This window comes from Micromonospora psammae, from assembly GCF_036902725.1.
Taxonomy (GTDB): Bacteria; Actinomycetota; Actinomycetes; order Mycobacteriales; family Micromonosporaceae; genus Micromonospora.
On sequence record NZ_JBAKHM010000016.1, the window covers coordinates 1 to 55,885 of the forward strand.

Annotated in this window: 54 protein-coding genes and 1 pseudogene (1 of these 55 cut by a window edge); 24 read left to right on the forward strand and 31 right to left on the reverse strand. The window is 74.2% G+C overall.

Annotated elements, in window-relative coordinates:
• From V6U79_RS19025 to V6U79_RS19035, 3 genes and pseudogenes are all read left to right on the forward strand, one after another.
• Positions 1-799: LiaF domain-containing protein (locus V6U79_RS19025; RefSeq protein WP_334615353.1), on the forward strand; the 799-nt coding region annotated here is incomplete at its 5' end.
• Positions 796-1,029, forward strand: a pseudogene (locus V6U79_RS19030) (hypothetical protein); the annotation flags it as partial. The gene V6U79_RS19025 and the pseudogene V6U79_RS19030, both read left to right, overlap by 4 nt.
• Positions 1,030-1,593: 564 nt before the next feature.
• Positions 1,594-2,841, forward strand: a complete 1,248-nt coding sequence (locus tag V6U79_RS19035) for a phosphatidylserine decarboxylase (protein ID WP_334529596.1) — start codon at positions 1,594-1,596, stop codon at positions 2,839-2,841.
• 60 nt (positions 2,842-2,901) lie between these two features.
• On the opposite strand, the gene V6U79_RS19040 is transcribed toward V6U79_RS19035, so the two are convergent.
• The 3 genes from V6U79_RS19040 to V6U79_RS19050 form a co-directional block, all read right to left on the reverse strand.
• Positions 2,902-3,828: a CDP-alcohol phosphatidyltransferase family protein gene (locus V6U79_RS19040; RefSeq protein ID WP_334529593.1), complete on the reverse strand. Its 927-nt coding sequence runs from the start codon at positions 3,826-3,828 to the stop codon at positions 2,902-2,904.
• A 348-nt stretch (positions 3,829-4,176) separates the two neighbouring features.
• Positions 4,177-5,085 carry an NUDIX hydrolase gene (locus V6U79_RS19045; RefSeq protein ID WP_334529591.1) on the reverse strand — a complete coding sequence of 303 codons (909 nt, stop codon included), beginning with the start codon at positions 5,083-5,085 and terminating at the stop codon, positions 4,177-4,179.
• A 110-nt stretch (positions 5,086-5,195) separates the two neighbouring features.
• Positions 5,196-6,143 carry an NUDIX hydrolase gene (locus V6U79_RS19050; protein ID WP_334529588.1) on the reverse strand — a complete coding sequence of 316 codons (948 nt, stop codon included), beginning with the start codon at positions 6,141-6,143 and terminating at the stop codon, positions 5,196-5,198.
• Positions 6,144-6,287: 144 nt separating this feature from the next.
• Here V6U79_RS19050 and V6U79_RS19055 point away from each other — a divergent pair, with 144 nt between their 5' ends.
• Positions 6,288-6,689: a PspC domain-containing protein gene (locus tag V6U79_RS19055; protein ID WP_334529585.1), complete on the forward strand. Its 402-nt coding sequence runs from the start codon at positions 6,288-6,290 to the stop codon at positions 6,687-6,689.
• Positions 6,690-6,696: 7 nt separating this feature from the next.
• Here the strand turns inward: V6U79_RS19055 and guaA are convergent, their stop codons facing one another.
• A complete protein-coding gene (gene guaA, locus V6U79_RS19060; RefSeq protein ID WP_334529582.1) occupies positions 6,697-8,253 on the reverse strand; it encodes a glutamine-hydrolyzing GMP synthase in 1,557 nt (518 codons plus the stop codon).
• 192 nt (positions 8,254-8,445) lie between these two features.
• On the opposite strand from guaA, the gene V6U79_RS19065 reads away from it, so the two are divergent.
• Positions 8,446-8,919 carry a GNAT family N-acetyltransferase gene (locus tag V6U79_RS19065; RefSeq protein ID WP_334529579.1) on the forward strand — a complete coding sequence of 158 codons (474 nt, stop codon included), beginning with the start codon at positions 8,446-8,448 and terminating at the stop codon, positions 8,917-8,919.
• Here V6U79_RS19065 and V6U79_RS19070 read toward each other — a convergent pair.
• On the reverse strand, positions 8,916-10,613 hold the full coding sequence (locus tag V6U79_RS19070; RefSeq protein ID WP_334615407.1) for an FAD-dependent oxidoreductase: 1,698 nt from the start codon (positions 10,611-10,613) through the stop codon (positions 8,916-8,918). The two genes, V6U79_RS19065 and V6U79_RS19070, sit on opposite strands and share 4 nt — an antisense overlap.
• A 137-nt stretch (positions 10,614-10,750) precedes the next feature.
• Here V6U79_RS19070 and V6U79_RS19075 point away from each other — a divergent pair, with 137 nt between their 5' ends.
• A complete protein-coding gene (locus V6U79_RS19075) occupies positions 10,751-11,863 on the forward strand; it encodes an LCP family protein (RefSeq protein ID WP_334615354.1) in 1,113 nt (370 codons plus the stop codon).
• 4 nt (positions 11,864-11,867) lie between these two features.
• On the opposite strand, the gene V6U79_RS19080 is transcribed toward V6U79_RS19075, so the two are convergent.
• The 4 genes from V6U79_RS19080 to guaB all read right to left on the reverse strand — a co-directional run bounded on the left by V6U79_RS19080 (position 11,868) and on the right by guaB (position 17,600).
• Positions 11,868-13,280 (reverse strand): M1 family metallopeptidase, encoded by a 1,413-nt coding sequence (locus tag V6U79_RS19080; RefSeq protein WP_442933799.1) that lies wholly within the window; start codon positions 13,278-13,280, stop codon positions 11,868-11,870.
• A gap of 150 nt (positions 13,281-13,430) precedes the next feature.
• Positions 13,431-14,843 (reverse strand): M1 family metallopeptidase, encoded by a 1,413-nt coding sequence (locus tag V6U79_RS19085; RefSeq protein ID WP_334529568.1) that lies wholly within the window; start codon positions 14,841-14,843, stop codon positions 13,431-13,433.
• Between the two features lie 48 nt (positions 14,844-14,891).
• On the reverse strand, positions 14,892-16,010 hold the full coding sequence (locus V6U79_RS19090) for a GuaB3 family IMP dehydrogenase-related protein (RefSeq protein ID WP_334529565.1): 1,119 nt from the start codon (positions 16,008-16,010) through the stop codon (positions 14,892-14,894).
• A 27-nt stretch (positions 16,011-16,037) separates the two neighbouring features.
• Entirely contained in the window at positions 16,038-17,600 is a 1,563-nt protein-coding gene (guaB, locus tag V6U79_RS19095) for an IMP dehydrogenase (protein WP_334615355.1), read from the reverse strand.
• Positions 17,601-17,794: 194 nt separating this feature from the next.
• On the opposite strand from guaB, the gene V6U79_RS19100 reads away from it, so the two are divergent.
• On the forward strand, positions 17,795-18,205 hold the full coding sequence (locus V6U79_RS19100; RefSeq protein ID WP_334529560.1) for a DUF5319 domain-containing protein: 411 nt from the start codon (positions 17,795-17,797) through the stop codon (positions 18,203-18,205).
• 26 nt (positions 18,206-18,231) lie between these two features.
• Here the strand turns inward: V6U79_RS19100 and V6U79_RS19105 are convergent, their stop codons facing one another.
• Positions 18,232-19,056 (reverse strand): helix-turn-helix transcriptional regulator, encoded by an 825-nt coding sequence (locus tag V6U79_RS19105; RefSeq protein ID WP_334615356.1) that lies wholly within the window; start codon positions 19,054-19,056, stop codon positions 18,232-18,234.
• A 254-nt stretch (positions 19,057-19,310) separates the two neighbouring features.
• Here V6U79_RS19105 and V6U79_RS19110 point away from each other — a divergent pair, with 254 nt between their 5' ends.
• Positions 19,311-19,694 carry a WhiB family transcriptional regulator gene (locus V6U79_RS19110; RefSeq protein WP_334529555.1) on the forward strand — a complete coding sequence of 128 codons (384 nt, stop codon included), beginning with the start codon at positions 19,311-19,313 and terminating at the stop codon, positions 19,692-19,694.
• A 92-nt stretch (positions 19,695-19,786) separates the two neighbouring features.
• Here V6U79_RS19110 and V6U79_RS19115 read toward each other — a convergent pair whose 3' ends face one another.
• Positions 19,787-20,440 (reverse strand): DUF998 domain-containing protein, encoded by a 654-nt coding sequence (locus V6U79_RS19115; RefSeq protein ID WP_334529552.1) that lies wholly within the window; start codon positions 20,438-20,440, stop codon positions 19,787-19,789.
• A 132-nt stretch (positions 20,441-20,572) separates the two neighbouring features.
• Here V6U79_RS19115 and V6U79_RS19120 point away from each other — a divergent pair, with 132 nt between their 5' ends.
• A complete protein-coding gene (locus V6U79_RS19120; protein ID WP_334615357.1) occupies positions 20,573-21,865 on the forward strand; it encodes a sensor histidine kinase in 1,293 nt (430 codons plus the stop codon).
• Positions 21,853-22,518, forward strand: a complete 666-nt coding sequence (locus V6U79_RS19125; protein WP_334615358.1) for a response regulator transcription factor — start codon at positions 21,853-21,855, stop codon at positions 22,516-22,518. The genes V6U79_RS19120 and V6U79_RS19125 overlap by 13 nt, the downstream gene beginning before the upstream one ends.
• A 7-nt stretch (positions 22,519-22,525) precedes the next feature.
• Here V6U79_RS19125 and V6U79_RS19130 read toward each other — a convergent pair whose 3' ends face one another.
• From V6U79_RS19130 to groES, 3 genes are all read right to left on the reverse strand, one after another.
• Positions 22,526-24,202 carry a molybdopterin-dependent oxidoreductase gene (locus tag V6U79_RS19130; RefSeq protein ID WP_334615359.1) on the reverse strand — a complete coding sequence of 559 codons (1,677 nt, stop codon included), beginning with the start codon at positions 24,200-24,202 and terminating at the stop codon, positions 22,526-22,528.
• A gap of 143 nt (positions 24,203-24,345) precedes the next feature.
• Positions 24,346-25,992 (reverse strand): chaperonin GroEL, encoded by a 1,647-nt coding sequence (gene groL / locus V6U79_RS19135; protein ID WP_334529539.1) that lies wholly within the window; start codon positions 25,990-25,992, stop codon positions 24,346-24,348.
• Positions 25,993-26,062: 70 nt separating this feature from the next.
• Complete coding sequence (groES, locus tag V6U79_RS19140) at positions 26,063-26,371, reverse strand: co-chaperone GroES (protein ID WP_012015047.1); 309 nt, start codon at positions 26,369-26,371, stop codon at positions 26,063-26,065.
• A 362-nt stretch (positions 26,372-26,733) separates the two neighbouring features.
• On the opposite strand from groES, the gene V6U79_RS19145 reads away from it, so the two are divergent.
• The 8 genes from V6U79_RS19145 to V6U79_RS19180 all read left to right on the forward strand — a co-directional run bounded on the left by V6U79_RS19145 (position 26,734) and on the right by V6U79_RS19180 (position 34,489).
• Positions 26,734-27,954: a THUMP-like domain-containing protein gene (locus V6U79_RS19145; protein WP_334529536.1), complete on the forward strand. Its 1,221-nt coding sequence runs from the start codon at positions 26,734-26,736 to the stop codon at positions 27,952-27,954.
• Positions 27,955-27,991: 37 nt separating this feature from the next.
• Positions 27,992-28,474, forward strand: coding sequence for a Cys-tRNA(Pro) deacylase (gene ybaK / locus V6U79_RS19150; RefSeq protein ID WP_334529533.1), 483 nt, complete (start codon positions 27,992-27,994; stop codon positions 28,472-28,474).
• A 258-nt stretch (positions 28,475-28,732) separates the two neighbouring features.
• The gene (locus V6U79_RS19155) at positions 28,733-29,833 is read left to right on the forward strand and encodes a sugar ABC transporter substrate-binding protein (RefSeq protein ID WP_334529530.1); all 1,101 of its coding nucleotides are present in this window, start codon (positions 28,733-28,735) and stop codon (positions 29,831-29,833) included.
• Positions 29,834-29,952: 119 nt separating this feature from the next.
• On the forward strand, positions 29,953-30,774 hold the full coding sequence (locus V6U79_RS19160; RefSeq protein WP_334529528.1) for an ATP-binding cassette domain-containing protein: 822 nt from the start codon (positions 29,953-29,955) through the stop codon (positions 30,772-30,774).
• Positions 30,771-32,030, forward strand: coding sequence for a sugar ABC transporter permease (locus V6U79_RS19165; protein WP_334529525.1), 1,260 nt, complete (start codon positions 30,771-30,773; stop codon positions 32,028-32,030). The genes V6U79_RS19160 and V6U79_RS19165 overlap by 4 nt, the downstream gene beginning before the upstream one ends.
• Positions 32,031-32,074: 44 nt before the next feature.
• Positions 32,075-33,256, forward strand: coding sequence for an ROK family protein (locus tag V6U79_RS19170; protein ID WP_334529522.1), 1,182 nt, complete (start codon positions 32,075-32,077; stop codon positions 33,254-33,256).
• A 44-nt stretch (positions 33,257-33,300) separates the two neighbouring features.
• Complete coding sequence (locus tag V6U79_RS19175) at positions 33,301-33,594, forward strand: DUF1707 SHOCT-like domain-containing protein (RefSeq protein WP_334529519.1); 294 nt, start codon at positions 33,301-33,303, stop codon at positions 33,592-33,594.
• Between the two features lie 157 nt (positions 33,595-33,751).
• On the forward strand, positions 33,752-34,489 hold the full coding sequence (locus V6U79_RS19180; protein WP_334529516.1) for a DUF4142 domain-containing protein: 738 nt from the start codon (positions 33,752-33,754) through the stop codon (positions 34,487-34,489).
• A 51-nt stretch (positions 34,490-34,540) separates the two neighbouring features.
• Here the strand turns inward: V6U79_RS19180 and V6U79_RS19185 are convergent, their stop codons facing one another.
• From V6U79_RS19185 to tsaB, 4 genes are read right to left on the reverse strand one after another with little or no spacing between them, the layout of a single operon-like run.
• On the reverse strand, positions 34,541-34,795 hold the full coding sequence (locus V6U79_RS19185; protein WP_334529602.1) for a hypothetical protein: 255 nt from the start codon (positions 34,793-34,795) through the stop codon (positions 34,541-34,543).
• A 23-nt stretch (positions 34,796-34,818) separates the two neighbouring features.
• Positions 34,819-35,865, reverse strand: a complete 1,047-nt coding sequence (gene tsaD, locus V6U79_RS19190; RefSeq protein WP_334529514.1) for a tRNA (adenosine(37)-N6)-threonylcarbamoyltransferase complex transferase subunit TsaD — start codon at positions 35,863-35,865, stop codon at positions 34,819-34,821.
• Between the two features lie 6 nt (positions 35,866-35,871).
• The gene (rimI, locus tag V6U79_RS19195) at positions 35,872-36,324 is read right to left on the reverse strand and encodes a ribosomal protein S18-alanine N-acetyltransferase (protein ID WP_334529512.1); all 453 of its coding nucleotides are present in this window, start codon (positions 36,322-36,324) and stop codon (positions 35,872-35,874) included.
• Entirely contained in the window at positions 36,321-36,998 is a 678-nt protein-coding gene (tsaB, locus tag V6U79_RS19200; RefSeq protein WP_334529510.1) for a tRNA (adenosine(37)-N6)-threonylcarbamoyltransferase complex dimerization subunit type 1 TsaB, read from the reverse strand. The genes rimI and tsaB overlap by 4 nt, the downstream gene beginning before the upstream one ends.
• A gap of 205 nt (positions 36,999-37,203) precedes the next feature.
• On the opposite strand from tsaB, the gene V6U79_RS19205 reads away from it, so the two are divergent.
• Positions 37,204-37,914 (forward strand): helix-turn-helix domain-containing protein, encoded by a 711-nt coding sequence (locus V6U79_RS19205; RefSeq protein ID WP_334615360.1) that lies wholly within the window; start codon positions 37,204-37,206, stop codon positions 37,912-37,914.
• 96 nt (positions 37,915-38,010) lie between these two features.
• Here the strand turns inward: V6U79_RS19205 and ung are convergent, their stop codons facing one another.
• From ung to V6U79_RS19240, 7 genes are all read right to left on the reverse strand, one after another.
• The gene (gene ung, locus V6U79_RS19210) at positions 38,011-38,712 is read right to left on the reverse strand and encodes a uracil-DNA glycosylase (RefSeq protein WP_334529507.1); all 702 of its coding nucleotides are present in this window, start codon (positions 38,710-38,712) and stop codon (positions 38,011-38,013) included.
• Positions 38,713-38,766: 54 nt separating this feature from the next.
• Complete coding sequence (gene tsaE, locus V6U79_RS19215; protein ID WP_334615361.1) at positions 38,767-39,249, reverse strand: tRNA (adenosine(37)-N6)-threonylcarbamoyltransferase complex ATPase subunit type 1 TsaE; 483 nt, start codon at positions 39,247-39,249, stop codon at positions 38,767-38,769.
• Positions 39,246-40,337, reverse strand: a complete 1,092-nt coding sequence (locus tag V6U79_RS19220) for an alpha/beta fold hydrolase (RefSeq protein WP_334615362.1) — start codon at positions 40,335-40,337, stop codon at positions 39,246-39,248. The genes tsaE and V6U79_RS19220 overlap by 4 nt, the downstream gene beginning before the upstream one ends.
• Before the next feature lie 4 nt (positions 40,338-40,341).
• Entirely contained in the window at positions 40,342-41,460 is a 1,119-nt protein-coding gene (alr, locus tag V6U79_RS19225) for an alanine racemase (RefSeq protein ID WP_334529499.1), read from the reverse strand.
• Positions 41,461-41,505: 45 nt separating this feature from the next.
• Positions 41,506-41,844: a PepSY domain-containing protein gene (locus V6U79_RS19230; protein WP_334529496.1), complete on the reverse strand. Its 339-nt coding sequence runs from the start codon at positions 41,842-41,844 to the stop codon at positions 41,506-41,508.
• Positions 41,845-41,929: 85 nt separating this feature from the next.
• Positions 41,930-43,402 carry an NAD(P)H-hydrate dehydratase gene (locus tag V6U79_RS19235; RefSeq protein WP_334615363.1) on the reverse strand — a complete coding sequence of 491 codons (1,473 nt, stop codon included), beginning with the start codon at positions 43,400-43,402 and terminating at the stop codon, positions 41,930-41,932.
• A gap of 56 nt (positions 43,403-43,458) precedes the next feature.
• On the reverse strand, positions 43,459-43,827 hold the full coding sequence (locus V6U79_RS19240) for a holo-ACP synthase (protein ID WP_334529490.1): 369 nt from the start codon (positions 43,825-43,827) through the stop codon (positions 43,459-43,461).
• Between the two features lie 272 nt (positions 43,828-44,099).
• Here V6U79_RS19240 and V6U79_RS19245 point away from each other — a divergent pair, with 272 nt between their 5' ends.
• Together V6U79_RS19245 and V6U79_RS19250 are read left to right on the forward strand one after the other, a co-directional pair.
• Positions 44,100-44,297 carry a hypothetical protein gene (locus V6U79_RS19245; protein ID WP_334615364.1) on the forward strand — a complete coding sequence of 66 codons (198 nt, stop codon included), beginning with the start codon at positions 44,100-44,102 and terminating at the stop codon, positions 44,295-44,297.
• Entirely contained in the window at positions 44,294-45,859 is a 1,566-nt protein-coding gene (locus V6U79_RS19250) for an alpha/beta hydrolase (protein WP_334615365.1), read from the forward strand. The genes V6U79_RS19245 and V6U79_RS19250 overlap by 4 nt, the downstream gene beginning before the upstream one ends.
• A gap of 73 nt (positions 45,860-45,932) precedes the next feature.
• Here the strand turns inward: V6U79_RS19250 and glmS are convergent, their stop codons facing one another.
• Positions 45,933-47,846, reverse strand: a complete 1,914-nt coding sequence (gene glmS / locus V6U79_RS19255; protein ID WP_334529471.1) for a glutamine--fructose-6-phosphate transaminase (isomerizing) — start codon at positions 47,844-47,846, stop codon at positions 45,933-45,935.
• Positions 47,847-48,685: 839 nt separating this feature from the next.
• Between glmS and V6U79_RS19260 the strand changes: the two genes are divergently transcribed.
• The 3 genes from V6U79_RS19260 to V6U79_RS19270 are packed head-to-tail and all read left to right on the forward strand — an operon-like array spanning position 48,686 to position 51,603.
• A complete protein-coding gene (locus V6U79_RS19260) occupies positions 48,686-49,267 on the forward strand; it encodes an MmpS family transport accessory protein (RefSeq protein ID WP_334615366.1) in 582 nt (193 codons plus the stop codon).
• A gap of 30 nt (positions 49,268-49,297) precedes the next feature.
• Positions 49,298-50,494, forward strand: coding sequence for a pyridoxal phosphate-dependent aminotransferase (locus V6U79_RS19265; RefSeq protein ID WP_334529465.1), 1,197 nt, complete (start codon positions 49,298-49,300; stop codon positions 50,492-50,494).
• Positions 50,491-51,603, forward strand: a complete 1,113-nt coding sequence (locus V6U79_RS19270) for a threonine aldolase family protein (RefSeq protein WP_334615367.1) — start codon at positions 50,491-50,493, stop codon at positions 51,601-51,603. Before V6U79_RS19265 ends, V6U79_RS19270 begins: the two co-directional genes overlap by 4 nt.
• Before the next feature lie 43 nt (positions 51,604-51,646).
• On the opposite strand, the gene glmM is transcribed toward V6U79_RS19270, so the two are convergent.
• The 5 genes from glmM to V6U79_RS19295 form a co-directional block, all read right to left on the reverse strand.
• Complete coding sequence (glmM, locus tag V6U79_RS19275; protein WP_334529459.1) at positions 51,647-53,002, reverse strand: phosphoglucosamine mutase; 1,356 nt, start codon at positions 53,000-53,002, stop codon at positions 51,647-51,649.
• A gap of 136 nt (positions 53,003-53,138) precedes the next feature.
• The gene (gene rpsI / locus V6U79_RS19280) at positions 53,139-53,603 is read right to left on the reverse strand and encodes a 30S ribosomal protein S9 (RefSeq protein ID WP_334615369.1); all 465 of its coding nucleotides are present in this window, start codon (positions 53,601-53,603) and stop codon (positions 53,139-53,141) included.
• Between the two features lie 20 nt (positions 53,604-53,623).
• Positions 53,624-54,067: a 50S ribosomal protein L13 gene (gene rplM / locus V6U79_RS19285; protein WP_121399851.1), complete on the reverse strand. Its 444-nt coding sequence runs from the start codon at positions 54,065-54,067 to the stop codon at positions 53,624-53,626.
• 191 nt (positions 54,068-54,258) lie between these two features.
• Positions 54,259-55,638: a nitrate/nitrite transporter gene (locus V6U79_RS19290; protein WP_442933797.1), complete on the reverse strand. Its 1,380-nt coding sequence runs from the start codon at positions 55,636-55,638 to the stop codon at positions 54,259-54,261.
• A 119-nt stretch (positions 55,639-55,757) separates the two neighbouring features.
• A protein-coding gene (locus V6U79_RS19295) for a type II toxin-antitoxin system PemK/MazF family toxin (protein WP_334615370.1) crosses the window boundary here: on the reverse strand, positions 55,758-55,885 show its 3' end. 190 nt of this gene lie beyond the right edge of the window; only the last 128 of its 318 coding nucleotides appear in the window; its start codon lies off the right edge, out of view; the stop codon is at positions 55,758-55,760.

Here is a 55,885-nt window from a genome sequence, read left to right on the forward strand (position 1 = left end):
CCGGCCGCCCACGGCCGGAGCGCAGGCCACGACGGGCGGGCCGCTCTCCGTCCCCCCGGTCCCGCCGGCCGCGGCGCCGGCGCCCGGCGCCTACCGGGCGCCGTTCGCGCCGCGCGGGCCGTACGCCGCCTCGCCGCCGCCGCCTCCGCCGCCCCCGCCGCCGCCGGTCAAGCGCCCGAAGCGGCCGCGCGAGCGGTCCGCGCTCGGCGCGGCGACCTTCTCCCTGATCTTCCTGGCCCTGGGCGTGGTGGCGATCCTCGACCTGCTGGACGTCTTCCCGGTCGGCGCGGCCGGCTACTTCGCGGCGGCGCTGGCCACCATCGGCCTCGGGCTGCTGGTCGGCACCTGGTTCGGCCGGGCCCGCTGGCTGATCGCGCTGGGCCTGGTGACCGCCGCCGCGCTCGGGATCGCCACACTGGACGAGTCCTACGACCGGATCCGCGGGGTGGACGGCAACGTCACCTGGGCGCCCACCGACCACCGGGAGGTCGCCGTCCGGTACGAGAACAGCTTCGGCGACGCCACGCTCGACCTGCGCGGGGTGAACTTCGACGGACGGGACACCCAGATCTCCGTGGTGATCAACTTTGGTGAGGCGACCGTGGTGGTGCCGCCGAACGTCGACGTCACGGCGGTCGCCGACGTCAACGCCGGGGACGCCACCGTCTTCGGCCGGCGCTCCGGCGGCCTGGACGGCCCCACCCGGGAGGTCACCGACCTCGGCCCGGACGGTGCCGGCGGCGGCAAGCTGCGCCTCTCCGTCCAGGTCAACGCCGGCAACCTGGAGGTGACCCGGTGAAGCCGCACCGCACGGATCTCGTCTCGCTCGCCTTCGGCCTGATCTTCGTCGGGCTCTCCGTCTGGTGGCTGCTCGCCCGGATGCTCGGGCTCGCCCTGCCGCCGGTCGGCTGGTTCCTGGCCGGAGGGCTGCTCCTGATCGGACTGCTCGGCCTGGTGGGGGCGCTGCGCTGGGGCCGGCACGCCGACCCGGCCGCCGGCGGCGGGCCGGCACCGGGCGACCCGGACCGGGACGACCGCGGCTCCGCCGACGCGCCGGACCCCGCCGTCGGCTGGCCCGCCCCGCTGGACGACCGGCACCCGGACACCCACCGGTTCCACGCCCCGGACGCGCCCGAGGTCCACCTCGAGGGCCCGGAGAGCTCCCTCGCCCCCGTCTGGGGACCGGACGAGGAGCCCCGGACCGACGAGGAGCCCCCGTACCGGCCGACGGGCGAGGCGGACGAGTGCCCCCCGGACGCGGTCGACGACCGGCCGTCCGAGGCGGTCGAGGACCGTCCGGCCGACGCCCGCTACCGGTACCCGGAGGACGAGCCCGCGGCGGACCGGGGCGACAGCGCCGGTCGGGCCGGTGACGCCCGGGGCGGCCGGTGACCGGCGAGCACCGGCGACCGGCGTGACCACGGCGGTGCGAACCCCGGGCGGGGACTCGTATGCTGGCCGTGCAGATCCCGCCTCGGCCGGCCGGGCCGTCGGCACCGGTCACGGCCGCTCCGGTCGCCGGGCCCCGACCCGGGGCCGTCGGCCAGGTCGCCGTGGCGGTCCCGCCTCTACCCCGTCAGGAGCCCGCCCGACATGACCCAGTCCCCCGCCGTGCGCACCTCGGGCCGGCCCGGTCCGGTTCGCCTCGGCGAGCGCGCCGCCCGTACCCTCGTCGCCGAACTCGCCCGGCGCAACGACCCGAAGGGCGCCCTCCTGGTCGGCGCGTCGCCGGAGTCCGCGGTGCTGGCCGCGGCGATCGACGCGCTGCTCCCCGGTGACCGGCTCACCGTCGTGCCGGCCGGGACGGCCGACGCCGGCGCGCTGCGCGAGCACGTGTCGGCGCAGGGCCGCTGGGTCGCCGACCGGGTCCGCGTCGTCGACTCCCTCGCCGAGGCCGACGCCGCCGAGGTGGTCATCGCCGCCGAGCCGTTCACCGGCACCGCCGAGGAGACCCGCACCGCCGTCGACGGCCTGGCCAAGTACCTCGGCGACGGCGCGGTGCTGAGCGTGGCCGCACCGGTCTTCCGCACCGACGGCGCCGCCGCCGAACTGGACCGGCAGGGCATCCTGCACGGGGTCCGCAACGACCTGGTGCTGCGCAACCAGCCGCCGGTCCGGGTGCACCACCTCCGGTTCACCCCGGCCGACGCGGCGTCGGCCGCCCGGCTCGCCCCGGCGCACCGGCCGTCCAGCGTCCCGCTGACCCGCAGCATGCACATCGACTCCAACGGCGTGGCGGCGGCCGGCATCGCCCTCGGGCTGGCCGCGGTCGCCCGGGTGGTCCGGCCCAAGTCGAAGCTCTGGCTGCTGCCGGCGCTGGCCGCCGGCCCGGTGGCCGCGTTCTTCCGCGACCCGGAGCGGGACGTGCCGGAGGACCCGTCCGCCGTGGTCGCCGCCGCGGACGGCCGGGTGCTCTCCGTGCAGCGGCTGCACGACGAGCGCTTCGGCGCCGGCGAGTGGCTGCGGATCGCGGTCTTCCTGTCGGTGCTGGACGTGCACGTCAACCGGGCGCCGGTGGCCGGCAAGGTGGTCGACTACTTCGTCGCCGACGGTGGCTTCGTCAACGCGATGAAGCCGGACGCCGAGCACAACGTGGCCGCGTACACGGTGCTGGACACCGAGCACGGCACGGTCGTGGTGGCACAGCGGACCGGCCTGATCGCCCGGCGGATCGTCCAGCGGGCGCCGATCGGGGCGCTGCTGGCCCGGGGCGAGCGCTTCGGCCTGATCCGGTTCGGCTCGCGCACCGACGTCTACCTGCCGGTCGACGCCGCCGAACCGCTGGTCGGGCCGGGCGACAAGGTCGTCGGGGGGGCCACGGTCATCGCCCGCTGGCGCTGACCACCGACGCGAGAAGGGGCGCCGCGGTCGCGGCGCCCCTTCTGCGTACGTGCGGGTGGGTCAGGCGGTGCGGCGCTGGTGCAGCCAGAGCAGCGGACCGCTGACCAGGTAGCCCACCACCACCAGGGCGAAGGTGAGCCGGATGTCGACCAGCGCGCCGATCACCGGGGCCAACCAGACCCACGGCGGCAGCTTGACCAGCCGGGCCAGCTTCGCGTACGGGAAGCTGGACACCATGGCGAAGGCCAGCAGGGCCACCCCGGCGATCTGCACGACGGCCGGTAGCGGCAGCCCGATGGCGACCGTCAGGGCGAGCACCGCCGCCGCCATCGTGGTCGGTACGCCGCAGAAGAACCGGCCGTCCTTCGGCGAGACGTTGAACCGGGCGAGCCGGATCGCGGCGCAGGCCGCGACGAGGGCGGCGGCCACGGCGGCGGCCCCGGTGGGCGCCGAACCGGCCAGCGAGGCGTAGACCACCACCGGCGCGGCCAGGCCGAACGAGCACATGTCGGCCAGCGAGTCCATCTGGGCGCCGAACGGGCTGGCCACCCCGAGCTTGCGGGCGAGCGCGCCGTCCAGGCCGTCGAAGACCACGCAGGCGATGAGCAGGAGCGCGGCCAGCCGGGCATCGCCGGCCATGGCGATGAAGATGGCGTTGATGCCGAGCATCAGGCTGGCCAGGGTGCAGGCGTTGACCAGCGCGAACTTCATCCGGCGGGCGGCGGTGCGCTCCCCCGGCAGCAGCGGGATGGAGATCGCCTGCGGGTCGTCGACCGGCGAGCCGGGGGCCAGCGCCGGGCTGACCGGCATGACGGCCTCGAGGTCGGCGCGGCCGGCCCGGCCGGCCCGGTCGAAGCCGTAGTGGCGGCGCGGCGTGTCCCCCATACGCTCGGGGAACACCAGGTCGGCGCCGGCACGCTGGTCGCCGTCGCGGCGTCCCACCCGGACCAGCAGTACCTGACGGGCGAAGGTGCTGCTGCGGCGCAACCGGCCCGCCCAGCGACGCCCTGCGGGGCGCGGACTGTCAGTCGTACGACGCCGGCGCCATGGGGCTCTCGGCACGTTTCCTCCATCACCGGATCGGCTGGCCGCCCTCAGGGGCGGTGTCCGGCTGTCTCGTGCCGGACCGCTCGTGGCCCGGCAGCCGTTTAAGCGGAGTACACCATTGCACAGCGGGGTGGTGGTTGGCGATAGCTGCCGGCGGTACTTCTATCTGCCTATAACCGCACGAAGCGCTCTGTTATTCCCATCCCCGGGCATCCTCGCCCGTTCTCTCCGCCAACCCCTATTTCCGACTGTACCGGAGGTCGCCAGCATCGGCCCGGCGTGCGTGTGCTATCTGACCGCACGTCCCGTTGCCAGGGCCGCGACCTCGGTCAGGCGCAGCGCGCTGACCTGGGACGGCGTGAACCAGGCCGCCCGTTCGGTCGATCCCCCGGCCTGCTCGGTCACCATCGGGTCGCCCGGCCGGTCGACCAGCACCCGGTAGACCACCCGCACCGCGTGCCAGTCCAGCGGCCGACCCTCCGGGCCGAGGGCGGCGGGGTTGTGCAGATTGTCGACCATCAACAGCTCGCCCACCCGGCCGAGCTGCCCGGACTCCTCCACCAGCTCGCGGAGCAGGCCGGTGGTCGGCTGCTCCCCGTGATCCGTGCCACCCCCGGGCAGGTGCCACCGGCCCGCTCCCGGATAGCCCCGCGCGATCATGGTGAGCAGCACCCGGTCGTCCGGGTCGGTGACCAGGCCGTACGCGGCGAAACGCTGCCGGCGGTCGGCGACCGGCCCGACGGTCGACCCGGCCGGCAGCGGCCGGGGCAGGTCCGGCGGAAGGGGGACGACGGGCAGGCCGAGCAGTTCGGCGGTGAACGGCATCAGCGGCACCGCCGCCGCCTCGGCGGGCCGGAACCAGGCCAGCTCGTCGCTGCCGCCGCCGCGCTCCGGCCGCAGCCGGCCGCCGTCCGCGGCCAGGTCGAAGATCAACCGGTCGGTGTGCACCGCGACGCCGGGGAAGGTGGCGACGTCGGCGAGCGCGGCCCGCACCCCGGTCACCCGCACGGCGAGGCCGGTCTCCTCGGCGAACTCGCGGACCACCGCGTGCGCCGGGTGCTCGGCGTGCGCCAGGCCGCCGCCGGGCAGTTGCCACACCCCCGGGTAGGGGCAGGACGGCCCGCCCCGGGCCAGCAGCACCCGCCCGTCGGCGTCCCGCAGGATCCCGTACGCCCCGATCCGCCGCCGCTGCTCCACGTGTCCCGCTCCCCGCCCCGACCCCGGTCACCGTCGATCATGAGGTTAACGGGCCCCGGTACGGCGTGCCGCGCCGTCGACCGCACGGCCGACGGAGTGGGGCGGAGGGTTCAGGTGAGGCGGGCGGCCTGCACGGCCTCGGCGGTGACCTCGGTGAGGCGGTGGGTGGGCAGCGCGGTGAGCTCGTCGCGGGCGAACCACCGCGCCTCGCAGGTGGAGCCGCCGACGTCGGCGACCGTGGGCGGCGCCGGCTGGTCGACGACCACCCGGTAGAAGGCGCGCACCCCGTGCCAGTCGATCGGATAGCCCTCCGGGCCGAGCGAGGCGGCGTCCCGGTGGCTCGCCACGCCGAGCAGCTCGACCAGGCGGCCGGTCTGGCCGGTCTCCTCCACCAGCTCGCGGATCAGCGCCGCGCCGGGCTGCTCACCGTAGTCGGTGCCGCCACCGGGCAGGTGCCAGCAGCCCGCGCCCGGGTAGCCGTCGGAGACCCGGGTCAGCAGCACCCGACCCTCGGGGTCGGTCACCACGGCGTACGCGGCGAAACGCTGGGCGCGGTGCAGGCCGTCCGGGCCGGGCACCGCGTAGAAGGACGGGAACTCCGGGGCCTCGTCCGGGACGATGTCGGCCGAGCTGGCCGGCAGGCCCAGGGCGCGGGCGGTGAACGAGCGCAGCGGCAGCTCGCGAGCCTCGTCGAGGGTGTACCACCGGGCCAGGTCGGTCGGGCGGTCGACCCGGTCGGCGAGCGTGCCGCCCCGGACGGAGACCCGGTAGAGCAGACGGTCGGTGTGGATGGTGATGCCCCGCTCGGGCAGCGCCCGCATGTCGGCGAGGACGTCCTCCAGCCCGGAGACGGCGACCGAGAGCCCCGTCTCGGCGGCGGTCTCCCGGACGACGGTGTGGTGCGGGTCCTCGCCGTGGTCGACCGCCCCACCGGGCAGCGACCACACTCCGGGGGTGCCGGAGCGCTCCGAGGCGCGGACCAGCAACACCCGGCCGGCCGGGTCAGCACAAACTGCGTATGCCGCGATCCTGCGGAGCGGCTCCAGCAAGGTGGTCACGGGGCCAAATTCTCCCCGGCCACGGTTGCCAACATCGAAAAGAGTCAGATTCCTGACTCTGCGCTGGCGCATCAGGGATCGGTCAGGGTAGGCATCCGGGCGGTCACCGAGGTCGGCCGGCCGTCGGGCGCGGACCGTGGAGACATGACCTCGACGAGCACCCCTCAGGCCCCGTACAAGCAGCTCCGCCGACCCACCACCGACCGGATGGTGGCCGGCGTCGCCAGCGGCCTCGGCCGCTACTTCGCCGTCGACCCCACCCTGGTCCGGGTGGTGTTCGCGGTGACGACCCTGCTCACCGGCGGACTCGCCGCGCTGGCGTACCCGATCATGTGGTTCCTGATGCCGGAGGAGCCGGCGGGCGCGCCCGCCTGGCCGCACCCGGCGGCCCCGGCCACCTGGCCGGCACCGGGGGCGCCGCCGGCCGGCGCCACCTGGCCCACCACGACCGCGGCGCCGGCCACGGCAGCGGACCCGACCGTGCCGCTGCGGCCGGAGCCGGAGACCCGGCCGCAGCCTCAGCCGCCGACGCCGCCCGCCGCGTGAGCCCGCGTCACTCCCACTCGATGGTGCCCGGCGGCTTGCTGGTCACGTCCAGGACCACCCGGTTGACCTCGGCGACCTCGTTGGTGATCCGGGTGGAGATCCGGGCGATCACCTCGTAGGGCAGCCGGGACCAGTCGGCGGTCATCGCGTCCTCGCTGGAGACCGGGCGCAGCACCACGGGATGCCCGTAGCTGCGCCCGTCACCCTGCACGCCGACGCTGCGCACGTCCGCCAGGAGCACCACCGGGAACTGCCAGACCCCCCGGTCCAGCCCGGCGGCGGTCAGCTCCTCCCGGGCGATCAGGTCGGCCCTGCGGAGCAGGTCCAGCCGCTCCTGGTCGACCGCGCCGATGATCCGGATGGCCAGGCCGGGGCCGGGGAACGGGTGCCGCCAGACCATCGCCTCGGGCAGGCCCAGCTCCAGACCGAGCGCCCGGACCTCGTCCTTGAAGAGCGTGCGCAGCGGCTCGACCAGCGCGAACTTCAGGTCGTCCGGCAGGCCGCCGACGTTGTGGTGACTCTTGATGTTGGCGGTGCCGGTGCCGCCGCCGGACTCCACCACGTCCGGGTAGAGCGTGCCCTGCACCAGGAACTCGACGTCGCCGTGCGCGGCGACCTCCCGCGCGGCCGCCTCGAAGACCCGGATGAACTCCCGACCGATGATCTTGCGCTTCTGCTCCGGGTCGGTGACCCCGGCCAGCGCGCCGAGGAACCGTTCCTGCGCGTCGACCACCTTCAGCTTGATGCCGGTGGCCGCGACGTAGTCCTTCTCCACCTGCTCGGCCTCGCCCGCCCGCAACAGGCCGTGGTCGACGAAGACGCAGGTCAGCTGGTCACCGACCGCCTTGTGTACCAGCGCCGCGGCGACCGCGGAGTCCACCCCGCCGCTCAGGCCGCAGATGACCTCCTTGTCGCCCACCTGCTCCCGGATCCGGGCGACCTGCTCGTCGATGATGTTCTCCGGCGTCCAGGTCGGCTCGATGCCCGCGATGTCGTACAGGAAGCGGGTGAGCATCTCCTGGCCGTGCGCGGTGTGCCCGACCTCGGGGTGGAACTGCACGCCGGCGCGGCGGCCGGCCAGATCCTCGAACGCGGCGACCGGCGCGCCCGCCGACTCGGCGGTCACCGTGAAGCCCTCCGGGGCCTCGGTCACGCAGTCGCCGTGGCTCATCCACACTGGCAGGTCGGCCGGCAGGTCACGCAGCAGTACGCCGGGGTCGAGCAGGCGGGGACGCAGCGGCGTGCCGCCGTACTCCCGGTTGCCGGTCCGCGCGACCGTGCCGCCGAGCGCCTGAGCCATCGCCTGGAAGCCGTAGCAGATACCGAAGACCGGCACGTCGGCGGTGAACACGCCGGCGTCGATCTGCGGGGCGTCGGGCGCGTAGACGCTGGACGGACCACCGGACAGGATGATCGCGGCCGGGTTCTTCGCCAGCATCTCGGCGACCGGCATGGAGTGCGGGACGATCTCCGAGTAGACCCTCGCCTCGCGCACCCGGCGCGCGATGAGCTGGGCGTACTGGGCTCCGAAGTCCACCACGAGGACGGGGCGAGGCGTGCTCATGTGCAGAAAGCCTACCCACCGGCACGCCGACGCCGGGCACGGGCCACACTCCCCGCGCGCCGCGTCGCGCCCGGGTCGCCGGACCCACCGGTCCGGTCCCCGTCGCGACGCCCACGGCGCCCGCCGGGCAGCGGCCCGGACGAGTGCGACCTAGCATCGGCCCGACCCGTTGGTGGCGCGGAAAGGGGCGGCATGACCGAGGTGACGGTACGGCGGTTCCGCGACGCGGACGCCGAGAGCGTGGCGCTGCTGGTCGCGCGGTGCCTGCGCGAGGTCAACAGCCGCGACTACCCGGCCACCCTGATCGAGCGGATGTGCGACCACTTCAGCCCCGCCAGGTTCCGCGAACTCGCCACCGTCCGGCAGGTGTTCGTCGCGCAGCATGGGCCGTCCGAGGTGGTGGGCACGGTGTCCCGGGACGGCAACAAGGTCTACACGATGTTCGTCCGGCCGGACCAGGCCGGCCGGGGCGTCGGCCGCCGGCTGATGACCCACATCGAGGAGTTGGCCCGTGGCGAGGGCCACGACCACATGGAGACCGGGGCCAGCCTCACCGGGCACGGCTTCTACCACCGGCTGGGCTACCACGACGTCCGGATCAGCGAGACCGAATTCGGGATCAACCACATCCTCCGCAAACCCCTGCTCCGCAAACCCCTGATCTAGGCGCGCAGCGCGCCCGGGGCGTCCGCCGGCACCGCCGGGTGGCGCGGGGCCACCGGCTTCAGCCGGGTGTACGGCGCGCCGAGCGGCGGCCGGGGATCCTCCTCGCCCTTGTTCGGCCAGAAGGACATCGCGCGCTCCGCCTGCGCGGTGATGGTCAGCGACGGGTTCACGCCGAGATTGGCCGAGACCGCCGCGCCGTCCACCACGTGCAGCCCCGGGTGGCCGTACACCCGGTGCCAGGGGTCGATCACCCCGTCGTCCGGACCGGCGCCGATCACCGCCCCGCCGAGGATGTGCGCGGTCATCGGGATGTTGAACGGCTCGGTGAGCGCCCCGCCGGGCGTGCCGCCGATCTCCTCGGCGAGCAGCCGGACCGCCCGGTTGCCGGCCGGGATCCAGGTCGGGTTGGGCGCCCCGTGCCCCGGCCCGGAGACCAGCCGCCGGCCGAACGGACCGCGCCGGAACCGGGTGGTCAGCGAGTTGTCCACCGACTGCATCACCAGGGCGATCACCGTACGCTCCGACCAGCCGCGCACCGAGAGCATCCGCGCCGCCGTGCCCGGCTGTCGCAGCAGGCTGCCCAGCCAGCGCCGGACCCGGTGCGGCCCCCCGTCGACCAGCAGCGACTGGAGCAGCCCCATCGCGTTGGAGCCCCGGCCGTAGCGGACCGGCTCGATGTGGGTCTGCGGATCCGGATGGAACGAACTGGTGATCGCCACCCCCTCGGTGAAGTCCAACCGCGCGGCCCGGGCCCGCTGGCGGGGCACCGACGCCCCGAGGATCGCCTCCGAGTTGGTCCGGGTCAGCTCGCCGAGCCGCGCCGAGAGACCCGGCAGCGCCCCACTCGCCCGCATCTCGTGCAGCAGCCGCTGGGTGCCGAGCGCCCCGGCGGCGAAGACGACCTGGTCGGCGTGGATCACCTGCCGCCGCCGGCGCAGCCACGCGCCGGTGCGGACGGTGCTCACCTCGTACCCGCCGCCGGCGGCGGGCCGCACGCCGGTCACCGTGGTCAGCGGACGCACCTCGACGCCGAGCCGTTCGGCCAGCCAGAGGTAGTTCTTTACCAGGGTGTTCTTCGCGCCGTGCCGGCAACCGGTCATGCACGAGCCGCAGTGCGTGCACCCGGTGCGCTCCGGCCCGGCGCCGCCGAAGTAGGGGTCGGGCACCCGCTGCCCCGGACGGCCGATGTGCACGCCCACCGGGGTGGCGTGGAAGGTGTGCGCCACCCCCATCCGCTCGGCCACCGCCCGCATCGCCCGGTCCGCCCCGGTGTGCACCGGGTACGCGGTGACCCCGAGCATCCGCTTCGCCTGGTCGTAGTGGCGGGCCAGTTCGTCGCGCCAGTCAGTGATCCCCCGCCACTGCGGGTCGTCGTAGAAGGCGTCCAGCGGCTCGTAGAGGGTGTTGGCGTAGACCAGCGAGCCGCCACCCACCCCGGCGCCGGAGAGCACCATCACCCCGCCGCCGGCCTTCCGGTCGGCCGAGCGCAGCAGGGTGATCCGTTGCAGGCCGTAGCAGCCGAGCCGGGGCGCCCAGAGGAACCGTCGGGCGTCCCAGGAGGTCTTCGGGAACTCGTCGTCGGTGAACCGGCGGCCGGCCTCCAGCACAGCGACGGTGTAGCCCTTCTCCGCCAGCCGGAGCGCGGTGACGCCGCCACCGAAGCCGGACCCGATGACGACCACGTCGTACCGCATGAACGCCATCATTACCGTCGGGTAGCCGTCGCGCCAGTGCCGGTTTTCCGCGATCATGCTTCCGTCCACCGATCCGCCCGGCCCCGAGCGCAACCCGGGGCCCCCGTCGGAGCGTTGTGCAGACGGGGGTGACGAGCATGAGTCGCGAGTCAGGAACGCGGCGGCCGCGTCGAGCGCTGCTGCTGGCCGCCCTCGTGGCGGTCCTCCTGGTGGCCGGCGGCGCGCTGGTCGTCACCCGGCTGGTCGGCGACTCCGGGCCCGAGCGCCGGCCCGGGCCGGCCGCCACCACCGGCCCGCCCGGCGGCACCGCCGCCCCGAGCCCGACCGCCCCGCCGGGCGCCGGCGTCAAGGGCCCGCTCAACCTGCTGCTGGTCGGCATCGACACCCGGGTCAGCGTGCCGGGGTGGGAGCCGCACGCCGACTCGGTGCTGATGCTGCACGTGCCCGCCGGGCTGGACCGGGCGTACCTCTTCTCCCTCCCCCGCGACCTGCTCGTCGACATCCCGGCCTTCCCGAAGTCCGGCTACCGGGGCGGGCGGACGAAGCTCACCCACGCGATGAGCTACGGCAGCCGGGTGCCGGGCAGCCCGAAGCAGCCGAGCGCCGCCCAGGGGTACGAACTGCTACGCGGCACGGTCAGCGGCTACACCGGACTGCGCGTCGACGCCGGCGCGGTCATCACCTTCACCGGTTTCGACCGGCTGGTGGACACCCTCGGCGGGGTGGACCTCTACATCGACCAGCGGGTGGTCTCGCTGCACCGGCGGCCCGACGGCCGGCACCGGGACCCCGCACCGGGGGGCTACACCGGGCCGCAGATGGTCTACGAGCAGGGCGAACGGCACCTCAACGGCTGGCAGGCGCTCGACTACGCGCGCCAGCGGTACATCACCGGGGGCGACTACGCCCGGCAGCGCCACCAGCAGCAACTGCTGAAGGCGATGGCCACCAAGATCCTCGACGAGGGGCTGGCCCGGCAGCCGGACCGGGTCGAGCAGCTCACCGCGGCGCTCGGCGACACCCTGCTCTACGCCGGCGGGCCCCGCATCGTGGACCTCGCGTACGCGCTGGGCGGGCTGCCGGCGGACCGGATCACCCTGGTCGGGCTGCCCGGCGCGGGTCTCGGCAGGGGCAGCGCCTACCGGGGCGAGCAGCTCAAGAAGGTCGGGCGGGACTTCCTCACCGCGCTCAAGGCGGGCGACGCCGAGGCGTACGTCGCCGCCCACCCCGAGCTGCGGGTCCGGAGGTGACGGGTCAGAGCTTCTTCGGCGCGGCCGGCTTCTTCGTGCCGTACAGCCAGGCGTCGAAGAGCTTGTCGAGCTGCTTGCCGGAGATCCGCTCGGCCAGCGCCACGAACTCCTCGGTGGTCGCGTTGGCGTTGCGCTTCTCCGTCGCCCAGGTCTTGAGGATCTCGAAGAACGCCTTGTCGCCGACCGCGACCCGCAGCGCGTGCACGGTCATCGCACCCCGCTGGTAGACCGACTCGCTGAACAGCTTCTTCGCCCCCGGCTTGCCCGGCGGGGTACGCCAGACCTCGGCGGGCACCCGCGCGTAGCGGATGTCGAACGCCTGCTTGGCGGTGTACTCGTCGGTGTGCTCCGCCCAGAGCCACTCGGCGTACGAGGCGAGACCCTCGTTGAGCCAGATGTCCTGCCACTTCGTCAGCGCCACGCTGTTGCCGAACCACTGGTGCGCCAGTTCGTGCGTGACCACCGCGGTGTTCTCACCCCGGCGGAAGAAGCCGGCGGAGTAGACCGGCCGGCTCTGCGTCTCCAGCGCGTAGCCGATGCGCTTGTCCGAGACGACCACCCCGCCGTACGTCGCGAACGGGTACGGGCCGAAGAGGCTCTCCAGGTAGTCCGCGACCTTGATGGTCTGGAGGATCGAGTCGTCCGCGGCGCCCTTCGGCACCTTCGTGCTGACCGCGTTGAAGACCGAACGTCCCTTGTGGAAACCGGTGTTCGTCCGGAACTTCCCGATCACCACCGTGCTGAGGTAGCTGGCCATCGGCGCCGCCTCGCTCCACCTCCAGGTGGTCCAGCCGTCCTTGGCGGCCTTGCCGCGCAGCAGCCCGTTGCTGACCGCCGTCAGGCCGTCGGGAACGGTGATCTCGAAGTCGTAGGTGGCCTTGTCGGAGGGGTGATCGTTGACCGGCATCCAGGTGCTGGCCGACTCCGGCTGGCCCAGGGCGATCGCCCCGTCGGAGGTGTGGAACCAGCCCCCCTCGCCCAGCGCCTCGTTCTTCAGCGGCTTCGGCACCCCCTCGTAGCTGACCTCGGCGACGAAGGCGGCGCCCGTGGCGAGCCCCTTGGCCGGGGTGACCACCAGCTCGTTCTTCTCCCGCGCGTGGGTGGCCGGGGCGCCGTCCACCGTCACCGCGGTCACGGTGAGACCGGCCAGGTCCAGGTTGAACGACTTCAGGTCCGCGGTCGCGGCGGCCTTCACCGTGGAGACGCCGGTGAGCTGGTCCTTGGCCGGGTCGTAGCGGACCTTGACGGTGTAGCCGCTCACGTCGTAACCGCCGTTGCCGTAGCTCGGGAAGTAGGCGTCGCCCACCCCTGCCGCGCCCGGCTGGAAGTTTCGCGACGGGGTCGTGGCGGAGCTCCCCGAAGGCGTCGACCCCGACCGGTCCGACTCGCAGCCGGCCACCCCGACGGTCCCGGCCATCAGCACCGCGACACCCGTCGACAAACTTCGCCGTCCCACTCTCATTCGTGCTTCCTCCCCCGTGCCGGTGGAGACCCCGTGCCGCCACCGCCGACCGCCCATTGAGGCCGGTCGCGGAGGGCAGCCTACCGATCGACGGTCACGAGGCCGTCACGGCAGGGCGGGGGCGCTCGCGCCGACCAGCCAGGCGTCGAGGAACGGACCCAGCGGGCGGCCGGCGGTCCGCTCGGCGTACCCGACGAAGTCGGCGGTGGTCACCGTGCCGTCGCGCCGCTCGGCAATCCAGCCGCGCAGCAGGCGGAAGAAGGTCTCGTCGCCGAGGGCGCGCCGCAGCGCGTGGACGGCGAGCGCGCCGCGCTGGTAGACGGCGTCGCCGAACATCGCCGCCCGGCCCGGGTCCACCGACGGCTTCGACCAGTCGGTCGCGGCGTACCGGAGCTCGAAGTTCCGCTGCGCGCTGCGGCCGCCGCCGTGCTCCTCCCAGAGCCACTCGGCGTACGTGGCGAAGCCCTCGCTGAGCCAGATGTCGCTCCACCGGGCCGGCGTGACGCTGTCCCCGAACCACTGGTGGGCCAGCTCGTGCACGACCACCGACTCGTTCGGCCGGCCGCCGCGGAAGAAGCCGGGCCCGTAGACCGGCCGGGACTGCGTCTCCAACGCGTACCCGATCCGTTCGTCGGCGACCGCGATGCCGCCGTACGACCCGAACGGGTACGGCCCGAAGCGCTCGGCCAGGAAGTCGGCGATCACGCCGGTGCGGGCGAGCGACCGGGCCTGCGGACCGTCCACCGGGAGAGCCGCCGCCACCGCGGTGACCATCGGCCTGCCGGCGTGGGTGTCGGTCCGGACCCGGTACCGCCCGATCACCAGGGTGCTCAGGTAGCTGGCCATCGGCGAGGACTCCGTCCACCGCCAGGTCGTCCAGCCGTCCCGGGCGGCCTTCGGCCCGGGCACCCCGTTGCTCAGTGCGGCCAGTCCGTCCGGGACGGTCACCTCGACGTCGTAGGTCGCCTTGTCGGAGGGGTGGTCGTTGACCGGGAACCAGGTGGCCGCCGAGTCGGGCTGGCCGAGGGCGACCGCGCCGTCGGCGGTGTGCAGCCAGCCACCGCTGCCCAGCACGGCGTCGGCCACCGAGGTGGGTGTCCCGCCGTAGTCGACGTCCACGGTGAACGCGGTGCCGCGCGGCAGGCCGCGCGGCGGGGTGACCACCAGCTCGTCGCCGTCGCGGCGGTGCTCCGCCGCCGCCCCGGAGACGGTGACCCGGGAGACGTCCAACCCGACCAGGTCCAGGTTGAACCGGGAAAGCGCGGCGGTGGCGGTGGCGGTGACGGAGGCCCGGCCGGTCAGCCGGTCGCTCGCCGGGTCGTAGCGCACCCGGAGCCGGTAGGCCGAGACGTCGTAGCCGCCGTTGCCCCGGCCGGGGACGTACGGGTCACCGGCGTCGGTCGCACCGGGCCGGAAGCCGTCGGTGTCGTCGTCCGGCCCGGTGCAACCGACCAGGACCACCGCCGCCGCGACGGCCACGGCGAGCGCCGGCCGGAGCCGGGCGGGAGGACGACGCACCGGCCGAGCCTATCGGCCCGGCCGGTGCGTCGGAGCGGTTCGTCGAGGTCAGCGGTCCAGGACCAGGCCGACCTTCTGGAACTCCTTGAGGTCGCGGTAGCCGCACTTGGCCATGGCCCGGCGCAGCCCGCCGAAGAGGTTGAGCTGGCCGTCCGGCTCGTCGGCCGGGCCGAAGAGCAGCCGCTCCATCGAGCCGAGCGGCTCGCCGGCCACCTCGAACGCGCCGCGCGGCAGGGACGGGTGGCTGGCGGCCGAGTGCCACCAGGCGCCACCCGCGGGCGCCTCCTCGCAGAGCGACAGCGCCTCGCCGAGCATCACCGCGTCCGCGCCGCAGCCGAGCGCCTTGGCGATGTCGCCGGAGGTCTGGATGTCGCCGTCGGCGATCAGGTGCACGTACCGGCCGCCGGTCTCGTCCAGGTAGTCGCGACGGGCCGCGGCGGCGTCGGCGATCGCGGTGGCCATCGGCACCCGGATGCCGAGCACCGACTCGGTGGTGGACCAGTCGTCGCCGCCGATGCCGACGATCACGCCGGCCGCGCCGGTGCGCATCAGGTGCAGCGCCGTCTTGTAGTCGGTGCAGCCGCCGACGACCACCGGCAGGTCGAGGTCGGCGATGAACTCCTTGAGGTTCAGCGGCTCGTCGGTGGTCGAGACATGCTCGGCCGAGACGATGGTGCCCTGGATGACGAGGATGTCCACGCCGGCGTCCAGGATCACCGGGGCCAGCGCCAGGGTGTGCTGCGGGGAGACCCGGACGGCGACCGTGCCGCCGCCGGCGCGCAGCTCGCGGACCCGCTCGGCGATCAGGTCGGGCCGGATCGGCTCGGCGTAGACCTCCTGGAGCCGCTTGGTCGCCCGGGCGTCCTCGTCGAGGCCGGCCAGCTCCTCCAGGATCTTGCTCGGGTTCTCGTACCGGGTCCAGAGCCCCTCGACGTTGAGCACGCCGAGGCCGCCGAGCTGGCCGAGCCGCACCGCCGAGGCCGGGCTCATGGTGGCGTCCGACGGGTGCCCGACGCAGGGGATGTCGAACTGGTACGCGTCGAGCTGCCAACTGGTGGAGACGTCGTCGACGTCCCGGGTCCGGCGGCTCGGCACGATGGCGATGTCGTCCAGGTGGTAACCGCGCTGCGCGGTCTTGCCCAGCCCGATCTCGACCACGTCACGCATGGGGGACTCCAGGTGGTTGGGGGATGGTCAGCGGGAGTGGTAGTTGGGCGCCTCGACGGTCATCTGGATGTCGTGCGGGTGGCTCTCCTTGAGCCCGGCCGCCGTGATCCGGATGAGCTGGCCACGGCGGTGCAGCTCGGGGATGCTCTCCGCGCCGACGTACCCCATCGCGGCCCGCAGCCCGCCGATGAGCTGGTGGGCGACCGCGGAGAGCGGCCCCCGGTAGGGCACCTGGCCCTCGACGCCCTCGGGGACGAGCTTGTCCTCGGCGAGCACGTCCTGCTGGAAGTAGCGGTCCTTGGAGTAGGACTTGGCCTGGCCGCGGGACTGCATCGCGCCGAGCGAGCCCATGCCCCGGTAGGCCTTGTACTGCTTGCCGTTGATGAAGATCAGCTCGCCGGGGCTCTCCTCGCAGCCGGCCAGCAGGCTGCCGAGCATCACCGTGTCGGCGCCGGCGACCAGCGCCTTGGCGATGTCGCCGGAGTACTGGATGCCTCCGTCGCCGATGACCGGGACACCGGCCGGCCGCGCGGCCCGCGCCGCCTCCATGATCGCGGTGATCTGCGGTACGCCCACCCCGGCGACGATCCGGGTGGTGCAGATCGCGCCCGGGCCGACACCCACCTTGACGCCGTCGGCACCGGCGTCCACCAGCGCCTTCGCCCCGGCGTAGGTGGCGACGTTGCCGCCGACGATGTCGATGGTCACGTCCTTCTTGAGCTGGCGCACCATGTCCAGCACGGCCCGCTGGTGACCGTGCGCGGTGTCCACGATGATCACGTCGACGCCCGCGTCGACCAGGGTGCGGGCCCGCTTGTAGGCGTCCTCGCCCACCCCGACCGCGGCGGCGACCCGGAGCCGGCCGGCGTCGTCCTTGGTGGCGTTCGGGTACTGCTCGCTCTTGGTGAAGTCCTTGACGGTGATCAGCCCGCGCAGCCGGCCCGAGTCGTCGACGATCGGCAGCTTCTCCACCTTGTGCCGGCGCAGCAGGTCGAGGGCGTCGTCCTTGCTCACCCCGACCGGCGCGGTGACCAGCGGCGTCCGGGTCATGATCTCGTGGACCGGGGTGTCCGGCTCGGAGACGAAGCGCATGTCGCGGTTGGTGACGATGCCGACCAGCTGGCCGTCGCCGTCCACCACGGGCACGCCGGAGATGCGGTAGCGGCCGCAGAGCTCGTCGACCTCGCGGAGGGTGTCGTCCGGGCTGGCGGTCACCGGGTTGGTGATCATGCCGGACTCGGAGCGCTTGACCAGGTCGACCTGGAGCGCCTGGTCCTCCAGGGAGAGGTTGCGGTGCAGCACGCCGATGCCGCCCTGGCGGGCCATCGCGATCGCCATCCGCGCCTCGGTGACGGTGTCCATCGCGCTGGAGAGCAGCGGCACGGTCAGCTCGACGTTGCGGGTGAGCTTCGTCCGGGTGTTGACCCGGCTGGGTACCACGTCCGATTCGCCCGGCTGGAGCAGCACGTCGTCGAAGGTCAGCCCGAGGGGCACGATCCGCGCCGAGCCGGCCGGCAGCTCCGGCAGGTGACCGCCGACCTCGCCGGGTACGGCTCCGGTCAGCTGGTCGGTGCTGGGCGAATTCTCCACGATTGCTCCCCTGAGCTGCTCGGACGGGCTTCAGCGAGGTGGCGCGCGGGCACCGGCGCACGCCGGGGTGACGCCGCGTCGGTCCATCGTACCCATTGAGCTGGGCGGGCTCCGGCGGCGGCGGCGCGGGTAGGCGGTGCCACAGCGACGCCCGGGGGCACGCGCCCCGGCGGGGTTGGGTCTACGGTGAGGGGGTGCAAGACGAGCCCATCGACCCGTTCAACGGCGACCCGGCCGATCCGGCCGCGGACCTGCACGACCCGGGCGAGGACGCCGCGCTCGACCCGCTGACCGAGGTCGAGCGCCAGGACGTGCTGGAAGATCTGGCCGACCTGGAGATCTACCAGGCCCTGCTGGCCCCGATCGGGGTGCGTGGGCTGGTCATCGAGTGCGAGGACTGCCGCGAGCCGCACTACTTCGACTGGGACCTGCTCCGGGGCAACCTGCGGCACCTGCTCAGCTCGGGCCGCCCCCGGGTGCACGAGCCGGCCTACGACCCCGACCCGGACCACTACGTCACCTGGGACTACGCCCGGGGATACGCCGACGGGGTGCACGACACGCTGACCGAGACCGCCGAGGACGACAGCTCCGCCGACGGCTGAGGCTGGTCGGGCCCGGCGGCGGACGGTCAGGCCACCAGGCCGGCCCGGAAGCCGGCTGCCACCGCGTGCGCCCGGTCCCGGGCGCCGAGCTTGCGGAACAGCCGGCGGGCGTGCGTCTTGACCGTGTCCTCGGAGACGAACAGCTCCCGCCCGATCTCCGCGTTGCTCTTCCCCTCGGCCATGCCGAGCAGCACCTGGAGCTCCCGCTCGGTCAGCCCGACCGGGGTCCGCCCGCCGCGCGCCCCGGGCGCGCCGCGCCGACCCGACGGCGGCGGGGTCTCGGGCTCGGCGGCCTCCGGCTCCGCCTCGTCGTCACCGCGCTGCACCGGCACCACCGACGGCGGTCCGCCGGGCGTCTCGGCGGGGCCGGCGGACCAAGCGGTCGCCGCGCCGGCCGGGGGACGGCCGGCGACCGGCCGGGGTGGCGCGCCGACCGCGGCGGTGTCCCGCACCGGGTCGGTCACCCGGTGCCGGGCTGCCCTGCCGGGCGCGGAGAGCAGCAGCAGGGCCTTGGCCACCGCGCTGGTGAGATCGTGGTCGGCGCCCTGAATCAGCCCTCGGGCCCCGGCGCTGATGCTCGCCGCCGCCGCCTCGGACTCCTCGGTGCCGAGCAGCAGCACGGCGGCCTGCGGCGCGCGCGCCAGCACCCGGCGGACGAAGCCGGCGCTGTCGGGCCGGGTGAGGGCCGTGTCGGCGAGCACCACGTCGACGGGACGCTCGGCGAGCCGCAGCATCACCTCGGGATCGGAGACGGCTGTCCGCACGACCGCCGCCAACCCGAGACGGGCCGCCGCGGAAGTCAACTGCTGCGCGGCGAGCGGTGTCCGAACGCATACGAGAACGGTACGCACTGTGGTCTCCTCTCCGGTCACGAGCAGACCACGACGGGCTCGGCCCGGGAGGGGGTTCCGGGCAATCCTCCGAACTTTTCCGACATCTGGGGCATATGCCGCGAGTTGTCCGAGGTTTTCGATCACAGACGTGTGAGTCGGGGAAAGCCCGGGTACCGAGGCGTTCAAGCCGGAACGGTGCGCCTGCGCGGACCGCCGCACGGACACCGGTTCACAGAGGATCTCCGCGGTTCCGCGCGGGAGGAGGGGTGCTGATGTCGAACGTACGCAGATTGCCCGGACCCATCGTCGACCTGTGGGACTGGCAGCGTCTCGGCGCCTGCCGGGGCCGGGACAGCGCCCAGTTCTTCCACCCCGACGGCGAGCGCGGGTCGTCCCGGCTGCGCCGCGAGATGGGCGCCAAGTCCGTCTGCCGCGCCTGCCCGGTCCGGGCCGAGTGCGCGGCGCACGCCCTCGCCGTCCGCGAGCCGTACGGCGTCTGGGGCGGCTTCAGCGAGTCGGAGCGGCTGCGCCTGCTCGCCCTCGGCTGGGAGGACCTGGCCGACCGCCGGCAGACCCGGGTCGACATCGCCCGGCTGGAGGCCCGGCTGGGCCGCCCGCACAAGTCCGCCGTGCCGGACCAGCGCAAGATCGCCTGACCGACCGACCTCCGCCGACGCCGCGTCCCCCTCGGGGCGCGGCGTCGCCGCGCGCGGCCGGCCTCACCGGGTACGGCACCCGGCCGGCCTTGTCACCCGCCCCGCGCGGCTGGACCCGCCCCGCCCGGCTGGAGCAGCAGCGCCAGAGCGGCCTGCCAGACGAGCAGCGGGAAGACCGCCACCCGCTCCATGCCGCCCACCCCGAAGCCGAGGTCGACCCGGGTCAGGAAGAGCAGCGTCCCGACCACCCCGGCCAGCCCCAGCACGAGACTCAGGCGGCGCGCCGAGCCCAGCACGGTCGCCCGCCGGGCCAGGACCGCCACGAGGATGCCGAGATTGCCCGGAATGAAGATCAGCACTGCGCCGAGGACGTGGGCGTTCTCGTCGACGTCGGCGGGATGGACGCCGACCAGGACGTAGCCGGCGGCGGCGGCCAGGGTCGCGCACTGCGCGGCGCGGACCACCGGGCCGCGCCCGAGGGCCGACCAGGTGAGCAACACCCCCAGGGCGAGCAGCACGCCGGCGGCGACCGCCCCGCCGTTGAACAGCGGGTGCCACGGTGAGCAGACCTCACGCGGCCGGCCGGTGTCCCACCGACCGCACGTCACGTTGCCGAGGTCGCTGATGTTGTGCACGGCCCAGCTGTACGGCGGCCGGTGCCAGGCCCGGGCGGCGGCCAGGTTCGCGGCGAGAAAGAGCGGTCCGGCGAGCAGCTGACACCGGGCGCCCCAGCGGTCGAGGGACATGGGTCCACCGAACCGCACGCCGCAGGAAGGCGCACGGGGGCTGGCGGGCCCACTCCGGGTGGGGCTGGGTATACCCGCGAGGTGGGTTCCGCCGGCTGGGGTGGGCGGCTGGCGCCCACTAGCGTCGGCGACATGACGCCGGCTTCGCTCCCCTACCTGGCCGCGGCGCTACGCCGACCCGGCTACCTGCTCTCCTGGTGGCCGTGGCGGGCGCTGGCCTACCTCGTCACCACCGTGCCGATCGCCTCGGCGCTGGCCGTCGGGCTGCTCCTCGTCGCCGCGCCCCTGGCGGCGACCGTCAACGGAGTCCGCCAGCAGAGCAACCCGTTGTCCCTCTCCCTCGTGCTGTTCTTCGCCGCCGGCGCGGTGGCCGTGCTGGCCGTGGCCCCGGTCGTGAGCTTCCCCCTGGCGGCGATCGAACGCTGGCGGCTCGGCGTGGTGGACGGCCGCCCGCTGCCCCGGCCCCGGTGGGAAGGGCTCGCCGCCCGCTACACCAGCGCCGCCGGCTGGCGGGAGACGGCGTACGCGTTCTTCCTGGGGGCGGTGGTGCCCGTGGCGTACTGGGCCGTGCTGCTGATCGTGGTGATGGACCTGGCGCTGGTCACCGGCCCGTGGCTGGCCGGCGACGCCGATCGGGTCGTGCTCGCCTGGACCGTCGTCGACACCCCGGGCGAGGCGGTTCCGTACGCGGTCGCGGGCGTCCTGCTCCTCCCGGTGCTCTGGTACGGGCTCGGGGCGCTCGCCGCTGGCCAGGCTGCGGTGGGGCGGTGGCTGCTCGGCCGGCCGGCGGACGCGGCGGCCCTCCGCGAGGTCACCCGGTCCCGCGCCCGCCTCGTGAGTGCGTACGAGGCGGAGCGCCGGCGCATCGAGCGGGACATGCACGACGCGGCACAGCCCCGGCTGACCAGCATCACGCTGCACCTCGGACTTGCCCGGCTCGACGTGCCCGAGGACTCTCCCGCCGCCCGCCCGCTGGCGGTCGCACACGGCCAGGCCCGGGACCTGATGACCCTGCTCCGACAGATCGTGCACGGCATCCGCCCACAGAGTCTCACCGACCTCGGCCTGGCCGGCGCGGTGCGGGAGGTGGCCGACGAGTGCACCGTCCCGGTCACCGTCCGCGCCGACATCGCCGGGCCCCTGCCGGACACCGCCGAGACCACCGCGTACTACGTCGTCTCCGAGTGCCTGAGCAACGTGGCCCGGCACGCCGCCGCGACCCGGGCCGAGGTCCGCCTCACCCGCTCCGGCGACCAGCTCGTGGTCGAGGTCTACGACGACGGCCGAGGCGGCGCCGATCCGGCCGGCGGCACCGGCCTGACCGGTCTGGCCGACCGGGTCGCCGCCGCAGCCGGGCGCCTGCTGCTGGCCAGCCCGCCCGGCGGGCCGACGCTGGTGCGGGTGGAACTGCCGTGCCGGCCGTGACCCGGGTGGTGCTCGCCGAGGACGAGGTCCTCCTGCGGGAGGGCATGGCCGTCCTGTTGGCCCGGTTCGGCTTCGACGTGGTCGCCGCCGTCGGCTCCGCACCGGACCTCCTCGCCGCTGCCCGGGAGCTGCGGCCGGACCTGGTGGTGACGGACATCCGGATGCCCCCGCAGCGCCGCGACGACGGTCTGCGCGCCGCCGTCGCCCTGCGCACCGAACGGCCCGACCTCGCGGTGGTGGTGCTCAGCCAGTACGTGCAGGCCGAGTACGCCGCCGCGCTGCTCGACAGCGGGGAGGGCCGGGGAATCGGCTACCTGCTCAAGGACCGGGTGGCCGAGGTCGCCGACTTCGTCGCCCACCTGGGTACCGTCCGGGACGGCGGCACGGTCATCGACCCCGACGTGGTCCGCCGGCTGCTGCACCGCCCGCGCGATCCGCTGGCCGCACTCTCCGCCCGCGAGCGCGAGGTGCTCATGCTGATCGCCCAGGGTCGCTCCAACGCGGCGATCGCCGCGGCGCTGCACGTCACCGAGGCGGCCGTCGGCAAACACATGGGCAGTATCCTGACCAAGCTCGGGCTGCTGCCGAGCGACGACACCAATCGCCGGGTCCTGGCCGTGCTCACGTACCTGCGCGTCGGTCGTCCCGGCTGACCCCGGATCAGCGGACCGTGACCGTCACCGTGTGCCAACCGGTGGCGCCGTCCGGGGCCACCGCCGAACGCCGGCCGGTCTGCGTCTCGCCGGTGGCGTCGGTGGCACGCACCTGGAGCGTGTGCTCGCCCGGCGTGGCGTCCCACCGCCACGACCACTGCACCCAGGTGTCCACCGACACCGCCGAGGCCAGCTCCGCCTCCCGCCACGGCCCCTCGTCGACCCGGACCTCGACCCGGCGGATGCCGCGCTGCTGTGCCCAGGCCACGCCGGCCACGGTGATCGGGCCGGCGGTCAACCGGTTGCGCGGGCGGGGGGTGTCGATCCGGGACTGCGTCTTGATCGGCCCCTGCGCCGACCAGCCCCGGGGCACCCAGTACGCGTCGAAGTCGGCGAAGCTGGTCAGCTCCAGCTCGGTCACCCACTTGCAGGCGGACACGTAGCCGTAGAGGCCCGGCACGACCATCCGGACCGGGAAGCCGTGCTCGACCGGCAGCGGCTCGCCGTTCATGCCGACCGCCAGCAGCGCGTCCCGCCCGTCGCGCAGCACCGCGGTCGGGGTGCCGCAGGTCCAGCCGTCGACCGACCGGCCGACCACCTGGTCCGCGCCCTCCTCCGGCTCCGCCTCGTCCAGCAGCTCCTTGATGGGTACGCCCAGCCAGCGCGCGTTGCCGATCAGGTCCCCACCCACCTCGTTGGAGACGCAGGCCAGGGTGACGTACCGCTCCACCATCGGCCGGGCCAGCAGATCGGCGAAGCTCAGCTCGATCGGGTTGCGTACCCGCCCGTGGATGCGCAGCCGCCACGTCTCCGGGTCCACCTGCGGCACCACCAGGGCCGTGTCGATCCGGTAGAAGCCGCTGGTCGGCGTCGTGTACGGGGCGAGCTGCGCCAGCGGCAGGTCCGCGCCCGCCGGCACGGCCGGCGCCACCGAGGACGGCGTGGGCAGCGCCACCGCCTGCCGGGCCGCCGACACGCCGCGCCGCCCGGCGAGCCAGTGCCCGCCCAGCCCGGCCACGGCGGCGGCCCCGGCGAGCGCCCCCACGCCCCGCAGGAAGCGTCGCCGCGACTCCGGGTCGGGGGTCGTCGGCTCACCGCCCCGGGCCGGCTGGTCCTCGGGCGGAGGGGCAGCGGCGCCGACCGGCTGGGTGACGGGCGCGACAGCGGCGGCGAGCGCGGGCGGGTCGGTGGGCGGCGGGGTGTCGACTGTGGTGGCCGGTGGCGTGGGTGGGGTCCACGGCCACGGGTCGAGCTGCAACGGGCCGGCGAGGAAGGCCCGGAGCACCGCCGCGCCCAGGCCCGCCCCGACCAGCGAGGGCAGCGCGTCGGCGACGTCCGCGCCGGCCCGGGTCAGTGCGGCGGCCACCCCGAGGGCGGCGAAGGCGGCGATGCCGGCCAGCCCGATCCAGAGCCGGCGTACGGCGAGCACGCCCAGGAGCGCGGCGAACGCGGCGAGCAGCAGGGCCGTCCCGACCAGCAGGGCGACCTTGTCGTACGCCCCGAAGACGGCGATGGCGAACTGCTTGAGCGGCTCGGGAACGAGGTCGACGACCAGCCCGCCCACCGCGATCAGCGGCGCGGACCGGGGACCGGTGAGGACCGCCACCGGCTCCGCCGCGCCGATCGCGACGGCGGCGGCGGTGATCCCGGCCAGCGCGGCGAGGCCGCGGGGGGTGCTGCTCATCGGACCAGTGTTGTCGATCAAACGGGCGGACCGCCAACACCGTCAGCGTTCCGTAATCCGCCGGGACGGCTCCGACGGCCCGGAGACGGGTCAGGGCGCGCCGTCGCGGAGACGGCGCGCCCTGACCTTGCCTGCGGCGTGGGTCAGAAACCCGGGCCGTGCTGGTGGCCGTGACCGTGGCCGTGGCCGTGACCACCGGCGGCGGCCGGCTCGGCCTTCTCCGGCTTCTCCACCACGAGGCTCTCCGTGGTCAGCAGCAGGCCGGCGATCGAGGCGGCGTTGGTGACCGCGTTGCGGGTCACCTTCACCGGGTCGATGATGCCGGACTTCACCAGGTCGACGTACTGGCCGGTGGCGGCGTCGAGGCCGTTGCCCCACTGGAGGCCGGCGACCTTCTGCACCACCACGTAGCCGTCGTGGCCGGCGTTCTGGGCGATCCAACGCAGCGGCTCGACCAGCGCCTTGCGCACGATCGACACGCCCGTCTTGTCGTCACCGGTGAAGCCGAGGTGGTCGTCGAGCACCGGGAGGATCTGGACCAGGGCGGCGCCGCCGCCGGGGACCGTACCCTCCTCGACCGCGGCCTTGGTCGCGGCGATGGCGTCCTCGATGCGGTGCTTGCGCTCCTTCATCTCGACCTCGGTCGCCGCGCCCACCTTGATGACCGCGATGCCGCCGGAGAGCTTGGCCAGCCGCTCGGCCAGCTTCTCCCGGTCCCACTCGGAGTCCGAGGCCTCAATCTCCTTGCGGATCTGCGCGACCCGGTCGGCGACCTCGGAGGCCTGGCCGCCACCGTCGACGACGGTGGTGTTCTCCTTGTCGACCACGACGCGGCGGGCGGTGCCGAGCACCTCCAGGCCGACCTGGTCGAGCTTGTAGCCCAGCTCCGGGGCGACCAGCTCGGCGCCGGTCAGGATCGCCATGTCCTGGAGCATCGCCTTGCGACGGTCGCCGAAGCCGGGGGCCTTCACCGCGCAGACCTTGAGGGTCTTGCGGATCGAGTTGACCACCAGCGTGGACAGCGCCTGGCCGTCGACGTCCTCGGCGATGATCAGCAGCGGCTTGCTGTTCTGGAGGACCTTCTCCAGCAGCGGCAGCAGCTCCTCGATCGCCGAGATCTTCTGCGTGGTGATGAGGACGTACGCGTCCTCCAGGACCGACTCCTGCGACTCCACGTCGGTGACGAAGTTCGGCGAGATGAAGCCCTTGTCGAACTGGAGACCCTCGGTCACCTCCAGCTCGGTGGTGAGCGCGGAGCCTTCCTCGACGGTGATGACACCGTCGCGGCCGACCCGCTCCATCGCCTCGGCGATCAGCTCGCCGATGGTGGCGTCCTGCGCGGAGATCGTCGCCACGTGCGCGATCGACTCCTTGTCGGCCACCTCGACGGCCCGGTCGAGCAGCGCCTCGGAGACCTTGGCGGCCGCCGCGTCGATGCCGCGCTTGAGACCGGACGGGCTGGCCCCGGCGGTCACGTTGCGCAGGCCCTCGCGGACCATCGCCTGGGCCAGCACGGTCGCGGTGGTGGTCCCGTCGCCGGCGACGTCGTTGGTCTTGGTCGCCACCTCCTTGACCAGCTGCGCGCCGAGGTTCTCGTAGGGGTTGGTGAGCTCGATCTCCTTGGCGATGGTCACACCATCGTTGGTGATCGTGGGCGCACCGAATTTCTTGTCCAGGACGACGTTGCGCCCGCGCGGGCCGAGGGTGACCTTGACCGTGTCCGCGAGGGCGTTGACACCGTGCTCCAGCAGGTGTCGGGCGTCGTCCGAGAAGCTCAGGATCTTCGCCATGAATGTCCCTTCGAAGCGCCGCTGCCCCGGCCCGGCGAGCCGGACCGGGGCAGCGACACTGATCGGTTGCTTACTTCTCGATGACCGCGAGGACGTCGCGGGCGGAGAGCACCAGGTACTCCTCGCCGGCGTACTTGACCTCGGTGCCGCCGTACTTCGAGTAGAGGACGGTGTCGCCGACCTTGACGTCGATCGGCACGCGGTTGCCCTTGTCGTCGATCCGGCCCGGGCCGACAGCGAGGACGGTGCCCTCCTGCGGCTTCTCCTTGGCGGTGTCGGGAATCACGATGCCCGACGCCGTGGTGGTCTCAGCCTCGTTCGCCTGGACCACGATGCGGTCCTCGAGCGGCTTGATCGCAACCTTGGTCGCGGTAGTCACGGGCATACCCTCCTGGGGTACTGGTTTCGTTGCCGGCCAGCGAGGCCGGCCGGCGTCAATCTGCCACATGCCACCTGGCGGGGCCGTCGTCGCGGGTGCCGGTCCGCCTGGCGTGCGCGCCCGCGCCTCACGGCCCGGGAGCTGGCACCCTCAGGGCGAGAGTGCTAATCGCAGGTTATTCCTCGGCTAGCACTCCGTCAAGGAGAGTGCCAGCGCGTCGCGCCCGCACGGCCGTTGCCGATCCCCGTTCGCGGCATGTCGCGGGGTACCCGCGGCGGGAGACCGCGACCTGCCGCGAACCGCGTCGGGCGCCGCCGGAGGGGCCGGGGCGGTGACGCGGGGCGGGACGGGAGAATGGGCGGGTGGATCTCGACCAGTTCGGCGCGCTGCGTACCCCGGCGGGGTCGGCCGCGCTCGCGGCGGCGGCCGAGGTGGCCGGCGGCGACCCGCTGACCGCGGCGGCCGCGCTCCGCTCCGCCGGACTGCCGGCCGGACTGGCCGCCGCCGCGCTCACCCAGGCCGAGCTGCGCCGCCGCGCGGTCGGCAAGTTCGGCCCGGCGGCGGCCGGCATGTTCTTCACCCGGGCCGGGCTGGAGCAGGCCACCCGGCGGGTGGTCGCGGACCGGCGCGCCGCCCGGTTGCGCGCCGCCGGGGTGCGCAGCCTCGCCGACCTGGGTTGCGGCCTCGGCGCGGACGCGCTCGCCGCCGCCCGCGCCGGCATCCGGGTGTACGGGGTGGAGGCCGACCCGGTGACCGCCGCGATGGCCGCCGCGAACGCCGAGGCCGCGGGGCTGGCCGAGCTCTTCACCGTGGAGTGCGGCGACGCGACGGCCTTCGACGTGACCCGGGTGGACGGTGTCTTCTGCGACCCGGCGCGGCGCCGGGCCGGCACCGGGCGGCGGATCTTCGACCCGAAGTCCTACTCCCCGCCCTGGGACTTCGTCACCGGCCTCGCCGAGCGGGTGCCGCACACCGTGGTGAAGGTCGCTCCCGGCCTGGACCACGCGCTCATCCCGGCCGGCGCCGAGGCGGAATGGGTGAGCGTGGACGGTGACCTGGTCGAGGCGGCCCTCTGGTGCGGCCGCCTCGCCGAGACCCCCCGCCGCGCCACCCTGCTGAGGGAGGGCCCCCCGGTCGACGCCGCCGGCACCCGGGAGGCCTCCGCTCATCAACTGGCCGGCTCCGGCGACGCCGAGGCGCCGGTCGGGCCGGTCCGGCGCTACCTGCTGGATCCCGACTCCGCGGTGGTCCGGGCCCACCTGGTCGCGGAGCTCGCCGCCGACCTCGGCGGCACCCTCGCCGACCCGAGCATCGCCTACGTCTACACCGACGCTCCGGCCGCGACGCCGTTCGGCCGCTGCCTGGAGGTGACCGACGTGCTCCCCTTCTCGCTCAAGCGGCTGCGGGCCCTGCTGCGCGAGCGGGGGGTGGGCCGGGTGGAGATCCTCAAGCGGGGGTCGGCGCTGGAGCCGGAGAAGCTGCGCCGCGACCTGAGGCTGGCCGGCGGCGCCGGGGCGAGCCTGGTGCTGACCCGGGTCGCCGGGGCGCCGACGGTGCTGCTCTGCCGTCCGGTGGCGAGCTGAGTCGCCCGCCGGGACGGTCCGGGTTAGCGTGGCCGTCATGGCGGGACGGGGCACTCCGGCGACGGCGCTGCTGACCAAGCGGAAGATCACGCACCGGACCCATCCGTACGACGTGTCCCCGGAGGCGCCGAACTACGGCGCGCTGGTCGCGGCGGCGCTCGGGGTGCCGCCGGAGCGCGTCTTCAAGTCGCTGGTCACCGAGGTCGACGGCGGGTTGACCGTGGCGGTCGTGCCGGTCACCGGCGAGCTGGACCTGAAGGCGTTGGCGGCGGCGGTCGGCGGCAAGCGGGCCACCATGGCCGACCGCGCGGTCGCCGAGCGGGCCACCGGCTACGTCCGGGGCGGGATCAGCCCGCTGGGCCAGCGCCGACGACTGCCGACGGTGCTCGACTCCTCCGCGCTGGCGTACGACACCGTCTACGTCTCGGCCGGTCGGCGCGGGCTCCAGGTCGAGCTCTCCCCGGCCGATCTGGTCAACCTCACCGGGGCGGTCACGGCGAGGCTGGCCGCCGGCTCCTGACCCGGGCCCGCCCGCTCGGTCGGCCGCGGAACGGGCGCGTCGCGGGTGTCGGTCGGCGCTCGGCGCAGGCGCTTCCGGTCGGGTCCGAGAGAGCGCTTCCTGGGTGGGTGTCCGGCGCGTGACAACCGCGTTGCTGAATTGTTACTGCCGCCAACAAACTTCTGACCTCGGCAGGCTTGCGCGCTGAACGTGAACGGGAATACGTTGCCGGGCACAACAAAAGCAACTACTCCCCCACCCCCGAAAGGACCCGTGCAGATGCGCAAGGGCTTCCTCACCTTCGCCGCCGTGGGCCTGCTGGCCACCGGCAGCATGGCCGCCTGCGGTGACGACTCCGGCACCGACCAGGCCGGCGGCTCCACCGAAAAGAAGCCGAAGATCGGCGTGATCCTGCCGGACAGCAAGTCCTCCGCCCGCTGGGAGGGCGCGGACCGCAAGTTCCTGGAGGAGGCCTTCAAGGCCGCCAGCGTCGACTACGACATCCAGAACGCGCAGGGCGACAAGAACGCCTTCCAGACCATCGCCGACCAGATGATCACCAACGGCGTCACCGCCCTGATGATCGTCAATCTGGACTCCGGCACCGGCAAGGCCGTGCTCGACAAGGCCAAGTCGCAGGGCGTCGCCACCATCGACTACGACCGGCTCACGCTGGGCGGCTCGGCGCAGTACTACGTCAGCTTCGACAACGAGGCCGTCGGCAAGCTCCAGGGCGAGGGTCTGGCCAAGTGCCTGACCGACAAGGGCGTCAAGAACCCGGCGATCAGCTACCTCAACGGCTCGCCGACCGACAACAACGCCACCCTGTTCAAGAACGGCTACGACTCGGTCCTCAAGCCGAAGATCGACGCCAAGGAGTACACCAAGGTCGCCGACGACTCGGTGCCGGACTGGGACAACACCCAGGCCGCCACGATCTTCGAGCAGCAGCTGACCAAGGCCGGCGGCAAGATCGACGGTGTCCTGGCCGCCAACGACGGCCTCGGCAACGCGGCCATCTCGGTGCTCAAGAAGAACAAGCTCAACGGCAAGGTCCCGGTGACCGGGCAGGACGCCACCCCGCAGGGCCTGCAGAACATCCTCGCCGGTGACCAGTGCATGACCGTCTACAAGGCGATCAAGGAGGAGGCGAAGGCCGCCTCCGACCTGGCCATCGCGGTCGCCAAGGGTGAGAAGAAGGAGACCGGTCAGACGGTCAAGGACCCGGAGGGTGGCCGCGACGTCGCCGCCGTGCTGCTCACCCCGAAGGCCATCTACAAGGAGAACGTCAAGGACGTCGTGGCCGACGGCTTCGTGACCAAGGACGAGCTCTGCACCGGGACGTACGCCAAGCTCTGCGCCGACGCCGGCATCAGCTGACCCGTACCGTTCCCACCCCGCTCCAGAGGCGACGCCGCCCGGCACGGTGACAACCGTGCCGGGCGGCGTCCCGCCACCGGACGGGTCCGAGATCTCCCCTCCGCGCAAAGGAGACCCCCGTGTCCGCGACCCCCCTGCTGGAACTACGCGGGATCGACAAGAGCTTCGGTCCCGTCCAGGTACTCCGCGACGTCGCCTTCGCCGCCCACCCCGGCGAGGTGACCGCGCTCGTCGGTGACAACGGCGCCGGCAAGTCGACCCTGGTCAAGTGCATCAGCGGCATCTACCCGACCGACGGCGGCGAGTTCCTTTTCGAGGGCAAGCCGGTGAGCATCAACAGCCCCCGGGACGCCGCCGCGCTCGGCATCGAGGTCGTCTACCAGGACCTCGCGCTCTGCGACAACCTCGACATCGTGCAGAACATGTTCCTCGGCCGGGAGAAGCGCAGCGGGCTCGTGCTCGACGAGCCGACCATGGAGCAGATGGCCGCCGAGACCCTCGCCGGGCTCAGCGTCCGCACCGTGAAGTCGCTGCGGCAGCACGTCTCCAGCCTCTCCGGCGGCCAGCGCCAGACCGTGGCGATCGCCAAGGCGGTGCTCTGGAACAGCAAGCTGGTCATCCTCGACGAACCGACCGCCGCCCTCGGCGTCGCGCAGACCGCCCAGGTGCTGGAGCTGGTCCGCCGGCTCGCCGACAAGGGCCTGGCCGTGGTGCTCATCTCGCACAACATGAACGACGTCTTCGCCGTCTCCGACCGGATCGCCGCGCTCTACCTCGGCCAGATGGTCGCCCAGGTGAAGACCACCGACATCACCCACTCGCAGGTGGTCGAGCTGATCACCGCCGGCCGCTCCGGCGCCCTCGGCCTCGCCGAGGCGGGTACCGGCAGCGCCGGTCACGCCGCGGGGTCCACCGACACCACCTCGGGAGCCGTCCGATGACCACCACCGCCGTCAAGAAGGAAGGCCCGGCCGCCGTCGCGCCCGCGGCCACGGTCGGCAGCCACGTCCGCAACTACGTGAGCCGGGTACGCGGCGGCGACATCGGCGCGCTCCCCGCGGTGCTCGGTCTGGCCGTGCTCTGCACGGTCTTCGCGATCATGCGGCCGTCGTTCCTCTCCGCCGGCAACTTCGCCAACCTGTTCACCCAGGGCGCGGCGGTCACCCTGATCGCGATGGGCCTGGTCTTCGTCCTGCTGCTCGGCGAGATCGACCTCTCCGCCGGCTTCGCCAGCGGGGTCTGCGCGGCCATCCTGGCCAACGTCGCCACCGTGCTCGGCTACCCCTGGTACGTGGCGGTGCTCGCCGCGATCGTCACCGGCGTGGTCATCGGCACGACGCTCGGTGTGCTGGTCGCGAAGGTCGGCATCCCGTCCTTCGTGGTCACCCTCGCCGGCTTCCTCGCCTTCCAGGGCATCGTGCTGATGCTGATGGACGACGGCGCGAACATCTCGATCCGGGACGACACCCTGGTCGCGATCGCCAACCGCAACCTCTCGCCGGTCCTCGGCTGGCTGCTGGTGGCCGTCGCGGTCGGCGGGTACGCCGCCGTGCAGCTGCTCCGGCACCGCAAGCGGGCCACCCGGGGCCTGCTCACCGACCCGATCGCGGTGGTCCTCGCCCGGATCGGCACCCTCGCGCTGATCCTCGGCGCCGCCGTCTACATCCTCAACCTCGAGCGCAGCCGCAACGTCCTGGTCACCTCGCTCAAGGGCGTGCCCATCGTGGTGCCCATCATCGCGCTCCTGCTGATCCTCTGGACCTTCGTGCTCCAGCGCACCAGCTACGGCCGGCACGTCTACGCGGTCGGCGGCAACAAGGAGGCGGCCCGCCGCGCCGGCATCAACGTCGACCGGATCCGCATCTCGGTCTTCGTGATCTGCTCCTCGATGGCCGCCATCGGCGGCATCGTCGCGGCCAGCCGGGCCAACTCGGTCGACCCGAACACCGGTGGCAGCAACGTGCTGCTCTACGCCGTGGGCGCGGCGGTGATCGGTGGCACCAGCCTCTTCGGTGGCAAGGGCCGCGTCCTCGACGCCGTGCTCGGTGGCGCGGTGGTCGCCGTCATCGACAACGGTATGGGCCTGATGGGGTACAGCTCGGGAGTCAAGTACGTGGTCACCGGTGTGGTGCTGCTCCTCGCGGCCAGCGTCGACGCGCTGTCCCGCCGCCGCTCCGCGGCCACCGGCACGCGTTGACCGACGGCACACGCCGACCAGCGGGGACGCGGGGTACCGGAACGATGCGGACAGGACCGAGCCAGGAGGAGATCCGGCGGCAGAACCTGGGGGCGCTGCTCCGTCACGTGCACGTGCACGGCGCCACCACCCGCGCGGAACTCACCACCACGCTCGGGCTCAACCGCAGCACCATCGGCGCGCTGACCGCCGACCTGGCCGGCGCCGGGCTGGTCAGCGAGGGGACACCGAAGGAGACCGGCCGGGCCGGACGACCGTCACTGGTCGTCCGGCCCGAGTCGGCCCGGGTCTACGCGTACGCGTACTCGATCGAGGTGGACCGGCTGCGGGCCGCGCGGATCGGTCTCGGCGGTGAGGTGCTCGACCGCCGGGACCTGGACCGGCCGCGCGGCCTGGACGCCGGGGAGACCACGCCGCTGCTGGCCACGGCGCTGAAGGAGATGCGCCAGGCGGTACCGGCCGGGTCGATCTGCGTCGGCGCCGGGGTGGCCGTCTGCGGCATGGTCCGCCGCGACGACGGCCTGGTCCGGCTCGGCCCGACCACCGGCTGGGTCGACCAGCCGATCGGCGCGGCGCTCGCCGACGAGCTCCGCATCGACGTACCGGTGACGGTGGGCAACGTGGCGGACGTGGCCGCCTTCGCCGAGCACGCCCGGGGCGTCGCCGCCGGCTGCGACAACGTGATCTACCTGTACGGGGACGTCGGCGTCGGAGCCGGCATCATCGCCGGCGGGCGCCGGCTGACCGGCCACGGCGGCTACAGCGGCGAGGTCGGGCACATGGTGGTGGTCCGCGACGGCGAGCCCTGCGAGTGCGGCTCGCGCGGCTGCTGGGAGACCGAGATCGGCGAGCACGCGCTGCTGCGGGCCGCCGGCCGCTCCCACGCCCGCGGCCGGGAGGCGCTGCTGGCCGTCTTCGACGCCGCCGACCGCGGCGACGCCCGGGCCCAGACCGCGGTACGCCAGGCCGGCGACTGGCTCGGCTTCGGCGTCGCCAACCTGGTCAACATCTTCAACCCGGAGATGGTCATCTTCGGCGGCACGATGCGCGACCTCTACCTGGCCGCCGCGGCGCAGGTCCGGAGCCGGCTCAACTCGGTCGGGCTGCCCGCCTGCCTGGAGCACGTCCGGCTGCGCACCCCCAAGCTCGGTGAGGACGCGGCGCTGATCGGCGCGGCCGAGCTGGCCTTCGAACGGCTCCTCGCCGACCCGCTCGACGTCGGCTGACCGGCCGGTCCCGCCGCCGCCGCCCGCTGCGTACGCTGTCGCACGTGGACGTCCAGTTGCGCGCCTCCGACGACGACCGGCACCAGATGGTCGCCGAGCTGCAACGGCACACCGCCGCGGGGCGGCTGAGCCTGGACGAGTTCTCCGAGCGGGTGGCCGGGGTCTGGACCGCGCGCACCCTCGGCGACCTGGCCGCGCTCACCCGGGACCTGCCCGCACCGGACCGAATGGACGGGGCGGACGTCGACGGCTCCGGACGCCGGGAGCTGCTGCTGCTCTTCGCCGTCGCCGCGGCCACCCTGCTGCTGCTCGGCCTCTTCATGGCGCTGACCCGCTGATCGGCTGAGCCGCGTCGCGCGCTGAGTTCTCGGTCAGTGGCTGGCCCGGATCGGTGAACTCTTTCGGCGGGTGATCCGTACCAGTGGACGGACGGGCAGCCGGCGGATCCGCTGCCCGGCGTCACGCGTACCGCCCGAGGCGAGGAGGCACCGCAGCATGGCACCGCTGGAATCCGCACGTCGTCGGCAGGGGCACCGGATCCACCGGATGGCGGTGCTTCTCATCGCGCTGGTGGCGGGGTTCACCGTCCTGCCCGGCGCCGCCGTCGCCGCCCCGGGAAATCAGATGAACGCCGCCGACATGACGCTGCTCAACGGGGTCCGGCTGGCCGGCCTGTGGGAGATGCCCGCCGGGCAGATGGCCGCCGAGCGGGGCCAGTCCGCCCGGGTGCGGGAGATCGGCGCGGAGATCGCCCGGCAGCACGGCGTGCTGGACCAGCTGGTGGTCGACGCCGCCAACAAGCTGGGCGCCACCCTGCCCAGCGACCCCACCAGCGAGCAGAAGGGGTGGCTCTCCGAGATGCAGGAGGCCACCGGCGCCCAGTTCGACCAGATCTTCGTCACCCGGCTGCGGGTGGCGCACGGCAAGATCTACCCGGTGATCGGGGCGGTCCGGGCCAGCACCCGGGACGCGACGGTCCGCAAGCTGGCCGACGAGGCCAACAAGTTCGTCAACGACCACATGTCGATGCTGGAGAGCACCGGGCTGGTCCGCTGGCAGCAGCTGCCGCCGGCCGCCATCCCGGCCGCCCAGAGCGACTCGCTGATCGCCGCCGCCAAGGCCGGCGCCCCGGCCCCCTCGGTCGCGATCAGCACCACCGTGGTCTGGGCGGTCTTCCTCCTCGCGCTCGGCACCGGCGGCATCGCCACCTGGCGCATCATGCGCCGCAGCTGACCACGACACACCACGACGGGCCGGGAGCGGAGGGCTCCCGGCCCGTCGTGGTCAACGGTCGACCTGGGTGAAGTCCCAGGAGTGCGGGGGGCGGGCGACCAGCATGGCCGGCGGCTCGGGCAGCGGCCGGGGACTGCTGCGCCACTTGGAGACGACCACCACCCGGTGGTCGGTGGAGGAGAAGACCTCGCTGGACAGGTGCAACGGGTCGTGCTCGAACTCGGGCAGCGCCGTGTCACAGACCCAGGTGATCAGTTCGGCGAAGCCGTAGGGCTCGGCGCGCGCCTCCCACATCCGCACGATCACGTCGCTGGTCCCTTCCGCCGCCGTCACACGCTGACCGTGGTCAGCGGCATCGCCGAGTCGGCCGGCAGGTCCAGCCGGCTCGGTGCCACCCCGGCCGCGACCAGGTGCGCGCCGAGCGCGGCGACCATCGCGCCGTTGTCGGTGCAGAGCTTCGGCCGGGGCACCCGGACCCGGATGCCGTACTTCTCGGCGCGCTGCTCGGCCATCGCCCGCAACCGCGAGTTGGCCGCCACTCCCCCGCCGATGACCAGCGTCTCGATGCCGTTCGCGCGGCAGGCGGCGAGCGCCTTGGCGGTGAGCACGTCGCAGACCGCCTCCTGGAAGGACGCGGCGACGTCGGCCACCGGCACCGGCTCGCCGGCCCGCTGCCGGGCCTCCACCCACCGCGCCACCGCGGTCTTCAGGCCGGAGAACGAGAAGTCGTAGCGGTGCGCGGCGAGGTCCTTGGCGGCGGTGAGCCCGCGCGGGAAGGCGATCGACGCCGGGTCGCCGGCCCGGGCCTCCCGGTCGATGTACGGTCCGCCGGGGAAGGGCAGCCCGAGCAGCCGGGCCACCTTGTCGAACGCCTCGCCCGCGGCGTCGTCGATGGTGGCGCCGAGCGGGGTGACGCCGCGGGCCAGGTCGTCGACGAGCAGCAGCGAGGAGTGCCCGCCGGAGACCAGCATCGCGATCGCCGGTTCGGGCAGCGGGCCGTGTTCGAGGGTGTCCACGGCGACGTGCGCCGCGAGGTGGTTCACCCCGTACACCGGCTTCTCGGCGGCGAGCGCGTAGCCCTTCGCGGCGGCGACCCCGACCAGCAGGGCGCCGGCCAGGCCGGGACCGGAGGTGACCGCGATGGCGTCGATGTCGGCGATCGTCACCCCGGCCTCGCGCAGCGCCCGCTGCATGGTCGGCACGATGGCCTCCAGGTGGGCGCGGCTGGCCACCTCGGGCACCACGCCGCCGAACCGGGCGTGCTGCTCGACGCTGGAGGCGAGCGCGTCGGCCAGCAGGGTGTGCCCGCGGACGATGCCGACGCCGGTCTCGTCGCAGGAGGTCTCGATGCCGAGGATCAGGGGTTCGTCAGCCATGGCTCCTCAGTCCTCGTCGCGCCGCATGACCAGCGCGTCGGTGTTGCTCGGTTGGTAGTAGCCGCGGCGGACGCCGATCGGCTCGAAGCCGTACGCCGCGTAGAGCTTCTGGGCGGGGACGTTGTCCGCCGCGACCTCCAGCAGGACGCTGCGGGCACCGCGCCGGGCCGCCTCGGCGAGCAGCTCCTCGAGCAGGGCACGACCGACGCCGCGCCGCTGGGCGTCCTGGCGGACGGCGATGTTCTGCACCCACGCCTCGTCGGGCTGGACGGCCAGCCCGGCGTAGCCGAGCAGCGTCCCGTCGTCGTCGAGGGCCACCCGGTAGTGGTGTCCGTTGGCCAGTTCGTTCCAGAACATCGCCGGGGACCACTGCTCGGCGCCGAAGAGGTCCGCCTCGATCGGCAGCACCTCGTCGATGTGCCACCAGCGGAACCGCGCCAGCCCTGCCCCGGCGCTCACGGCAGGACCGGCTTGCGGGCCGTGGCGGCCACGGCGTCCGGCCGGCGCAGGTAGAGCGGGGTGAGCGCCTCGGAGGGGGCGCCGGACCGGATCCGCTCGGCGGCCAGCACCGCCAGCGCGGTGGCGTCCGGGTAGCGCGGCTCGACCCGCACCGGCAGGCCGAGCACGTCGGCGTACTTCTGGGCGCCGTCACCGACCGCCGAGGTGACCCGCAGGTCGCGGGCGCGCTCGGCGGCGACCGCGGGGCTGTCGACGTTCGGCCCGGCGATCCGCTCCCCGGCGCCGTCGTAGACGGCCCAGTAGACCTCCTTGCGGCGGGCGTCGCTGGCCACCAGGACCGGCTCGCCGGCCGCCACCGGATGGCCCAGGCCGTCGAGGGAGCAGACGCCGTACGTGGGGACGCCGAGCACCTGGCCCATCGTCGCGGCGGTGACCAGGCCCACCCGCAGCCCGGTGAACGGGCCGGGGCCGAGCCCGGCGACGATGGCGGCGAGGTCACGCGGCCGCGCGTCGACGTCGGCGAGCACCGCGTCCACCTGCGGGGCGAGCAGTTCGCCGTGGGCGCGGGCGTCGACCGTGCACCGGAGCGCCCGTGCCGCGACCCCGTCCGCCGAGACCTCCACCAGCGCGGCGGTCACCGCCGGGGTCGAGGAGTCCACCACCAGTACGAGCACGGTATGCCAGCCTAGCCGCCCCTCCCGGTCACCTCCGGTCACACCCCGTCCACGCCCGGCGGAGCCGGGTTGGCGGGGCGCGAGGGCCGGGGATCACGCCGCGTTACACCGCTGGGAGGCATGACCTCCGCGACAGTAATACCTCTGAGTCATCAATATGCCTCTCAGGTATCGCGCTCACACGGAAATGGCCCACCATCCGGGGATGCCCTCCTCGCGCCTGGTCACCGTCCTCGGCACCGTCGTCCGGCGCGAACGCGAGGCGCGCCAGCTGACCCAGCGGGAGCTGGCCCGGCTCGCCGGGGTGAGCCAGGCGATGGTGGCCCGGGTGGAGAGCGGTGACCGCAGCCCGAGCGTCGAGCTGCTGGAACAGCTGCTCGACGCCATGGGCGCCCAGCTCACCGTCGCCGTCGAGCCGCTGGACGCGGACCTCGACGCGCGGATCGGGGCGCTCGCCGGGCAGCCGCTGGCCGACCGGATCGACCAGGCCGGCATCGACGCGGTCGTGGCTCGTCTCGGCGACCTCCCCCACGTCCTGGCCGGCGGCTCGGCCGCGCTCCTGCAGGGCGCACCGGTGCCGGTGACCGAGGTGGAGATCGCCATCCGGTGGGCGGACTCGGCACGGTTCACCCAGTGGCTGACCGACGGCTACGCCCAGCGCTGGAACGCGCAGTGGCGCGAGTTCGGCTACCTGAGGCTGGAGCCGGAGGAACCGGGCGAGCACCTCTGGCGGACCGTGGCCGGTGACGTCCGGGCCCGGATGTGCGACGAGTTGCCGGAGGCGATCGAGGTGCGGCACGGGGAGCGGAGCTACCGGGTGGTGCCGCTGGTCGCGGTGGAGATCACCGACCCGCGCGCCGCCGACCTGCTGCGCCGCCACCGGCAACGGCAGGCCGGCGGCGAGCGGTCGAGCTGAGCCGCTGGCCAGCCAGCTCAGCCAGGTCAGCCAGGTCAGCCAGGTCAGCCGGGCAGCCTCGGCGCCCACCGACGGCCGCCGCGACGGCCAGCCGGGTCAGCCCGCTGACCGCTCCCAGTCGATCGTGGGCAGGCCGGCGTCGGCGAGGGCCTTGTTGGCGGCGCTGAACGGGCGGCTGCCGAGGAAGCCGCGCGGGTTCATCGGGCTGGGGTGGCCGGCCTCCAGCACGACGTGCCGGGGGTTGGTGACCAGGGCCGCCTTCTTGCGGGCGTACCCACCCCAGAGCAGGAAGACGACCCGCTCCTCCATCGCGTCCAGGGCGCGGATGGTGGCGTCGGTGAACTCCTCCCACCCCTTGTTGCCGTGCGAGCCGGGGGTGGCCTGGCGGACGGTGAGCACCGCGTTGAGCAGCAGCACGCCCTGGGCCGCCCAGCCGTTGAGGTTGCCGCTGCGCGGCTTCGGCACGCCCAGGTCCTCGCCCAGCTCCTTGAAGACGTTGCGCAACGACGGCGGCACCGTCACCCCCTCGCGCACGCTGAAGCTCAGCCCGTGCGCCTGCCCGGCCCGGTGGTAGGGGTCCTGACCGAGGATCAGCACCCGGGTCTCCCGCGGCCCGCAGAGCCGGTAGGCGGCGAAGAGATCCTCGACCGGCGGGAAGACGGTCTGGGTGGCGTACTCGTGGGCGACGAACTCGGCCAGCGCCGCGGTGCGGGCCGGATCGAGGTGCGGGGCGAGCACGGCACGCCAGGCCTCCGGCAGCAGCGCCAGCAGGTCGAGGGTGGGGGCGGCGTCGGACATCGGCAACCTTTCGCAGTCGGTCCCGGGCACTCTAGGCAGCCGGTACGACAGCGTTCAGCCCAGCCCCGCCAGGCGGTGCGCCCAGTCGCCCCCGACCGGCTCCAGCTCGACGGTCCGGCTGTCGTCGTCCCGCCGGTCGATGCGGACCCGCAGGTGGGCGTCGACGAGCTGCTCGACCAGCCCCTCACCCCACTCGACCACGGTCACCGAGTCGTCCACCGACGCGTCCAGGTCGAGGTCGTCGATCTCGGCGCGCGGGTCGGCCGCGTCCCCCAGCCGGTACGCGTCGGCGTGCACCAGCCCCACCGTGCCGCCCCGGGCCGGATCGGGCCGGTGCACCCGGGCGATCACGAAGGTCGGCGAGGTGATCTCGCCGCGCACCCCGAGCCCGGCGCCGATGCCCTGGGTGAGCGCGGTCTTGCCGGCGCCCAGCGGACCGGTGAGCAGCAGCAGGTCACCGGCGCGCAGCACCCCGGCCAGCCGGCGGCCGAACGCGTGCGTCTCCTCGACCGTGGGCAGTGTGACGGTGACGTTCACAACGACTCCAGGAAGTGCTCCACCGCCGCGTTGACCTCGTCGGCGTGCTCCAGCATCACCACGTGCCCACTGTCGTGGATCTTCACGTACTCGGCGTGCGGCAGCCGGCGGACGATCTCCTCCGAATGGGTCACCGGCGTGATCATGTCCTTGTCCCCCACGACCACCAGCACCGGCGTGCCGCTCAGCGCGGCCAGCGCCGGGAAGCGGGAGTGGGTGGCGAGGGTACGCAGGTAACGGGTGACCGTGTCGGCGGAGGTCCGCGAGTTCATCTGCTCCACGTACGACACCAGGGCCGGGCTCGGCTTGGGGGTGCCGAAGCCGTACTTGCGGGTGAGCAGCCAGGCGACGTTCGTGGTGGACTTGCGGGCCTTGTCGATCACCGTGCCGCCGTACCGGGTGGCGTTGCTGACCATGTACAGCACCGGCGCGCCGACCCGACCCAGCAGTGCCGGGGCGACCAGCCTGGTCTCGGCCAGCAGGCCACCCGAGGTGGCCATCAGCACCGTGCCGACCACGCGGTCGCCGAACATCTCCGGGTACAGCTCGGCGAAGGCCATGATGGTCATCCCGCCCATCGAGTGCCCGACCAGCACCAGCGGCCCCTCCGGGGCGGCCCGGTCGATCACCCGGCGCAGGGTCCGGCCCAGCGCCGCGAGGTCGTACTCGCCGGTCTCCAGGCGGCCCGACCGGCCGTGACCGGGCTGGTCGTACGCGACGACGCGGTGCTCGCCCCGCTCGGCGAGCAGCTTGCGCTGGAAGTGGAACGTCCCCATGTCCAGGCAGAAGCCGTGCACCAGCACCACGGTCGGGTTGCCCCGGACCGGGCGGGTCGGCTCCACCACCTCGACGTGGATGTCGGTGCCGTCCGGCATCTCCAACCGGTACGACTCGTCGTACCGCTGCGCGCCGAAGACCTCGTGCGCGTACCGGTCGGTGGGGTCGGCCTTGAGCCGGCGCACCAGGGTGCGCTCGGTGGCGACGCCGGCGGCGAGCCCGGCGGCGGCGACGCCGACCGCGGCGCCGACCACCCCGGCGATCCGGCCGGCGGCGGTCCGCGGCCGGGGGATCCGGAAGCGCTGCGTCACGGCGTCAACTCCGCTCGCCGTCGTAGACCCGGGGCACCCGCACCCCGCCGAACCGCGTGACGATCTCGTAGTTGATGGTGCCGACGGCCTCGGCCCAGTCGTCCGCGGTGGGCGCGCCGTCCGCCCCGTCGCCGAAGAGGGTGGCCACGTCCCCGGCAACCACCGGGTCGTCGCCGCAGTCCAGCACGAACTGGTCCATGCAGACCCGGCCGGAGATGGTCCGGCGCTTCCCGGCGAGCTGCACCGGGCCGACGTTCGAGGCGTGCCGGGGCACCCCGTCGGCGTAGCCGAGCGGGACCACGGCCAGGTTCGCCTCGCCGTCGGTGCGGTAGGTGTGGCCGTACGAGACGCCGGTGTCGGCCGGGACCCGCTTGGCCAGCATCACCCGGGCCCGGGCGGTCATCGCCGGGCGCAACCCGAACGTGTCACCGGCCACCGGCGAGAGGCCATACGTGGCGATGCCCGGGCGGACCAGGTCGAAGTGGGTGTCGGGGCGGGTCAGCGTGGCGGCCGAGTTGGCCAGGTGCCGGTAGCGCGGACGCAGGCCGGCCCGCTCGGCCATGGCCAGGCCCTCGTGGAAGACCGCCAACTGCCGGTCGGTGGTGGGGTGGCCGGGCAGGTCCGCGTACACGAAGTGGCTCCACACGCCGACCACCTCGACCAGGCCGTCGGCCTGGGCCTTCGCGGCGGCCTCCAGCAGGGTCGGCCAGTCCGCGACGGTGGCCCCGCCCCGCGACAACCCGGTGTCGATCTTGAGATGCAGCCGGACCGGCCGGTCCGCGCGGCGGCCCGCCTCCACCATCTCGGCCAGCTGCGGCAGGCTGGCGGCGGCCAGGTCCACCCCGGCCGCGACGCCCTCGTGCAGCGGCAGCCCGGGGGCGAGCAGCCAGGCCAGCACGGGCGCGGTGATCCCGGCCCCGCGCAGGGTCAACGCCTCGTCGAGCGTGCAGACGCCGAGCCAGTCGGCACCGGCGTCCAGCGCGGCACGGGCCGACGGGACCATGCCGTGGCCGTACCCGTCGGCCTTCACCACCGCCATCAGTTCGGCGCTGGTGCCCGCCCGGAGCCGGGCCACGTTGTCACGGATCGCGTCCAGATCGACGCGCACCTCGGCCTGCCACATGCGCCCAGCCTACTTGCCGGGTGATCACAGGACCGCGCTCCGGCCTCAGCCGCCGGACACGGTCCCGTCGATCGCGTCGACGTCGACCTCACCGACCCGCGCCCCGCGCAACGTCATCTCCCAGATCGGCCGGCCGTTCTCCTCGTCCAGCTCGGCCCGGGTCACCTGGCCGCCGAACCGGGCGGTGACGATCTCCGCGGCCCGGACGGCGTTCACCGGCCGGGGGCCGAACCGGGCGTCCAGCTCCGGGTCGATCCGCAGCTCGAAGGCGGGCCCGCCGGGCGGGGTGGCCACCCGGTCCCGGCCGTCCTTCGCCGTGGCGACGGCGGTCCCGGCCAGCAGCATGCCGCCGACGGCGACGCTCAGCAGGAGCGCTCTGCGCATGGTTCCTCCTCCGGTACGCGTGCGGCCGGCAGCGTCGCCCGACGCACCGCACGCCGGGGAGTACGGCTCCCGGCCCCGCCCCGGTTCAACGGAACAGCGGGGCCACCACCGGGCGCAGCGCGGCCGCCACGTCGGACGCGGTCACCGGCCCGCCCCGGGCCGCCTCCCGCCCGGCCGACCCGTGCAGGTACGCGGCGGCCGCCGCCGCCCGCTCCGGCGCCAGCCCGGCGGCGAGCAGCGAGCCGAGCAGCCCGGCGAGCACGTCGCCGGTCCCCCCGGTGGCCAGCGCGGCGGTGCCGGTCGGGTTGACGTACGCCCGCCCGTCCGGCGTGCCGATCACCGTCCGGTCCCCCTTGAGCAGCACCGTCGCGTTCATCCAGGCGGCCAGCCGCAGCGCGGCGGAGACCCGGTCCGCGCCGGGCTGCTCCCCGCAGAGCCGGGCGAACTCCCGGTCGTGCGGGGTGACCACGATCGGCGCGTCCCGGTCGCGCAGCCGACCGGCGAGGGAACCGTCCACCAGCAGGGTGAGGGCGTCCGCGTCGAGCACCACCGGCACCGGGGCGGCGAGCACCGCCCGCAGCTCGGCGGCGGCCTCCTCGCCGGTGCCGAGCCCGGAGCCGCAGACCCAGGCCTGCACCCGGCCGGCGTCGGCGACCCGGGAGGTGGCGATCGCCGACGGATGCTGGTGCAGCACCTCCGCGCGGGCCCCACCGGCGTAGCGGACCATGCCGGTCGGACCGGCCAGCGCGCCACCGACGGAGAGCACCGCCGCGCCCGGGTACGTCGCCGACCCGGTCGCCACCCCCACCACGCCCCGGGTGTACTTCTCCGAGGCGGCGCCGAGCCGCGGCCACCACTCGACGACGTCCGACCACTCGGTCACCCGCAGCGCCGGTGACCCGCGCAGCCACGGCGCCAATCCGATGTCGACCAGCTCGACGTGCCCGGCGAGGACGGCGGCCGGTCCGACCACCAGGGCGGGCTTGAGCGCGCCGAAGGCCACCGTCACGTCGGCGCGCACCGCGCTGGGGCGACCGGAGGCGGTCAGCGGCACGTGCCCGGTGTCCACCGCCACCCCGCTCGGCACGTCCACCGCCACCACCGTCGCCCGCGTGCCGTCGCGCCCGCAGTACCGCACCAGGCTGGCCGCGAGCTGCTCGGCAGTCTCCCGCAGCCCACCGGTGCCGCCGATCCCGACGATGCCGTCGAGCACCAGGTCGACCATGGCCGGGGGTCGGTCGACCAGCCGGCCGCCCGCGGCACGCAGGGCCGCCAGCCCCTCGGCGTGCGCCCGGCCGGGGGTCACCAGCAGCGCCGACACGGCGGCGCCGCGCCGGGCCAGCAGCGCCCCGGCGTACAGGGCGTCGCCGCCGTTGTCGCCGGTGCCGACCAGCAGCAGGACCCGGGAGCCGTACACCCCGCCCCGGTCGGCCAGCAGCAGCGCGCAGCGGCGGGCCAGCCCGGCGGCGGCCCGTTGCATCAGCGTGCCCGGCGGGAGCGTGGCCATCAGGCCGGCCTCCGCCGCGCGGACGTCCGCGACCCGCCACACCGGTTTCATGCCGACCCCGTCCTTCCCCTACCTGCGGGCGGCGCCGGTCGACCCGCCCGGTGGGATCACCGTTCGGCGACCACCATGGCCGACGCGATTCCGCCGTCGTGGGACAGCGAGAGGTGCCAGCGGTTGATCCCGCGTTCGGCGGCGGCGGCGGCCACCGTGCCGGAGACGGTCAGCCAGGGCCGGCCGTCCGGGTCGGGCACGATCTCGCAGTCGTGCCAGCTCAACCCGGCCGGGGCGCCGAGCGCCTTGGCCACCGCCTCCTTCGCGGCGAACCGGGCGGCCATCGACTCCCGGGACCGGGGGTTGCCGGACCGGGTGTACCGCTCCGCCTCGGTGAAGAGCCGGTCGGCGAGCAGCGGCGTCCGGGCCAGGGCCCGGGCGAACCGGTCCACCAGCACGACGTCGATGCCGACCGCGACGATCATCAGCTCACCCTACCGGCGGCCGGGGCGGCAGATTAGCCGCCGGCCACGCTGGGGGCAATGCCTGTGGAAAACCCTCGGGTACGACCACCGCCGGCTGTCCACAGGGCCTGTCCACCGCAGGTGGCGCCGCCTACCGTCGGCGGCGTCGAGGTGTCCGGCGGGAGGGGCGCGGGGATGGACGACGAACCGTTCGAGGTACGACCGGGGGTGCTGCGCGGGGTCGCGGGCGGGGTCGCCGACGAGGCGTACCGGCTGGCGCACGGGGTGGCGGCGTGCCGGGGCTGGTGGTGGCGGCGCCCGGGTGGCGGGCCGCCGCCGCCCTGGTCCGGCTGGAGTCGGCGGTGCACGCCTGGCACGGCGCGCTGGCCGCCCGGGTCGCCGAGGCCGCCGCCGGGCTGCGCACGGCCGCAGAGGAGTACGAGGCGGTGGACGAGCGGGCCGCCGGCCGGCTGACCGCCGTGCCGCGATGACCGGGTACGCGCAGCTCTGGGGCGCCTCACCGGGCGCGTGGGCCGGGGCCGCGGCGGCCTGGGGCGGGCTGACCGACCCGGTCGAGCGGCGCCGGGCCGGGTTGGGCGAGCGGGCGGCGGCCCTGCGCGACGGCTGGTCGGGCGGGGCCGCCACGGCCGCCGACGGGCGACTCGGCGCGTTCCGCGACGAGCTGGCCGGGCTGCTACCGGCAGTGCTGGAGATCGACCAGGTGCTCGCCGAGTTCGCCGGCCGGCTGCGGGTGGCGAAGGCCCGGCTCGCCGACGCGGTGGCGCTGGCCGACCGGACCGGGGTGGAGATCGACCGGCACGGCGGGGCGGCCGGCGCCGGTTCGGCGGCGGCGGCGGTGGACCAGGTGGCCGCGGCGCTGCGGGACGCGTTGGCGCTGGCCGACGCGGCCGACCGGGAGACGGCCGCCCGGCTGGACGAGCTCTCCGCCGCCGCCCGAGCCGGATGGACGGAGCCGCCGCCGCCCGGGCGGCCGGCCGCCGAGGCCGACCCGGCGGCGGTCCGGGCCTGGTGGGCGGGGCTCACCCCGGCGCAGCGGCGTTGGCTGACGGTGCACGAGTCGGGGCTGGTCGGCCGCCTAGACGGGGTGCCGGTCGCGGCCCGCGACCAGGCGAACCGGCTGCTGCTGGCCGGGCACCGGGAGGCGCTGCTCGCCGAGCGCCGGGAGCTGCTGGGCCGCTCCCCGCGCGGGGCGTGGGAGTTGGCGGCCCTGCGCCGGGTCGAGGAGCACCTCGGCGGCGTGGACGCGCTCGCCGGGCGGCTGGCGGCGGAGCGGACGCCCCGGCCGTACCTGCTGGGGCTGGACCCGAGGGGCGACGGGCGGGCGATCGTCGCGCTGGGCAACCCGGACCGGGCCGACCGGGTGCTGACGTACGTGCCGGGGATGACCGCCGACCTCGGCGACGCGCCGGGCGAGCTGAGCCGGGCCGGGCGGGTGCTCGCCAGGTGCGCCACCATCGCCCCCGGCGAGGAGACGGCGGCGGTCCTCTGGCTGGACTACGACGCGCCGGACTTCCTGCCCGAGGCGGCCCGCTCCACCCAGGCCACGGACGCCGCCCCGGCGCTGCACCGCTTCCAGGAGGGGTTGCGCGCCACCCACGAGGGCCCGCCGGCCCGGCAGACGGTGCTGGGGCACAGCTACGGGTCGGTGGTGGTGGGTGCCGCGGCCCGGGATCACGGGCTCGGCGCGGACGCGCTGGTCTTCGTCGGTTCGCCCGGCGTCGGGGTGGACCGGGCCGAGGCGTTGCGCCTGCCGCCCGGGCAGGTCTGGTCCAGCACCGCACCGGACGACGTGATCCGGTTGGTCGAGCCGCCCGGGCAGCTGGCCGGCCGGGCGGTGCTCGCGGCGTCCCCGCTGGCCACGGCCGTCTCGCTGCTCCGCCCGTCCGACCACGAGCTGTGGTTCGGGCACGATCCGAGCGATCCGGGCTTCGGCGGTCGCACCTTTCCCAGCGGCCGGTACGGCCACACCGGCTACTGGGAGCCCGGCAACCCGGCGCTGGACGGGATGGCCCGGATCGTGCTCGGCCGGTGAGTTCCCGCCCGGAGACGGACGGGCCCCGCCCGCCACTGACGCGGCGGGCGGGGCCCGGTTGACCGGTCGCGGCCTACTCGACGGTGACCGACTTCGCCAGGTTGCGGGGCTGGTCCACGTCGTGGCCCCGGGCGGCGGCGATCTCGGCGGCCAGCACCTGCAACGGCACGGTGGTGACCAGCGGGGCGAGCAGGGTCGGCGTCCGCGGCACGTAGATCAGGTGGTCGGCGTAGCGGACGACGGCCTGGTCGCCCTCCTCGGCGATCACGATGGTCCGGGCGCCCCGGGCGCGCACCTCCTGGATGTTGGAGACGACCTTGTCGTGCAGCATGCCCCGGCCCACCGGCGAGGGCACCACGCAGATCACCGGGGTGCCCTTGTCGATCAGCGAGATCGGGCCGTGCTTCAGCTCGCCGGCGGCGAAGCCCTCGGCGTGCATGTACGCCAACTCCTTGAGCTTCAGCGCGCCCTCCAGGGCCACCGGGTAGCCGACGTGCCGGCCGATGAAGAGCACGGTCGGCTCGGACTTCAGCTCGCGGGCCAGCTCGCGTACCGGCTCGATCCGGTCGAGCAGCTCGCGCAGCTTGCCCGGCATCTCCTGGAGCTGCGCGACCACCGCGCCGACCTCGTCGGCGAACTTGATCCCGCGCACCTGGGCCAGGTGCAGGCCGATCAGGTAGCAGGCGACCACCTGGGTGAGGAACGCCTTGGTGGAGGCGACCGCGATCTCCGGCCCGCCGTGGGTGTAGAGCACGGCGTCGGACTCGCGCGGGATGGTCGAGCCGTTGGTGTTGCAGATGGCCAGCACGCGGGCCTTCTGCTCCTTGGCGTGCCGCAGCGCCATCAGGGTGTCCATGGTCTCGCCGGACTGCGAGATCACCACGATCAGCGTGGACCGGTCGAGGACCGGGTCGCGGTAGCGGAACTCGCTGGCCAGCTCCACCTCGCAGGGGATCCGGGTCCAGTGCTCGATGGCGTACTTGGCGACCAGACCGGCATGGTAGGAGGTGCCGCAGGCCACGATGAAGATCTTGTCGACGTCGCGCAGGTCCTGGTCGCTGAGGCGGACCTCGTCGAGGGCGATCTCACCGGTCTCGGTGAGCCGGCCGAGCAGCGTGTCGGCGATCGCCTGCGGCTGCTCCTCGATCTCCTTGAGCATGAACCAGTCGTAGCCGCCCTTCTCCGCGGCGGAGGAGTCCCAGTCGATGTGGAAGTCCTTGCCGGCGGCGGGGTGCCCGGCGAAGTCGGTGATCTCGATGCTCTCGCCGGTGATCAGCACGATCTGGTCCTGGCCGAGCTCGACGGCCTCGCGGGTGTGCTCGATGAACGCGGCCACGTCGCTGGCGAGGTAGTTCTCGCCGTCGCCCCGGCCGACCACCAGCGGCGAGTTGCGCCGGGCGCCGACCACCGCGCCGGGGATGCCGGCGTCGACGGCGAGCAGGGTGAAGGCCCCTTCCAGCCGCTGGCAGACCACCCGCATCGCGGAGGCGAGCAGCTGCGGGCTGTCGACCTCGCCGGCGGAGCGCAGGTCGGCCAGCGCGGCGGAGAGGAGGTGGGCGGCGCACTCGGTGTCGGTGTCGCTGCTGAACTGGACGCCGTTCTCCTCCAGCTCCGCCCGGAGCTTCGCGAAGTTCTCGATGATGCCGTTGTGGATCACGGCGACCCGGCCGTCGGGGGCCAGGTGCGGGTGGGCGTTGCGGTCGGTCGGGCCGCCGTGGGTGGCCCAGCGGGTGTGCCCGATGCCGGTGGTGCCGTCGCCGATGCCGATCGGGCTGGCGGCGCAGTCCTCGGGGTTGCTGGCGGCGCGCTCGGAGAGGACCTTCTCCAGGTTGGCGAGCTTGCCGGCCTTCTTCTCGGTGAGCAGTTCGTCGTCGCAGACGATCGCCACGCCGGCCGAGTCGTAGCCGCGGTACTCCAGCCGCCGGAGTCCGTCGAGCACGATGCCGAGCGCCGGGCGCGAGCCGGCGTAACCCACGATTCCACACATGGCCAGCAGCCTAACCCAGTTCCGCTCATCTCGCGTGCGCAGAAGCCGGGTAAACAAGCACTGAATTTGAGCGATCGGCTTGCGAGGAGCGTCCCGAGGACGATCGGCGCGATCGGGACGGGGCGGGCCGGCGGGGGCGGGGTTGCGGGGGCGGACACCCGTGCGACACGCTCTCGACCGATCCGGCACGTCCCTGGGACGGCCCGCTCGTCCCATCCCTCCCGCCTCCCGGAGCTGCCATGTCCGACGCGTCCACCGGCCCGGAGCCGTCCCCGGCGGCTCCACCGCCGGACCCGACCGCCCCGCCGACCAGCTCGCCGTACGCCTGGATGCCCCCGGACCCGCTGGCCGCGCCGGATCCACTGGCGGGCGGCGCGCCCTGGGCCGCGCCCGTGCCGTGGATGCCCCCCCCGCCGACCGGCCCGACGGCCGCGCCGGCCCCCGCCGCCACGGGCACACCCGCCGGACCGACCCTCGACCCGCCGCCCCCGCTCGACCCGGGCACGCCGTGGGCACCGTCGACCAACCCCACCCCCGGCACGCCGTGGACGGCGCCGTCTCCCGACCCGGCCACCCCCGGCACGCCGTGGACCCCGCCGTCGACGGGTCCGGCCAGCCCGGCCCCCGGGACGCCGTGGACGGCGCCCTCGACCGACCCGGCCCGGCCCGCTTCCGGGACGCCGTGGACACCGCCGTCGGCCGGTCCCGGGACACCGGCCCCGGCGGGGCCGTCGTCGCCCGCGGCGCGCCCGGTCCGGCCGGCCCGGCCCCAGGACTGGATCGGCGTCGGGGCGCCGCCAGCGCCGGGCCACCCGGGCTTGCCGCTACCGGGCGGCCCGGTGGCGGGACGACCGGGCTGGCCGCCACCGGGCTACCCGCCGCCGTACGCCTCGGGGCCCCCGGCGGGGGGCTCCGGCTCTTCCGGACGGGTGGTGGGCGTGGTGGTCGGCGTCGTCGTGGCGCTCACCCTCGCCGTCTGCGGCTGCCTCGGCGTGGGCGGCGTGCTGCTGGGCCGGTACGCCGATCCGGTCGCCGAGGAGCCCTACCCCGACCCGTACGACTACGAGGAGGAGGACGTCCCCGAGGCGACCTGGACCCCGCCCCCGCCCGTCCAACCCGCCCAGCCGGCCGTCACCCCGTCCACCGGCGCGGGCCGGTTCGGCGTGCGGTACGAGGTCACCGGGGCGACCCGGGCCGACATCCAGTACTACGACGCCAACGGCGACTTCATCCACCTGGAGGCGGTCCCGCTGCCCTGGCGCAGGTCGATCCGCACCGACGACCCGAACCGGGTGATCGTGATCGCGACGGCGGAGGACGACGGCCGGCGGGTGCGCTGTTCCACCACGGTGGCGGGTCGGCCGCCGGTGGTCGAGACGGCGGAGGGCTCGGGCTGGCGGGTCACCTGTGCGGGCTCGTGACCGGCGTGCTCGGACCGTAGGCTGGCGCAGGTGACGACGCCCACCGATGTCGACCCGCTCGTGGCCCGGATGCGTCCGTTCGGGACGACGATCTTCGCCGAGATGTCCGCGCTCGCCGTCCGCACCGGCGCGGTCAACCTGGGCCAGGGCTTCCCGGACAGCGACGGCCCGCCGGAGATGCTCGCCGCCGCGGCCGAGGCGCTGCGCACCGGGCAGAACCAGTACCCGCCCGGCCCGGGCATCCCGGCGCTGCGCGCGGCCGTCGCCGACCACCAGCGCCGCTTCCACGGCCTGACGTACGACCCGGACGGCGAGATCGTGGTCACCGCCGGCGCCACCGAGGCGGTCGCCGCCGCCATCCTCGCGCTCTGCGAGCCGGGCGACGAGGTGATCTGCTTCGAGCCGTACTACGACTCGTACGCCGCCTCGATCGCACTGGCCGGCGCGGTGCGGCGGCCGGTGACGCTGCGCCCGGGCGGCGACGGCCGGTACGCCTTCGACCCGGCGGCGCTGCGCGCCGCGTTCGGTCCCCGGACCCGGCTGGTGCTGCTCAACTCCCCGCACAACCCGACCGGCAAGGTCTTCACCCCGGAGGAGTTGGCGCTGGTCGCCGAGCTCTGCCGGGAGCACGAGGCGTACGCGGTCACCGACGAGGTGTACGAGCATCTGGTCTTCACCGACGCCGCCGCGCCGCACGTGCCGCTGGCCACCCTGCCGGGGATGCGGGAGCGGACCCTGCGCATCTCCTCGGCCGGCAAGACCTTCTCCTGCACGGGTTGGAAGGTGGGCTGGGTGAGCGGGCCGGCGGCGCTGGTCTCGGCGGTGCTGCGGGTCAAGCAGTTCCTCACCTTCGTCAACGCGGCGCCGCTGCAACCGGCGGTCGCCGTCGCGCTGGCCCTGCCCGACGCCTACTTCACCGGTTTCCGGGACGACCTGCAACGACGCCGGGACCAGCTGGTGGCCGGTCTCACCGACGCCGGCTTCGAGGTCCTGACCCCGGAGGGGACGTACTTCGTCACCGCCGACGTGACCGCGCTGGGCGGTCGGGACGGGGTGGAGTTCTGCCGGTCGCTGCCGGAGCGGTGCGGGGTGGTCGCGGTGCCCACCCAGGTCTTCTACGACGACCCGGAGGCCGGCCGTCGGCTGATCCGCTTCGCGTTCTGCAAGCGCCCCGACGTGCTCACCGAGGCGGTCACCCGGCTGCGCGGCCTCGCGGGCGCCCGATGAGCGACCCGTCCACCGCACGGCTGCGCCGGCTGAGCGCGCTGCGCGGCTGCGACCGGGCGCTGGCCGGGAAGCGGCCGGTGACGGTCGCCGAGCAGCTCGCCGTCCTGCGGGCCACCGCCGAGCCGGACGCCCTGCCGGACCTCTACGGCGAGGGCGGCGCGGTGCGGGCGGTGGAGCGTCGGGTCGCCGAACTGCTCGGCGCCGGGGCGGTGGCCTTCTTCCCCACCGGCACGATGGCCCAGCAGGTCGCCATGCGCTACGGCGCGGAGGTGACCGGCCGGGACGCGGTGGGCCTGCACCCGCTCAGCCACCCGCTGGTGCACGAGGGGGACGCGTACGCGGTGCTCGGCGGCCTGCGTGCGGTGCTCACCACCCGGGCGGCGCGCAACCCGGACGCCGGGGAGGTGGCGGCGCTCGCCGAGCCGATCGGCACGCTGCTGCTGGAGCTGCCGTTGCGCGACGCCGGTTTCGTGCTGCCGGACTGGGACGAGCTGGTCGCCACGGTGGCGGCGGCCCGGGAACGGGGTGCCCGGGTGCACCTGGACGGCGCCCGGCTGTGGGAGTCCACCCCGCACCTGGGGCGGTCGCCGGTCGAGGTCGCGGCGCTGGCGGACAGCGTCTACGTCTCGTTCTACAAGTCCCTCGGCGGCATCTCCGGCGCGGCGCTGGCCGGCGACGACGAGTTGATCCGCTACGCCCGCGTCTGGCGGCACCGGTACGGCGGGCAGCTGTTCCAGCAGTGGCCGGCCGCGCTGGCCGCGCTCGCCGGGCTGGAGCACGAGCTGCCCCGGCTGCCGGGATACGTGACGCACGCGCGTACCGTCGCCGCGGCCCTGGCGGAGCTGCCCGGCGCCCGGGTGTTCCCCACGCCTCCGCACACCCACCAGTTCCGGTTCTGGCTGCCGTACCCGGCCGAGCTGCTGGACGAGGTCAACCTCGCCCTGGCCGAGGAGGAGAAGACCTGGTTCGTCGGCGGCTGGCGGGACACCGAGGTACCGGGCCTGGCGATGGCGGAGGTGACGGTCGCCGGCCCGGCCCTGGAGTTCGACGCCGGTCAGGTGGTCGAGCTGGGTGAGCGTTTCCTGCGCCGGGTGTCGACGACGACCTGACCGTCGACACCCGGCCGCACCGGATGGTGCCGGCGCGCGGAGGTCAGGTGGCCGGGCTGGCGGTGCGGACCTGCTCGGCGATCCGCTCGGCCACCGACCGGGCGGTCGACTCGGTCGCGGCCTCCACCATGACCCGCACCAGCGGCTCGGTGCCGGACGGGCGCAGCAGCACCCGGCCGGTCTCGCCCAGCTCGGCCTCGGCCCGCTCGACCTCGGCCCGCACGGCGGGCGCGGCCGCGCCGGCGGTACGGTCACCGACCGGCACGTTGATCAGCACCTGCGGCAGCTTGGCCACGACGGCGCCCAGCTCGGCCAGGGACCTGCCGGTGGCCGCCATCCGCGACATCAGGTGCAGGCCGGTGAGCACCCCGTCGCCGGTGGTGGCGTACGCCGGCATCACGATGTGGCCGCTCTGCTCGCCACCCAGGGCGAGGCCGCCCGCGCGCAGCTCCTCCAGGACGTACCGGTCGCCGACCTTGGTCTCGACCAGCCGGATGCCCTCGGCGGACATCGCCAGGCGCAGGCCGAGGTTGCTCATCACGGTCGCGACCAGGGTGTCCTGGGTGAGCGTGCCGGCCTCCCGCATGGCCAGGGCGAGGATCGCCATCAGCTGGTCGCCGTCGATCTCCTCGCCGTCGGCGGTCACCGCGACGCAGCGGTCGGCGTCGCCGTCGTGGGCGATGCCCAGGTGGGCGCCGTGCTCGACCACCGCGGCGCGCAGCGCGTCGGTGTGGTTGGAGCCACAGTCGTCGTTGATGTTGAGGCCGTCGGGCTCGGCGTTGATCGCGATGACCTCGGCGCCCGCCTCGCGGTACGCCACCGGCGCCACCTCGGCGGCCGCGCCGTTGGCGCAGTCCACCACGACCTTGATCCCGTCGAGGCGGTGCGACAGCGTGCTGGTCAGGTGCTGCACGTAGTGGTCGGCGCCGTCGAGCAGGTCGTGCACCCGGCCGACGCCCGCGCCGACCGGCCGCTCCCAGGCGGTGGTGGCGTTCGCCTCGACGGCGGCCTCGATCCGCATCTCGATCTCGTCCGGCAGCTTGTGCCCGCCGGCGGCGAAGAGCTTGATGCCGTTGTCCGGCATCGGGTTGTGTGACGCGGAGAGCATCACACCCAGGTCGGCCTTGGCCTCGGCGGTGAGGAACGCCACCGCCGGGGTGGGCAGCACGCCTACCCGGACCACGTTGGCGCCGGCGCTGGTGAGCCCGGCCACCACCGCGGCCTCCAGCATCTCGCCGCTGGCCCGGGTGTCCCGCCCGACCACCGCCAGCGGGGGATGGCTCCGGTCCGACTCGGCCAACGTGTGGGCGGCGGCCACCGCCACCGCGAGCGCCAACTCGGGGGTGAGATCCAGGTTCGCTCGCCCGCGTACGCCGTCCGTGCCGAACAACCGCCCCATACCCGCCAACCTCCGGTGAAACTGCCGCTGAGATGACAATGCCGATGTAACGGCGAAAGCGGAACGGCCGGGCCCACCTCCCGCGAAGGGAGGCGGACCCGGCCGTTCCGTCAGAAGTACAACGTGCCGCTGATGATCAGCGCTTCGAGTACTGAGGAGCCTTACGGGCCTTCTTGAGGCCGTACTTCTTGCTCTCCTTGACCCGGGCGTCACGGGTCAGGAAGCCGGCCTTCTTCAGGGCCGGGCGGTCGTCCGGCTCGTTGACGATCAGCGCCCGGGCGATGGCCAGCCGCAGCGCACCGGCCTGGCCGGTGGTGCCGCCGCCACGCAGGTTGGCGATGACGTCGAACGACTCGGGCTTCTCGGCGGTGACCAGCGGGTCCTTGATGAGCTGCTGGTGCACCTTGCTCGGGAAGTAGGCCTCGAGGTCACGGCCGTTGCAGGTGATCTTGCCACTGCCCGGGACGATGCGGACCCGGACGATGGCCTCCTTGCGCCGACCCACGGTCTGGATCGGGCGGTCACCACGCGGCGCGCGGGCGACGGGCGCCGGCGCCTCGGTGGCCTCGGGGGCAACCTCGGTCTCGGTGATGTCGGTCATGCTGCTTCCTTCGCCCGCGCTCACTGCGCGATCTGCTTGATCTCGAACGGCACCGGCTGCTGCGCGCCGTGCGGGTGCTCGGCACCGGCGTAGACCTTCAGCTTCTTGATCAGCTGACGGCCGAGCTTGTTGTGCGGGAGCATGCCCTTGACGGCCAGCTCGATGGCCCGCTCGGGGCGCTTGGTCAGCAGCTCGTCGTAGCCGACCTGCTTGAGGCCACCCGGGTAACCGGAGTGGCGGTAGGCAACCTTGGTCTGACGCTTGTTGCCGGTCAACGCGACCTTGCCCGCGTTCACGATGACGACGAAGTCGCCCGTGTCGACGTGCGGCGCGAAAGTCGGCTTGTGCTTGCCGCGCAGCAGCGTGGCGGCGTGGGTGGCCAGGCGGCCCAGCACGACATCAGAGGCGTCGATAACGTGCCACTGACGCTCGATCTCACCCGGCTTCGGGCTGTACGTACGCACAGGTCTACCTTGTCTCGTCGTCGGTCTGGGGTCGCGCGCCGAGGTGACCAGGCGCGCACGAACGACCAAGCGTACCTGATGCGGCACGCCTCTGGATGTCGTACAACAGCAGGCAACGATACCCGCCGCCCCGTCGGCAGGTCAAAACGGGGGGTCACCCAGCGTGGCTTGCGTTGTGTCGATGGTACAGGTCACACCCCGGCCAGCCGACGCGGGCCCGGTCGCAGGTACACCGCCCAGGTCAGACCGAAGCAGAGCGCGTACCAGCCGATGAAGGCCAGGTAGGCCGCCTCGGCGTTGCCGGAGGTCAGGAAGGACTGCCGGAAGGCCACGTTGACCAGCACGCCACCGGAGGCCCCGACCGCGCCGGCGATGCCGATCAGCGCCCCGGAGAGCCGTCGGGCCCGCCGGGCGGCCGCCTCCGGGTCACCGGTCAGCTCCGCCTCGCCGGCCGCCCGGGCCCGGAAGATCGCCGGGATCATCTTGTACGTGGACCCGTTGCCCACCCCGGAGAAGACGAAGAGCGACAGGAAGCCGGTCAGGTAGAGCGGGAAGGAGCGCTCGCGGGCGGCGTACAGCACCAGTCCGGCGCCGGCCGCCATCGCGACGAAGTTCCAGAAGGTGACCCGGGCGCCGCCGAGGCGGTCGGCGAGCTGCCCACCCACCGGCCGGATGAGCGAGCCGATCAGCGGGCCGAGGAAGGTCAGCCAGGCGGCGTCGATCGGGGTGGGGAAGCGCTCGGCGAACTGGAGCTGGAGCACCTGCCCGAAGGCGAAGCCGAACCCGATGAACGAGCCGAAGGTGCCGATGTAGAGCAGCGACATCACCCAGGTGTGCGGCTCCCGGGCGGCCTCCCGCAGCGCGCCCGGCTCGTTGCGGGCGTTCGGCAGGTTGTCCAGCCAGCGGGCCGAGGCCAGCGCGGCCAGCACGATCAGCGGCAGGTAGACCGCGGGCACCAGCCGGGGGTACGCCGCTCCGGCGGTGGCCAGCACCGCCAGCCCGACCAGCTGCACCGCCGGCACGCCCAGGTTGCCGCCGCCGGCGTTGAGCCCGAGCGCCCGCCCCTTGAGCCGGTCCGGGAAGAAGAGGTTGATGTTGGCCATGGAGGAGGCGAAGTTGCCGCCGCCGACGCCGGTGAGGCAGGCCAGCACCATCAGGGTGGGGTACGACACCCCCGGTTCCAGCAGGATCGTCATCGGCACCGCCGGCAGCAGCAGCATCAGGGCGCTGACGATGGTCCAGTTCCGCCCGCCGAAGCGCGCCACGGCCAGCGTGTAGGGCAGCCGCAGCACCGCCCCCAGCGCGGCCGGCACGGCGGTGAGCAGGAACTTCCCGGCCGGGTCGATGCCGTAGGCGGGGCCGAGGAAGAGGACCGTGACCGACCACAGGCTCCACACGGAGAACCCGACGTGCTCGGCGAAGATCGACACCCAGAGGTTGCGGCAGGCGATCCGGGCTCCGGTCGTACGCCAGAACGTGGGGTCCTCGGGGCGCCACTGCTCGATACGGTGCGGACGCCCGGCGGCGGGCGGGTCGGCGGTGACGGCGGTCGTGGGGGCGAGCGTGCTCACGGCGGCTCCTCCTCGTCGGTGTGCCGAGGAGGTTAGGAACGCCGGATTACCCGGCCGTGCCCGTGACGGGTCGTTCCGGAAACGGGAATCGCACGACGGCCGGCGGGCGGTGGTGAGGGTCAGAGCTGCTGGAGGATGCGCAGCGCCCGGTCGACCCGCTGCATGGTCTCGGCGTCGGTGACGTCGACGCACTCGGTGAACCACTTCTTCATCGGCGAGGAGAGCCGGTCGGGCATCACCACCCAGC

Coding starts and splice junctions, on each gene's coding strand:
- V6U79_RS19035 (WP_334529596.1), top strand. CDS start 1,594: ATGACCCAGTCCCCCGCCGTGCGCACCTCGGGCCGGCCCGGTCCGGTT.
- V6U79_RS19055 (WP_334529585.1), top strand. CDS start 6,288: ATGACCTCGACGAGCACCCCTCAGGCCCCGTACAAGCAGCTCCGCCGA.
- guaA (WP_334529582.1), bottom strand. CDS start 8,253: ATGAGCACGCCTCGCCCCGTCCTCGTGGTGGACTTCGGAGCCCAGTAC.
- V6U79_RS19065 (WP_334529579.1), top strand. CDS start 8,446: ATGACCGAGGTGACGGTACGGCGGTTCCGCGACGCGGACGCCGAGAGC.
- V6U79_RS19070 (WP_334615407.1), bottom strand. CDS start 10,613: ATGCGGTACGACGTGGTCGTCATCGGGTCCGGCTTCGGTGGCGGCGTC.
- V6U79_RS19075 (WP_334615354.1), top strand. CDS start 10,751: ATGAGTCGCGAGTCAGGAACGCGGCGGCCGCGTCGAGCGCTGCTGCTG.
- V6U79_RS19080 (WP_442933799.1), bottom strand. CDS start 13,280: ATGGCCGGGACCGTCGGGGTGGCCGGCTGCGAGTCGGACCGGTCGGGG.
- V6U79_RS19090 (WP_334529565.1), bottom strand. CDS start 16,010: ATGCGTGACGTGGTCGAGATCGGGCTGGGCAAGACCGCGCAGCGCGGT.
- V6U79_RS19110 (WP_334529555.1), top strand. CDS start 19,311: ATGTCGAACGTACGCAGATTGCCCGGACCCATCGTCGACCTGTGGGAC.
- V6U79_RS19115 (WP_334529552.1), bottom strand. CDS start 20,440: ATGTCCCTCGACCGCTGGGGCGCCCGGTGTCAGCTGCTCGCCGGACCG.
- V6U79_RS19120 (WP_334615357.1), top strand. CDS start 20,573: ATGACGCCGGCTTCGCTCCCCTACCTGGCCGCGGCGCTACGCCGACCC.
- V6U79_RS19130 (WP_334615359.1), bottom strand. CDS start 24,202: ATGAGCAGCACCCCCCGCGGCCTCGCCGCGCTGGCCGGGATCACCGCC.
- groL (WP_334529539.1), bottom strand. CDS start 25,992: ATGGCGAAGATCCTGAGCTTCTCGGACGACGCCCGACACCTGCTGGAG.
- ybaK (WP_334529533.1), top strand. CDS start 27,992: ATGGCGGGACGGGGCACTCCGGCGACGGCGCTGCTGACCAAGCGGAAG.
- V6U79_RS19155 (WP_334529530.1), top strand. CDS start 28,733: ATGCGCAAGGGCTTCCTCACCTTCGCCGCCGTGGGCCTGCTGGCCACC.
- V6U79_RS19165 (WP_334529525.1), top strand. CDS start 30,771: ATGACCACCACCGCCGTCAAGAAGGAAGGCCCGGCCGCCGTCGCGCCC.
- V6U79_RS19170 (WP_334529522.1), top strand. CDS start 32,075: ATGCGGACAGGACCGAGCCAGGAGGAGATCCGGCGGCAGAACCTGGGG.
- V6U79_RS19180 (WP_334529516.1), top strand. CDS start 33,752: ATGGCACCGCTGGAATCCGCACGTCGTCGGCAGGGGCACCGGATCCAC.
- tsaD (WP_334529514.1), bottom strand. CDS start 35,865: ATGGCTGACGAACCCCTGATCCTCGGCATCGAGACCTCCTGCGACGAG.
- V6U79_RS19205 (WP_334615360.1), top strand. CDS start 37,204: ATGCCCTCCTCGCGCCTGGTCACCGTCCTCGGCACCGTCGTCCGGCGC.
- ung (WP_334529507.1), bottom strand. CDS start 38,712: ATGTCCGACGCCGCCCCCACCCTCGACCTGCTGGCGCTGCTGCCGGAG.
- alr (WP_334529499.1), bottom strand. CDS start 41,460: ATGTGGCAGGCCGAGGTGCGCGTCGATCTGGACGCGATCCGTGACAAC.
- V6U79_RS19230 (WP_334529496.1), bottom strand. CDS start 41,844: ATGCGCAGAGCGCTCCTGCTGAGCGTCGCCGTCGGCGGCATGCTGCTG.
- V6U79_RS19235 (WP_334615363.1), bottom strand. CDS start 43,402: ATGAAACCGGTGTGGCGGGTCGCGGACGTCCGCGCGGCGGAGGCCGGC.
- V6U79_RS19240 (WP_334529490.1), bottom strand. CDS start 43,827: ATGATCGTCGCGGTCGGCATCGACGTCGTGCTGGTGGACCGGTTCGCC.
- V6U79_RS19250 (WP_334615365.1), top strand. CDS start 44,294: ATGACCGGGTACGCGCAGCTCTGGGGCGCCTCACCGGGCGCGTGGGCC.
- glmS (WP_334529471.1), bottom strand. CDS start 47,846: ATGTGTGGAATCGTGGGTTACGCCGGCTCGCGCCCGGCGCTCGGCATC.
- V6U79_RS19270 (WP_334615367.1), top strand. CDS start 50,491: ATGAGCGACCCGTCCACCGCACGGCTGCGCCGGCTGAGCGCGCTGCGC.
- glmM (WP_334529459.1), bottom strand. CDS start 53,002: ATGGGGCGGTTGTTCGGCACGGACGGCGTACGCGGGCGAGCGAACCTG.
- rpsI (WP_334615369.1), bottom strand. CDS start 53,603: ATGACCGACATCACCGAGACCGAGGTTGCCCCCGAGGCCACCGAGGCG.